This window comes from Ruania albidiflava DSM 18029 (genome assembly GCF_000421225.1).
Taxonomy (GTDB): domain Bacteria; phylum Actinomycetota; class Actinomycetes; order Actinomycetales; family Beutenbergiaceae; genus Ruania; species Ruania albidiflava.
Window position 1 is genome coordinate 1 of the sequence record NZ_ATWL01000021.1, and the last position, 55,688, is coordinate 55,688.

Consider the following 55,688-nt stretch of genomic DNA (forward strand, 5'->3'; position numbering starts at 1 on the left):
ATCGCCACCCGCTACGACAAACACGCCATCAGCTACCGAGCCGGCGTCGTCCTCTGCGCCGTCATCGCCTGGCTACGAAAATGAGAGACACACCCTAGCCAGATATCGCATGAGTTGATTCAACTCGGAGTGCTGACGGCCATTGGGCAGTATCCTCTTGACATCGTGACGTGACATGTCCTAGAGTTCAGGCTCTAGAAATTTGTTTCCACTTGACGGAAACTCTCCGAGGAATCCATCCCGGTGTAGCACGTTCAGGTGGGCGGAAGAATTCGATTTCGAGTTCGGACGTCCATCGGGGCGTCCATGAGCACGAGGGACAAGCGATGGAGCTGAAGGATTTCAACACCGCACCTGCCCCCGAGGCAGCGGCGCTGGTCCGGTCCTGCGCATACGTGGAGTGCTGGGCCCAGGCAGTGGTCGACGGCCGGCCCTACGCCAGCCTGGACGCACTGGCCGACGCTGCACTGACCCTCGCCCACCCGTGGACCGAGGCAGAGATCGACGCCGCGCTCGCGCGTCATCCGCGGATCGGCGAGAGAGCGCGTGGCCAGGAGGCTGATGCACAGATGTCGCGTCGGGAGCAGTCCGGTGTGGCCACCGACCCCGACACCCAGGCTCGCCTGCTCGAGGGCAACGCCGCCTACGAGGCCAAGTTCGGCCATGTCTTCCTCATCCGCGCCGCCGGCCGCAGCGCGGAGGAGATCCTCGACCAGCTCCAGCAGCGGCTGACCAACACCCCAGACACCGAACGCCGGATCGCGGCGGAGCAGCTGCGCGAGATCGCTGCCCTCCGGCTGAGAGGAGCCCTGAGCTGATGACCTCCCACCTGACCACCCACGTGCTCGACGCCTCCGCTGGCCGCCCGGCCGCCGGCATCGCCGTCCTGCTCGAGCGGCGCGACCCGAGCGGCTGGACCGAGGTGGCCACCGGTACCACGAACGCCGACGGCCGGATCGGTGATCTCGGCCCGGAGCGGCTCACCTCGGGCACCTACCGGCTGACCTTCGCGGTCGCTGAGTACTTCGCGGCGACCGAAACCCCCACGTTCTACCCGGAGGTCACGGTGACCTTCGCCGTCGACGAGGGCCAGAAGCACTACCACGTCCCGGTGCTGCTGAGCCCGTTCGCCTACTCCACCTACCGCGGAAGCTGAAAGGAAGAAGAAATGACCACCGTTGACACCACCCCCAGAGAGCTGACCAGCGAGAACGCTGAGATGCACGCTGCCTCGCACGGCAAGGGCGGGGTCCACCTCGTCCGCGTCGAGCGCGAGGGTTCGGTGCACCACATCACCGACTACACCGTCTCCTCGGCGATCCGGGGCGACCTGGACCGCATCTACACCCACGGGGACAACGCCACCTGCGTGCCCACGGACACCCAGAAGAACCTCACCTTCTCCCTCGCCCGCGACGGTGTGGGCACGCCGGAGGAGTTCGCGCTGAAGTTCGGCCGATTCATGTTCTCCGAGTGGCCCCAGATCGTCACCGGCGGCCGCTGGGAGGTCATAAAGGTCGAGTGGGACCGGATCGTCGGCGACAACGGGCCCCACGACTTCTCCTTCGTACGCCAGGGCAAGGAGGAGCGCTACGCGGTCGTCCAGGCTGAGGGTGAGGAGTTCAAGGTCGTCGCCGGACTGAAGGGGCTGACCGTGCTGAAGTCCTCCGGCTCGGCGTTCGTCGGCTACCCGAAGGGCAAGTACACCACCCTAGCCGAGACCACCGACCGGGTCATGTCCACGGACGTGTCCGCCTGGCTGGAGTACAACACGCTCGAAGCCGACTGGGACGGGATCTTCGCCTCGGTCCGGCACATCATCCTCACCGAGTTCGCCGAACGCTTCTCGATGGCGTTGCAGAACACCATGTGGGCGATCAGCGCGCGGATCATCGACACCCACCCGGAGATCAACACCGTCCGGATGCAGTGCCCGAACAACCACCACTTCGTGGTCGACCTGGAGCCGTTCGGCCAGGACAACCCGAACGTCGTCTTCTACGCGGCCGACCGGCCGTTCGGAGACATCACCAGCGAGGTGGTCCGCAAGGGCACCACGCCCAGCGAGATCGCCTGGAACACGATTCCTTCGTTCACCTGATCGACTGCGACCCGGCGTGGGGGAGTGCCGGGTCACGGTCGCCATCCACCTCAAAGGAGAGATCATGACGGCTTCCGTCGACGTCGCCACGGGCCAGCGGCCCGAGGATGAACGCCTGTCCGTCGGGGCGAGCTTCGCCTATGGCCTGCAGCACGTGCTCACCATGTACGGCGGAATCATCGCCGTCCCCCTGATCATCGGCCACGCCGCCGGGCTGGACGCGGTGCACATCGCGCTGCTGGTCGCAGCCGGGCTGTTCATCGGTGGCCTCGCCACCATGCTCCAGTCCTGGGGCCTACCATTCTTCGGCTCCCAGCTGCCGCTGGTCCAGGGTGTCTCCTTCGCCGGCGTCTCGACGATGCTGGCGATCATGGGCACCGGTGACCTCGCCGATGCGACCCCCGAGGCCAAGCTCCAGGCCGTGTTCGGTGCGGTGATCGCCGCCTCGGTCATCGGTCTGATCGTGGCACCGTTCTTCGCCAAGATCGTCAAGTACTTCCCGCCGGTGGTCACCGGCACCGTGATCACCGTGATCGGCCTGTCCCTGATGCGGGTGGCCGCCGAGTGGGCGATGGGCGGGGCCGGCCTGAAGGGCACCCCCGAGTACGGCGCGATGAGCAACATCGTGCTTGCTGCGATCACGCTGGCGATCGTGCTCGTGCTCTCCAAGATCGGCGTCGGGATGATCTCCAGGTTGTCCATCCTGCTCGGCATCGTGGTCGGCACGATCGTGGCGATCCCGTTCGGCAAGGTCGACTTCTCCGGTATCGCCGACGCCGGAGTGGTGGCCTTCCCCACCCCGTTCTTCTTCGGTGTGCCCACCTTCGCCGTGGGTGCGATCGTCTCCATGTTCGTGGTGATCCTGGTGACCATGGTCGAGACCACCGCGGACATCCTCGCCGTGGGAGAGATCGTGGAGACCAAGATCGACTCCAAGCGCATCGCCGCCGGCCTGCGGGCGGACATGCTCTCCTCGGCCGTCTCGCCGGTCTTCAACTCCTTCATCCAGTCCGCGTTCGCGCAGAACGTCGGCTTGGTGGCCATCACCCGGGTGAAGTCCCGGTTCGTGGTGGTCGCGGCCGGAGTCATCCTGGTGATCCTCGGCCTGCTGCCGGTGGTCGGGGGCATCGTGGCGGTGATCCCGCCACCGGTCCTCGGTGGGGCGGGCGTGGTGCTGTTCGGCTCGGTGGCCGCCGCCGGTATCCGCACCCTGGGCACTGTGAAGTACGACGGCAACATGAACCTGATCATCGTGGCCGTCGGTGTCGCAGTGGGTGTGCTGCCGGAGGTGGCGGAGGGGTTCTACGCACAGTTCCCGACCGCGGTGCAGATCATCTTTGGCTCGGGCATCTCCTCGGCTGCGATCTTCACCGTGGTGATGAACCTGCTGTTCAACCACCTCCGGGCTGGTACCCCGGAGAACCCGTCGGTCTTCGCTGCCGGCACGGGTCGGGTGATCACCGAGAAGCAGTTCCGGCGGTTGCAGGAGGGTGACTACGTCGAAGGTGGTCAGCTGCACCGCAGTGACGGGGCCGTGGTTCCGGTGGTGACCAAGGAGCAGGCGATCGCGGTCACCGAGGCAGTTGACGCCGGCGAGATCATCTGCGAGGAGGACGTCGCGAAGGTCCTCGGACCGGCGGCTCTGCCCGCTGACGTCCCACGATGGAGTGGAGCAGGCACATGGGCAGGGCACACAGTCTCCGTCAGAGGGCTGCGCGTCCGTGTGTCTGCTCCGCCCGCTCAGTCGGCGCGCAGCAGCTCGGCGATCTCGCCGGCGATACTCTGCAGCACCGGTACCGCACGGTCGCCGAACTCCGGGGTCACCCGGGCGTCCGGACCGGAGATGGACAGCGCGGTGGGTGTCGGTGCGCCGAGCACCGGCACAGCGAAGCAGCGCACGCCGATCTCTTGCTCACCGTCGTCGATCGCGTACCCGCGGTCCCGGATCCGGTCCAGCTCGGTGAGCAGGTCGGGCACTGTCCCGATGGATTTCGACGTCGCGGGTGGCATGCCCGCGCGGGTCACGATGTCCTCGACGGCGGTGTCGGGAAGCTGGGCCAGGATGGCCTTGCCTACCCCGGTGGAGTGGGTGAACACCCGGCGCCCCACCTCGGTGAACATTCGCATCGAATGGCTCGACGAGGCCTGCGCCACGTAGACGGCCATCTCGCGGTCGATGATCGCCAGGTTGGCGCTCTCGCCCAGCTCCTCGGCCAGTCGCGCCAGGAACGGCCTGGCATCCGCGCCGAACTGACGCCCAGCCGAGTCTCCCAGCCGGATCAGCCGTGGGCCGAGGGTATAGCGCCGAGAGGGCAGCTGGCGCACGTACCCGCGCGCGAGCAGGGTGCGCATCAGCCGGTGGATCGTGGGCAGCGGCAGTGCGGTCTTGCCGGCGAGCTCGCTCAGCGTGGACTCACCACCGGCATCGGCGAGCAGCTCGAGCAGGTCGATGGCGCGGTCCACGGACTGCACACCGCCCGAACGCCGCTTGACCTCTGGCTCGGTGTCTGTCATGCGGAATCCCCTTTCCTCCCGGGCGATCTTACGGCCTCGGTCCCGACCCGCCGGAGGCGAGGGTTCCGTGCGACCGCCTCCCGTACTACGATCCTATTACATTTCTGATCGTGGAAATACTACTCCACACATCGAGAACTACTGAGAGATTGGATGCACGACATGGCAGCGATCCCCGGGCCCAGCTACTCGATCACACTACGCATCGGTGCGCCGACCGGTCCGCGCACCACCACCGACGTCGTCTCGGCGGTGGGTGCCACCGGCGCTGCGGTCACTGCTGTGGACGTGGTGGAGTCCACGGACACACAGATGGTGGTGGACATCTCCGCGAACGCCCGTGACGAAGCGCATGTGCTCGAGATCCGCGACCGGCTGGACGCCTTGGACGGCGTGGTGGTCCGGCATGTCTCCGACGCCACCTTCCTGCTGCACCTGGGCGGCAAGCTCGAAGTCCGACCGAAGGTGAACCTTCGGCACCGCGACGACCTCTCCCGTGCCTACACCCCCGGTGTGGCCCGAGTGTGCCTGGCCATCGCCGAGCGCCCGGAGAATGCTCGCCGGCTGACCGTGAAGCGCAACACCGTCGCCGTGGTCACCGATGGCACCGCCGTGCTCGGCCTCGGCGACATCGGCCCGGAGGCCTCTCTGCCGGTGATGGAAGGAAAGGCGGCCCTGTTCAAGCAGTTCGGCGGGGTGGACGCCTGGCCGGTGCCGCTGGACACCACCGACACCGAAGAGATCATCCGCATTGTCAAGGCGATCGCGCCGGCCTATGGCGGCGTGAACCTGGAGGACATCTCCGCACCTCGTTGCTTCGAGATCGAGCGCCGGCTGCGTGAGGAGCTGGAGATCCCGGTCTTCCACGACGACCAGCACGGCACCGCGATCGTGGTGCTGGCCGCGCTGATCAACGCCCTCAAGGTAGTCGGCAAGTCGCTGGAGGAGGTGAAGATCGTGGTCTCGGGGGTGGGGGCGGCCGGTTCGGCGATCATCCGCCTGCTCAAGGGGCAGGGCGCCCAGAACATCGTCGCATTCGGCAGCCGTGGCGCGATCTCGGCCGAGAACGGCTATGACGACTCGGACCGGCAGTGGATCGCGGACAACACGAACGCCGCCGGCTTCACCGGCACCCTGCAGGAGGGGCTGGCCGGGGCCGACGTGTTCATCGGCGTCTCCGCCGGCAACATCCTCACCGGTGCGGACATCGCTGCGATGGCCGAGGGCGCGATCGTGTTTGCTCTGGCCAACCCGACACCCGAGGTGGACCCGCTGGACGCCGCGCAGCACGCTGCAGTGGTCGCGACCGGCCGCAGCGACTACCCGAACCAGATCAACAACGTGCTTGCCTTCCCTGGCCTGTTCCGCGGGCTGCTGGACGCCCGCGCCCGATCGATCAACGACGACGTGCTGCGCGCGACCGCCGTGGCGATCGCGCGCACGGTCAGTGACCAGGAGCGGAACGCCTCGTTCATCATCCCGAGCGTGTTCGACCCCACCGTGGCCAAGGAGGTTGCGGCCGCCGTGGTCGAGGTGGTGCACGCCGAACGCGCCACCGCGGGCGAACCCGAACCGTTCACCGGGGCGCTACCGCTGGGTACCGGGGAGGAGTGATGGCGACGCTCGACGGCGTCCGGGACCGGATCGAGGCGCTGCTGGCCGGACCGGATGCGGCCACGGCCGCCCGGTACCCCGGCGATGCCCTCGGCCGGGCGCCGGTGCACTCGGTCTACGTCGGCGCCGACCGGTACACCGCGGACCTGCCCACGCGCTGGGGCGAACAGGCACTGGAGGCTCTCGAGGCCGGGGGCGGGGTCGGCCACCTGCTTGCGGTGCACGGTTTGGTCGAGGATTCCGGCGAGGCGGACCGGATCGGCGAGCTCCTGCTGGCCAAGCTCGCCCGCGAGCCCATCGAAGACCTGCGGATCGACTTCGAGGACGGCTATGGCGACCGCGGTGACCAGGCTGAGGACGCCGCCGTGACCGCGGCCGTGGCGGCGATCGCCGCGGCGCGCTCGGCGGGTACCCTGCCACCGTTCGTGGGTATCCGGTTCAAGTGCCTGGAGCCTGCCACCCGGGCCCGAGGTCTGCGGACCCTCGAGGCTTTCGTCACCTCCCTGGCCGCTGAGGGTCTGCCGGAGGGACTGGTGCTCACCCTGGCCAAGGTGACCACGGTGGAGCAGGTGCAGGCGATGGTCCTGGCCCTGGAGACTCTCGAGTCCGCCCTGCGCCTACCCGCAGGGCGGCTCGGGTTCGAGATCCAGGTGGAGACCCCGCAAGCGATCGTTGGGCCGGACGGGCACAGCCTGCTCGGCCCGATGATCGCAGCCGGGGTCGGGCGGGTCACCGGGATGCCCTACGGCACCTACGACTACACCGCGTCATTGGGCATCGCAGCCGCCTATCAGTCGATGGAGCACCCGGCCGCCGACTTCGCCAAGCAGGTGATGCAGGTCAGCGCCGCTGGTACCGGGGTACGCCTGTCGGACGGGTCCACGAACGTGCTCCCGGTCGGCGACCAGGCCGCCGTGGACGCTGCCTGGGCGCTGCACGGTCGGCTGGTGATGCGCTCGCTGCGTCGCGGCTTCTACCAGGGCTGGGACCTGCACCCGGGCCAGCTGCCGAGCCGGTACGCGGCCACCTACGCGTTCTACCGCGCCGGGCTTCCTGACGTGCTCAGCCGGCTGGAGGACTACCTGAACGAGCGCGACGGTGCAGTGCTGGACGAACCGGCGACCGCCAAGGCGATGGCCGCCTTCCTGCTACGCGGGCTGGACTGCGGTGCCGTGGACAGTGCCGAGGTCCCGTTCCAGGCCGCTGCGCTCCATGGACTGCTCGGGCGCCAGGGCAGTTGACGTCCACCCTAGCCATGTCCTAGACTTCCAATTATCAGAAATAGATTTCCGACATATGAAATTCGAGGGAGTCGGATATGACCAACGCTCGCTACACCGTGAACTGTTCGATCTTGCTCACTGACCTACCACTGCTCGAGCGTCCTGCCGCCGCCCGCGCCGCCGGATTTGACGCAGTGGAGTTCTGGTGGCCGTTCCCGACCTCCACGCCTGCGGTCGATGACGTGGACGCGTTCGTCCGCGCCATCACCGATGCCGGCGTGCAGTTGACCGGCCTGAACTTCAACGCCGGCGACATGCCCGGCGGCGACCGGGGGCTGGTGTCCTGGCCGGAACGCTCCGCAGAGTTCCGGGCCAACTTCGATGCGGTCACCGCCATCGGCGAGCGGACCGGCTGTCGCGCCTTCAATGCCCTCTACGGCAACCGCATCGACGGGGAGGACCCGGCCCGCCAGGACGAGATCGCTGCCGAGAACCTGGCACTGGCCGCTCAAGCGGTCGCCCGGATCGAGGGCACCGTGCTGGTCGAACCGGTCTCTGGTACGCCCGCCTACCCGCTGAAGACTGCGGCCGATGCGATCGCGGCGATGGACGCTGCCGGTGAAGCGAACCTCGGGCTGCTCTTCGACGTCTACCACCTGGCCACCAACGGCGATGACGTGGACGCCGCACGGGAGGCCTATGCGAGCCGGATCGCGCACGTGCAGATCGCCGACGCCCCCGGCCGGGACCAGCCCGGCACCGGCGAGGCGCCGATCGCCCGCTGGACCGCCGACCTCCTCGAAGGCGGTTACGACGGCTGGTTCGGGCTGGAGTACAAGCCCGCCAGCCCCGCCTCCCAGGCCGACCCGTTCGCCTGGCTGCCCGCCGCCGCCCGCAGCGCCCGCTGACCGACCAACCGACCCGGACAAGGAACTCATCATGACCAACATCGCCTTCATCGGACTGGGCATCATGGGTGCCCCGATGGCCGTCAACCTCGCCAAGGCGGGCTTCGCCGTCACCGGCTACAACCGCTCACCGCGCTACGACGCACTGATCGAGGCCGGCGGCAGCTCCGCCGACAGCGTCGCCGAAGCGGTCGCAGCTGCGGACGTGGTCATCACTATGGTGCCGGACTCCCCGGACGTGGCGGCCGTGCTGCAGGGCGAGGACGGTGTGTTCGCCAACGCCAAGGCCGGCGCGCTGATCATCGACTTCTCTACGATCCGCCCGGACGTCGCCCAGGAGCTCGCAGCCGAGGCGAAGGACAACGGCCTGCGCATGCTGGACGCCCCGGTCTCCGGTGGGGAACCGGGGGCGATCAACGCCGCCCTGTCCATCATGGTCGGCGGGGACGAGGCCGACTTCGCCGAGGCCGGGCCGGTCTTCGACGCAGTCGGCAAGACGATCGTGCACGTCGGCCCCTCCGGCTCTGGACAGACTGTCAAGGCGGCCAACCAGCTGATCGTGGCGACGAACATCGCAGCTCTCAGCGAGGCGGTGGTGTTCCTCGAGGCCTACGGAGTGGACCTGCCGGCTGCCATCGAGGTACTCGGCGGCGGCCTTGCCGGATCGGCCGTGCTGAACCAGAAGGCGCAGAAGATCCTGGACCGCGACTTCGCCCCGGGCTTCCGCATCGACCTGCACCACAAGGACATGGGCATCGTCACCGCTGCTGCCCGCGAGGCCGGGGTGGCCATCCCGGTCGGCTCCCTGCTCGCGCAGCTGATGGTCTCCGCCCGTGCCAACGGTGACGGCGACCTGGACCACTCCGGTCTGTTCCGCACCGCCCAACGACTCTCGGGCACGCAGAAGAGCTGACGACGGCTCGCGGCGGCTGAGACCGCCACCATCCAGCACGACGCGGCCCCCTCGCCGCGACAACACCCAAGGAGGCCATTCCCATGGCACGTATGCGCGCTGTCGACGCCATCGTCCAGATCTTCGAGAAGGAGGGGCACACCCAGACCTTCGGTCTGCCTGGTGCTGCCATCAACCCCCTCTACTCCGCGATGAAGGACCACGGCGGCATCAAGCACGTCCTCGCTCGGCACGTCGAGGCCGCCTCGCACATGGCCGACGGGTACTCCCGCACCGAGCACGGCAACATCGGCATCTGCCTGGGCACCTCCGGCCCGGCCGGCACCGACATGATCACCGGGCTGTACGCCTCCTGGGCGGACTCCGTGCCGATCTTGTGCATCACCGGCCAGGCGCCGGTGGCCAAGCTGGACAAGGAGGACTTCCAGGCGGTCGACATCGCCAGCATCGCCGCGCCGGTGACGAAGATGGCCAAGACCGTGCTCGAGGCCTCCCAGGTGCCGGGCACCTTCGCCAAGGCCTTCCAGCTGATGCGCTCCGGGCGTCCTGGGCCGGTCCTCATCGACCTGCCGATCGACGTGCAACTCGCCGAGATCGAATTCGACATCGACACCTACGAGCCCCTCCCGGTGACCCGCCCGGCCGCCACCCGCGCCCAGGCAGAGAAGGCCATCGACATGCTGCTGGCCAGCGAGAAGCCGATCATCATCGCCGGTGGCGGCATCCTGAACGCCGGTGCCGAGGAGAAGCTGGTCGAGCTCGCCGAGACCCTGGGCGTGCCGGTGGTGCCGACCCTGATGGGATGGGGCATCATCCCCGACGACCACGAGCTGATGATCGGCATGGTTGGCTACCAAACCTCCCACCGCTACGGCAACGCGTCCTTCTTGGCCTCGGACTTCGTGATCGGGATCGGCAACCGGTGGGCGAACCGGCACACCGGCTCCCTGGACATCTACACCGAGGGCCGCACGTTCGTGCACGTGGACATCGAGCCCACCCAGCTTGGTCGCATCTTCGAGCCCGACTTCGGCATCGTCTCCGATGCCGGCGCCGCGCTCGACCAGCTGATCGCGGTGGCCCAGGACCGCAAGGCCGCCGACCAGGTGCCGGACTACTCCACCTGGGTGGCCGAGTGTGCCGAGCGCAGGCGCACGATGCTGCGCAAGACGCACTTCACCGAGGTGCCGATCAAACCGCAGCGGGTGTACGAGGAGATGAACCAGGTCTTCGACCGCAACACCCGGTACGTGACCACGATCGGCCTGTCCCAGATCGCCGGCGCCCAGTTCCTGAACGTGTACGCCCCGCGGCACTGGATCAACGCCGGCCAGGCTGGTCCGCTGGGCTGGACCGGGCCGGCCGCGCTCGGGGTGGCCGTGGCTGCCCCGGACGAGCAGGTGGTGGCCCTGTCCGGTGACTACGACTTCCAGTTCCACATCGAGGAGCTCGCCGTCGGCGCCCAGCACAACATCCCCTATGTGCACGTGCTGGTCAACAACGCCTACCTCGGCCTGATCCGACAGTCCCAGCGCGCCTTCGACATGGACTACCAGGTGCAGCTGAGCTTCGAGAACCTCAACTCCCCGGAGACCGGCGGCTACGGTGTGGACCACGTGAAGGTCGCCGAAGGCCTGGGCTGCAAGGCGATCCGGGTCACCGACCCGAGCGATCTGGCCGCTGCCTTCGGCAAGGCCACCGCGATGGCGGAGGAGTTCCGGGTGCCGGTGGTGGTCGAGGTGATCTTGGAGCGGGTCACGAACATCTCGATGGGTGCCGAGATCAGCGGCGTGAACGAGTTCGAGGAGCTCGCGATCTCCGCGGAGGATGCCCCCACGGCGATCGCTCTGCTTGACTAACGCCATGACGACAGTGGTCCTTGCTCCGGACAAGTTCAAGGGATCGCTGACTGCCGCCCAGGTCGCCGAGCACCTAGCCACCGGCATGCGCCGGGTCCGGCCGGAGCTGACCGTGGTGCAGGTGCCGATGGCCGACGGCGGTGAGGGCACCGTTGCTGCTGCCCTCGCCGCCGGCTGGACCGAGCGGGCAGCCGTGGTCACCGGGCCGCTGGGCGATCCCGTGCACGCCACGTACGCGCTGTCTCCCGACGGCGTTACGTGCGTCGTGGAGATGTCCCTCGCCTCGGGGCTGGCGCTCACCCAGGCGGATGTGGATGCCGCCCGCCGCTCGTCCTCGGCCGGCACCGGTGAGCTGGTCGGCCACGCGCTGGACGACGGTGCCCGCCGCATCCTGCTCGGCGTGGGCGGCAGCGCCAGCACCGACGGCGGCGCCGGTCTGGTGCAGGCCCTCGGGGTGCGTCTGCTGGCTGAGGACGGCGACGAGCTGCCCGGGGGAGGCGCTGCACTCACCGCGATCTCCGCCGTCGACCTGAGCGGGCTGGACCCGCGACTGACGCACACCGAGGTGGTGCTGGCAGCCGACGTGGACAACCCCCTGCTCGGCCCGAGCGGCGCAGCCGCGGTCTACGGGCCGCAGAAGGGCGCCGACGCCGCCACTGTGGCCGAGCTGGAGGCCGGCCTGGCCCGCTGGGTGCAGGCGTTGGCCGAGGTGCGCCCAGAGGCCGCTCGCGCTGCGGACGCCCCAGGAGCGGGAGCAGCCGGTGGGGTCGGGTACGCCGCACTGGCCCTGCTCGGCGCCACCCGCCGGTCTGGCATCGAGGTGGTGGTCGAGCTGACCGGTCTGGCCGAGCTTCTCTTCGGCGCGGACCTGGCGGTCACCGGCGAGGGCAGCCTGGACGAGCAGAGCCTGTACGGCAAGACCCCCGTGGGCGTGGCCCGCGCGGCGGCTGCGGCCGGAGTGCCGACCGTTGCAGTGGCAGGCCGGTCGCTGCTCGCCGATGATGAGCTGGTCCGGCACGGTATCGACGCGTGCTACCCACTCAGCGCCCTGGAGCCGGACCCGCAGACCTCGATGCGGGAGGCCGGCCGGCTGCTCGAAGAACTTGCGGCGCAGATCGTCGCCGCGCACCTGTGAGGAGAAGACGATGGCGGAGACGACCTACGACCTGGTGATCCGGGTCGAGCGGGTGTGCACCACGGCCGGGTTCCAGCCCCGTGAGGTGGGCATCACCGCCGGGCGGATCGAGGCGATGGAGCCGCTGGGCAACAACCTCGTCGGCGACGAGGTCATCGAGCTGACCGGCGAGGAGGTGCTGCTGCCCGGCCTGGTGGACACCCACGTGCACGTCAACGAGCCCGGCCGCACCGACTGGGAGGGGTTCGACTCCGCGACCCGGGCTGCGGCCCGCGGCGGGGTGACCACCATCATCGACATGCCGCTGAACTCCATTCCGCCCACGGTCACCGTCGCGGCGCTGCAGGAGAAGGTCGCCGCCACCGAGGGCAAGCGGCACGTGAACGTCGGCTTCTGGGGCGGGGCCATCCCGGGCAACAAGGAGGACCTGCGCGGTCTGCACGACGCCGGGGTGTTCGGGTTCAAGTGCTTCCTGCTGCACTCCGGGGTGGACGAGTTCCCGCCGCTGGACCCGGACCAGCTGGAGGAGGACCTGCGTGAGCTGGCCGGTTTCGACGCCCGGATGATCGTGCACGCCGAGGATTCCCGCACCATCGACCGAGCCACCCAGCCGGAGGGCGACCAGTACGAGAAGTTCCTGCACTCCCGGCCGCGCAGTGCGGAGAACCTCGCCATCGCCGAGGTGATCGCCCGAGCCCGGTGGACCGGGGCGAAGGTGCACATCCTGCACCTGTCCTCCTCGGACGCGCTGCCGATGATCGCCAGCGCGAAACGGGACGGGGTGCAGATCAGTGCGGAGACCTGCCCGCACTACCTGACCCTGGCCGCCGAGGACATCCCGGCCGGGAACACCGCCTACAAGTGTTGCCCACCGATCCGGGAGGCGAGCAACCGGGACCTGCTCTGGCAGGGCCTGGCCGAGGGGATCATCGACTGCGTGGTCACCGACCACTCACCCTCCACCCTGGAGCTGAAGCACCTGGACACCGGCGACTTCGGCACCGCCTGGGGCGGGATCGCCTCGCTGCAGCTGAGCCTGGCGGTGATGTGGACCGCCGCCCGCGCTCGCGGCATCGCCCTGGAGCAGGTGGTGCAGTGGATGGCCAGCAAGCCGGCCGCCCTGGCTGGTCTGCGGTCCAAGGGCACGATCGCCGTCGGCTACGACGCGGACCTGTCCATCTTCGCCCCGGACGACGCGTTCGTGGTGCACGCCGAGACGCTCGAGCACAAGAACCCGATCACCCCCTATGACCAGCGGTCCCTGTCCGGTGTGGTCCGCCGCACCCTGCTGGCGGGCAAGGGCATCGACTTCGACCACCCGGCCGGGGAGCTCATCTGGAGAGGAAAAGCATGACCTACCACGTCCCCCAGGGCGGGCTGCCGCCGCAGACGGCGCTGACCACCGACCGTGCCGTGTTCACCGAGGCCTACGCGGTGCTGCCGGCGCGCACGATGAGCGACATCACCGCCAGCCTGCTGCCGCACTGGTCCGACACCCGGCTGTGGGTGCTCGCCCGGCCGCTGAGCGGGTTCGCCGAGACCTTCGCCCAGTACCTGGTGGAGGTCGCCCCCGGCGGTGGCAGCGACGCCCCGGAGCCGGACGCCGGCGCCGAGGGCGTGCTGTTCGTGGTCGGCGGCGAGCTGGAGCTCACCCTGGACGGCCAACAGCAGCCGCTGACCTCCGGCGGGTACGTCTACCTGGCCCCTGGTGCGGACTGGAGGCTGCGCAACCGTAGCGGCGAGGTGGCCAGCTTCCACTGGATCCGCAAGGCCTACCAGCAGGCCGACGGCGTGGGGGTGCCCGAGTCCTTCGTCACCCGCGCCCAGGACGTGGACGGTGTGGGCATGGTCGGCACCGACGGCGCCTGGAGCACCCAGCGGTTCGTCGACCCGGCCGACCTGCGCCACGACATGCACGTGAACATCGTCACCCTGCAGCCCGGTGCCTCGATCACCTTCCCGGAGACGCACGTGATGGAGCACGGCCTGTTCGTGCTGCAGGGTAAGGCCGTCTACCTGCTGAACACCGACTGGGTGGAGGTGGAGGCCGGCGACTTCATGTGGCTGCGCGCCTACTGCCCGCAGGCCTGCTACGCCGGCGGTCCGGGGGAGTTCAGCTACCTGCTGTACAAGGACGTCAACCGGCACGTGCACCTCACCCTCTGACACCCGCACGCCCACCCGCACCCCTCCCGCACCCCCTCCCGCGCTGAATCGATTCAGGCGATACTTGCTACGTGAGGTCGTGCTCCTGGGTATCGCCTGGGCGGAGCAGGTATCGCCCGCGCAGGGTGGTCGCTGCCCTCCTGGTGGGCGAGGACTGGGTCAGGGACGGCGAGGAACGGGTGCAGGGCTGGACCGACCCCCAGTCATGAGGCGCGCTGGCGCAGCCACGTCAGCACCGCAGCCTCCAGCCCCGGCAGGTCCCGGTCCAAGGAGTGCGTCCCAGGCAGGACGACCACCTCCCGTCCGGGTGCCGCCGGCGGGATGCCGAACCGGTCCGAGGACCCCTGCACCACCAGCACCGGCACGTCCACCGCGGCCAGTTCGGGCAGCCGCGACCGGCTCTCCTCCTTGCCCGGCGGCAACAGCGGGAAGGCGAGGCACAGCACCCCGGAGGTAACGCCGTCACCGGCGGTACGGCAGGCCACCCGAGCCCCGGAGGAACGACCTCCGGTGACCACCGGAAGACCGGCGAGGTGGCGGGCTACCAGCTCCTCGAGCACAGCCCGCCACGCTGCGTCGAGCTGCGGCGCCGGAGCCGGGGCACGGCGCCCGGCCACCCGGTAGGGCTGCTCGACCAGCGCTACCAGCCACCCGGCACGCAGCGCGGCACCGGTGGCGGCCACCAGGTCTGTCGCCGAGGTGCCACCCCCGGCGCCGTGACCGAGGACCAGCGCCCCCGCAGGGGCCTGGTTGGGAGCATGCAGGTGGGCCCGAGCCGGTCCGTGCGGGGTGTTCACCTGCACGGTCTGCGGCTCGGGCCCACTCATGGGGCTCAGGCTACGCGGTCACTGCTGTCCGCGCCTGGTCCTCGTCCTCGCGGCCGGCCCACGAGCCCAGTGCGAGCCTGCGGATGGCCAGACCGGTCAGGGCCAGGATCACACCCAGCCCCACCACCATGGCCGAGACCCCGAAAGCGAGCACCGAGGTGAACAGCGAGGCCCGCAGGAACGAAGCGTTCATCACCATGGTGCGCTGACCCTGCAGCTGTGCGTACTCCTCCGAGTCCTCATCCACCTGGGACATCGCATCGCCGAGCTCAGCGTACGTGCGCCCGTCAGTGCCCTCCAGCGCGTGGGTGTTGATGATGTCCGCCTGCGAGTAGGCGGTGAGCGGGCCGCGGACCTGCTCGCCGGCGAACCAGCGGGCGTCCTCGGCGACGGTGATCTGTTCGTCAGCCAGCTGGCTGGAGACCATCGTCCAGGTGCCGATGCCCGCGAGCAGCAGCACCAGGCCGACGACGAACGAGGCGATTCCCACGCCCTTGATGAACCGGTCACTGCGAGCGGCGGTGGCCATGATGCCCTCCAGGTTGAGTGCTTCTTTTTCTGACACCACAAGCATCTCGGGTCAGGAACGGTCGTTCGTGGGCCCAAGGTCCCGACCTGCCCGGGACGAAGGTCCCGTTCTGTGTCCGCGACCACGCTGCGGCCCACCGCAGCCAGCTGGCGCGCGGTCCTAATCTGCGCCCCCGGCCCGTCCGGAGCCTGGAGCGCGAAGAAGGAGTAACGCCCAGATGAGCCGTCCGCTGCGCTCACCTGCCTTCACCCACGGCCGCAACGTGACCGGAGCCCGCGTTCGGTGGCGTGCCACCGGGATGGGGGCCGACGACTTCGGCACACCGATCGTGGCGATCGCCAACTCTGCGCTGGTGTGCGAGTCTCACGATGAGGCCGTGGCCAAGATCCTGGCCACGGACGTCCAGCCCGGGCACGTGGTGGCGGTGCGCTCCATCGGCCTGATCGAGGACGGTGACGAGATCGAGATCGACGTGGCTAGCCGGCTGATCCGGCTGAACGTGCCGGTCTGCGGCGCTGGCTGAGCGGCGGGCGAAGATGGCGCCGACCGAGGACCCGTGGCAGCCGGTGAGCCGAGAGCGGCACGTCTCCCGTGCGCTGCAGGCCTAGGCGGCGATGGCCACCTCCGTGGACCGGGGTGCGGTACGGGACCTGTCGTTGATCCGCCAGGTCTGAGCAGCGTTCGACGGCGTAGCTCGCCGGGCGTTGCTACCGTCAGCGTCCATGAGCACCGGTTGGCGAGAGTCCCGGCGCGCGTTCGGCGACGCGGCGCGGTGGTTCGTCGCGGTCACGGCCCGGGTCGAGGGCCGGTGGGAACGGCCGGGCCTGGGGGAGTGGGACGTGCGTGCGCTCGTGGGGCACACCAGCCGCGCGCTGCTCACCGTGGAGAGCTACCTGCATCGGCCGGCAGAGTCGGTGCAGATCCGGTCAGCTGCCGAGTACTACCGGGCCACGCGCTCGATCGCGACTGGACCCGACGTGGCCGAGCGTGGCCGGGAGGCTGGTGCGGCCCTCGGCGCGGATGCGGTCGCGGCGGTGGCGGCGATCGCCGCGCGGGTGGCGCCGCTCCTGGACGAGCAGGACGGGACAGCACTGGTGACGACCGTGGCCGGCGGGATGCGCCTGGCGGACTACCTGCCCACCCGCACGTTCGAGCTGGCGGTGCACACCGCTGACCTCGCCGCGGCTCTGGGTGAACCGATCGAGGTGCCGGAGGCCGCGGCGGAACAAGCGCTGGCGCTCGTGACCGACCTGGCCATCACCGATGGCCGTGCCGGAGAGCTGCTGCTGGCAGCCACCGGCCGCCGGCACACCGAGGGCTTCACCGTTCTCTGACTCGACACCGGGTGGGGGCTCCTATAGTTGAGGGCATGACGACTGCCGACGCCGCACCGGACATCAAGCCTCGCTCACGAGTGGTCACCGACGGGATCGAGGCGACGGCCTCGCGCGGTATGCTGCGCGCCGTCGGGATGGGTGACGAGGACTGGGTCAAACCGCAGATCGGCATCGCCTCCTCCTGGAACGAGATCACCCCGTGCAACTTGTCTCTGGACCGGTTGGCGCAGGCGTCGAAGGAGGGGGTGCACGCCGGCGGTGGGTACCCGCTGGAGTTCGGCACGATCTCCGTCTCCGACGGCATCTCCATGGGCCATGAGGGGATGCACTTCTCCCTGGTCTCCCGCGAGGTGATCGCCGACAGCGTGGAGACCGTGATGATGGCCGAACGGCTGGACGGCTCTGTGCTGCTCGCCGGCTGTGACAAGTCCCTACCCGGGATGCTGATGGCCGCCGCCCGGCTGGACCTGGCCAGCGTGTTCCTCTACGCCGGGTCGATCATGCCCGGCTGGGTCAAGCTCGAGGATGGCACCGAGAAGGATGTCACCATCATCGACGCGTTCGAAGCGGTCGGTGCATGCGCCCGCGGGCTGATGAGCAAGGCCGACGTGGACCAGATCGAACGGGCCATCTGCCCGGGCGAGGGCGCCTGCGGCGGGATGTACACCGCGAACACGATGGCCTCGGTGGCCGAGGCGATGGGCATGTCCCTGCCCGGGTCGGCCGCCCCGCCGTCGGCGGATCGCCGCCGGGACAACTTTGCGCACCTGTCCGGGGAAGCAGTGGTGAACATGCTCCGGTTGGGGATCACCGCCCGGGACATCATGACCAAGGAGGCGTTCGAGAACGCGATCGCCGTGGTGATGGCCTTCGGCGGCTCGACGAATGCGGTGCTGCATCTGCTCGCGATCGCCAACGAGGCCGAGGTGGAGCTGACCATGGCCGATTTCGACCGGGTCGCCTCCCGGGTGCCGCACCTGGGCGACCTGAAGCCGTTCGGCCGGTACGTGATGAACGACGTCGACCGGATCGGCGGGGTGCCGGTGATCATGAAGGCGCTGCTGGACGCCGGGCTACTGCACGGAGACTGCCTGACCGTCACCGGCAAGACCGTCGCGGAGAACCTGGCGCACATCGCACCACCGGACCCGGACGGAAAGATCCTGCGCGCGATGAACGACCCGATCCACCCCACCGGAGGGATCACCATCCTCGGTGGCAGCCTCGCACCCGAGGGCGCAGTCGTGAAGTCCGCCGGGTTCGACGAGTCGGTCTTCGAGGGAACGGCCCGGGTGTTCGACCGGGAGCGGGCCGCGATGGATGCGCTCGAGGACGGCACCATCACCGACGGCGACGTGGTGGTGATCCGCTACGAAGGCCCCAAGGGTGGGCCCGGGATGCGGGAGATGCTCGCCATCACCGGTGCGATCAAGGGCGCTGGGCTGGGCAAGACGGTGCTGCTGCTCACCGACGGCCGGTTCTCCGGCGGCACCACTGGATTGTGTGTGGGGCACGTGGCCCCAGAAGCGGTGGACGGCGGGCCGATCGCGTTCGTGCGCGATGGCGACCCGATCCGGTTGGACGTGGCGAACAAGACCCTCGATGTGCTCGTCGAGCCGGCCGAGCTGGAGGCCCGCAAGGAGGGGTGGGCGCCACTGCCGCACAGCTTCAGGCGCGGTGTGCTTGCGAAGTACTCGCGCCTGGTGCAGTCCGCCTCCAAGGGAGCCGTGCTGGCCTGACCGCCCCGGTTGCTGCGCAGCCGAGACCGGCGCACGATGGCCAGATGGAGGACATCGAGGTGACAGTGCCGCTCTCGGCCGACGCCGCGCACGCGTTCTCCGTGTACGTGGCAGGCAGCTGGTGGCCGACGATCTGGTCGACCGACCGGGAGCACTTCGACCGGTTCGTGGTCCAACCACGGGTCGGTGGCCGGGTGCTGGCCCGGTACGACGACGGCCGCGAGGAGGACTGGGGCGAGGTGCTCGACTACCAGGTGGGACGCAGGCTGGAGCACACGTTCAGCTACGCGCACACCTCCGGAGCCCCCAGCCGGGTGGTGGCCGAGTTCGTCGACCGCACCGAGGGTGGCTGCGATCTGGTGTTCCGGCACGGCGGCTGGACCGAGGACAACGCCCAGGACCGGGACCAGTTCATGAACTGGGCCGAGCAGCTGGACGAGTTCGCCGAGGCCAGCGAGTTCGACCTGCGACCGCCACAGACCCCGCCGGAATGAGTACCTCGCAGCCTCGCGCTGCGAGCCCGATGACAGCTGGAGGAGCAGCGCGATGACTACGATGACCACCCAGCAGGTGCTCGACGAGGGACTGTCCGACTGGCGGGTGCTGATCCGCACGCTGCAGACCTGCTTCGAGACCGGCTCCTTCGCTGCCGGTGCCGACCTGGTCGGTCGGATCACCACTGTGGCCGAGCAGCTGGACCACCACCCGGACGTGCTGCTGCGCTACCCGAACGTGCTGGTCACCACCACCAGCCACGACGTCGGCGGCCTCACTGACCGGGACATCACCCTGGCCCGGCGGATCAGCCAGGTGGCCGCCGACCTCGGCGTTCCCGCCGCACCGCAGAAGGTGGGCTCCTCCGAGATCGCCATCGACGTGATGGACGCCGATAGCGTCCGGCCGTTCTGGCAGGCAGTGCTCGGCTATGCCACCAGCGACGCGGACGAGACCGAGCTGAGTGACCCGATGGGCCGCGGTCCGACGATCTGGTTCCAGCAGATGGACGCACCGCGCCCGCAGCGCAACCGGATCCACCTGGACGTCTGGGTACCGCACGACCAGGCGGAGACCCGCCTCCAGACGACCCTCGACGCCGGGGGACGGCTCCTCTCCGACGAGGCGGCGCCGTCGTTCTGGGTACTGGCCGACGCCGAAGGCAACGAAGCGTGCATCTGCACCAACCTGGACCGCGAGACCAGCTGAGCCGGTCACCTCAGTGCGAGGCGGACCGGCCGGGCGCCGGCCGGGCTCACCCCGAGGGCGCACCGGCTGTCCGTCCACCATGCGAGCATGAATACCAGTATGTGAGACGCGGCGTGGCGGAAGGTGACGTGGACCCGTTGCCGGGTCTAGCATGCAGGACATGGCCACGCTGTCGATCGTCGTAGTACTTACCGGGCGCGCTCGCGCGACCGTCTGACTCGACGATCCCAGCTGAGCGCGCACCCCTCGACCACCCGGACCCGGGCCGAGGGGTTTTTGTTTGTTCACTGCAGGTCCGCACCATCAAGTCGAACGCAGGAGGAGAGATGGCCGACGCGCCACATCCCACGCCGCCGCGTCCGCGTCCGCCGAAGCCAGCCCTGGCCGCGGCCGAGCGCGGCGCACCCGTGACCGGCGAGCCGATGACCGGAGCCGAGTCGGTCGTCCGCTCGCTCGAGGCGGTCGGCGTCGACACGGTATTCGGCATCCCCGGCGGGGCGATCCTCCCGGTCTACGACCCCCTGTTCGACTCCTCGATGCGGCACATCCTGGTCCGGCACGAGCAAGGTGCCGGACATGCCGCGCAAGGTTATGCCTCCGCGACCGGCAAAGTGGGCGTGTGCATGGCGACGTCCGGTCCCGGGGCCACGAACCTGGTCACTCCGCTGGCCGATGCGCACATGGACTCCGTGCCGATGGTGGCGATCACGGGCCAGGTGGCTGAGTCGCTCATCGGTACCGATGGGTTCCAGGAGGCAGACATCGTCGGCATCACGATGCCGATCACCAAGCACTCCTTCCTGATCACCGACCCGGCGGAGATCCCGGCCCGGATCGCTGAGGCGTTCCACATCGCCAGCACCGGACGACCTGGGCCCGTGCTGGTGGACATCGCGAAGAGCGCCATGCAGGCCCAGACCACCCACGTGTGGCCGCCGACGCACCTGGACATCCCCGGGTACCGGCCCACCGCGAAGCCGCACCTGAAGCAGATCAAGGAGGCGGCCCGGCTGCTGGCCACCTCCCGCCGGCCGGTGCTGTACGTCGGCGGCGGGGCGATCCGCGCGAACGCCGCGGCAGAGCTGGAGGCGCTGACGAACCTCTCCGGCGCCCCGGTGGTGACCACGCTGATGGCCCGCGGTGTGCTGCCCGACACCCATCCGCAGCACCTGGGTATGCCCGGGATGCACGGCACCGTGGCAGCGGTGGCGGCGCTGCAGAAGGCGGACCTGGTGGTGGCCCTCGGGGCCCGGTTCGACGACCGGGTCACCGGCCGGCTGGACTCCTTTGCTCCGGGTGCCACAGTGGTGCACGCGGACATCGACCCGGCGGAGATCTCTAAGAACCGGGTCGCCGACGTGCCGATCGTCGGTGACCTCAAGGACGTGCTGGTGGACCTGGCCGCAGAGCTGGAGCGTGAGCAGGCCCAGCACGGCAGGCCGGACGTCGAGGGTTGGTGGGCCACTTTGGACCGGCTCCGGGACACGTACCCGCTGGGCTGGACACCCACCGAGGACGGCCTGCTGGCACCGCAGCACGTGATCTCCCGGCTCGGTGAGATCTCCGGCCCGGACTCGATCTACGTGGCCGGTGTGGGTCAGCACCAGATGTGGGCGGCCCAGTTCATCCGCTACCAGCATCCGCGCACCTGGCTGAACTCCGGCGGGCTGGGCACGATGGGCTACTCGGTGCCTGCGGCGATGGGCGCCCAGGTGGGCCGTCCGGACGCCACGGTGTGGGCGATCGACGGCGACGGCTGTTTCCAGATGACCAACCAGGAGCTGGCCACCTGCGCCCTGGAGGGGATCCCGATCAAGGTCGCGATCATCAACAACTCCTCCCTGGGCATGGTGCGCCAGTGGCAGACGCTGTTCTACGACCAGCGCTACTCCAACACGGACCTGAACACCGGTCACCAGAGCGCCCAAATCCCGGACTTCGTGAAGCTGGCCGAGGCATACGGCTGCGTGGGGCTGCGCTGCGACAAGGTCGCCGACGTGGACGCCACCATTCGCAAGGCCGAGGAGATCGATGACCGGCCGGTGGTGGTCGACTTCGTGGTCAGCGCCGATGCGATGGTCTGGCCGATGGTTGCCGCCGGTGTGAGCAACGACGACATCCAGTACGCCCACGGCATCAGCCCGGCGTTCGAGCGCGACGAGTAAGGGACCGAGACAATGACCCGACACACACTCTCTGTGCTGGTGGAGAACAAGCCCGGTGTGCTCACCCGTGTCTCTGCGCTGTTCGCCCGCCGCGCGTTCAACATCCATTCCCTGGCGGTGGGGCCCACGGAGTACCCGGAGATCTCCCGGATCACCGTGGTGGTGGACGTGGAGTCCAACCCGCTGGAACAGGTCACCAAGCAGCTGAACAAGCTGGTGAACGTGATCAAGATCGTCGAGCTGGCCCCGACCTCCTCAGTGCAGCGTGAGCTGCTCCTGGTGAAGGTCAAGGCGGACGACGACGCCCGCACTGCTGTGCTCCAGGTGGTCGAGCTGTTCCGGGCGCACGTGGTTGACGTGACCCCGGAGGCTGTGACCATCGAGGCCACCGGTGGTGAGGACAAGCTCCGTGCGCTGCTTGCCTCGCTGGAGCCGTACGGGATCCGTGAGATCGTGCAGTCCGGTGCCGTGGCCATCGGCCGAGGCCCGAAGTCCATGACCGACCGGGCGCTGGAGCGCATCCACCGTTCTGCCTGACCGCACTGCCGGGCTGTGGTGAGACCGCCGCCCGGATGATCGACCCCGCCCGTCGCGACGGCATCGGGTGGGTCCCCTGAAGAAGTAGTCAGAATTGAAGGAGAAACACTGTGGCTGAGCTGTTCTACGACGACGACGCCGACCTGTCCCTGATCGCCGCGAAGAAGGTCGCCGTCATCGGCTACGGCAGCCAGGGCCACGCGCACGCGCTGAACCTGCGCGACTCGGGTGTGGACGTCCGCATCGGTCTGCGTGAGGGCTCCTCCTCGCGGGAGAAGGCGGAGAACGAGGGGCTGCGCGTGCTCGGCGTGGCGGACGCGGTCAAGGAGGCCGACGTCGTGGTGATCCTCGCTCCGGACCAGGCCCAGCGGGGGCTGTACGCCGAGGAGGTTGCACCGAACCTGGACGACGGTGACACGCTGGTGTTCGCGCACGGGTTCAACATCCGGTTCGGCTACATCAAGCCGAAGGAGACCGTGGACGTGATCATGGTCGCCCCGAAGGGCCCGGGCCACCTGGTCCGCCGGGAGTTCGTGGACGGGCGCGGTGTGCCGGTGATCGTGGCGGTGGAGCAGGACGCCTCCGGCAACGCCTGGCCGCTCGCGCTGTCCTACGCCCGGGGCATCGGTGGTCTGCGTGCTGGTGGGATCAAGACCACCTTCACCGAGGAGACCGAGACCGACCTGTTCGGTGAGCAGTCGGTGCTCTGCGGCGGGACCTCCCAGCTGGTGCAGTACGGCTTCGAGGTGCTCACCGAGGCCGGCTACCAGCCGGAGGTCGCCTACTTCGAGGTGCTGCACGAGCTGAAGCTGATCGTGGACCTGATGATCGAGGGCGGTATCGCCAAGCAGCGCTGGTCCATCTCGGACACCGCCGAGTACGGCGACTACGTCTCCGGCCCGCGGGTGATCGACCCGAACGTGAAGGAGAACATGAAGGCAGTGCTCGCCGACATCCAGTCCGGGGCGTTCGCCGAGCGGTTCATCGCCGACCAGGACGCCGGTGCACCGGAGTTCAAGGAGCTGCGTGCCAAGGGTGAGCAGCACCCGATCGAGGCGACCGGCAAGGAGCTGCGCAAGATGTTCGCGTGGGTGAAGCCCGCCGACGCCGACTACACCGAGGGAAGCGCCGGACGCTGACGCAGGTACCCGCGACGGAGGAGCGGTTGCCGGAGGCAGCGGGAGGGGTTTCCCGAGCAGCTGAGTACTGGGGAAGCGCCGGACGCTGACGCAGGTACCCGCGACCACACCCCGCACGGAGCCAGGTTCCGGCGTCCGAGGTAGGCGAGAGCTGCCTGAGACGCCGGAACTTGGCTCCGTCGCTGTTTGCGGCGATGATCAGCGCATGTCTGAGGAGCCAGCGTCTGCGCTGCATGCCCGGGTGCGCAGCACGGTCGACGCGCACGTGGCCAAGCTGGTGCTCGCCGTCAAGGTGCTGCGCATCCCGGCAGCGCTGGTGGGTCTGCCGGCGATCCCGGCGCTGCTAGCCGCGACCATCCTGGCAGCCACGGCGCAGGGCTGGTGGCGCATCGGGCTGCTGGCCGCCTGCCTGGTCGGATGGCTCACGGTCGCGCTCTGGTGGATTCGGCTGAAGCGTTACCACGATGCGATCCGTGACCCGGACCTGCTCGCCGACCAGCTGGTGGCGGTGTTCGAGATGTTCGACTCCGGCAGCGAGGTGTTCACCCGGATGCTCGCAGTGTTCGAGGGCGGTGGGCTGCGGGTGGTCTACCGGTTGCGGACGTTGTGGCGCCTGGTGCGCATCCCGGACTATGTGACCACCCAGATCGAGGATCTGCACGCCGCCCGCTGGTTCATCCCGCCGATGCCGGCCACCACCGCGCTGCGGTTCACGATCCTGCTCTGGGCCACTGTGGCTAGCTGGGTGGCACTCTTGGTGCTGGCGGGCCTACGGATCGGAGGAGTGGTGTGAGCGAGGAGATCGACGTCTTCTGGCAGGTGGCGCGGGTCAAGGGCCGGGTGGCGGACCTGGAACCGGTGATGGGACAGCTGCGCAGCGGCACCCTGCCGCCGCCGGCGTTCGCGTTCTCCACCGACTCCGGTGAGGCGGACCGGATGGCCGAGAGGGTGCTGGATGGTTCGTGCACCGAGCTGAGCACCCCACGAGGGGAGTTCGCAGACGAGGAGGATCTGCCCAAGGTCGGTGACCTGGCGATCGTTCTCGACGGCGGCGCTCACCCTCGGGCGTTGATCCGCACCGTAGTGGTGGAGCAGGTGGAGCGGGAGGGCGGGCTGGTGGTCACCGAGACCTTCCAGGTGCTGTACCCGCGGCGGGCCCAGCGGGTGCGGGAGCCGGTACTGGCGCGCTGAACCGCGCTCCCGCCCGCACGGTCAGGCAACAGCGGGCACAGGTGCCCGGACCTTCGTGACGCCCCGGACCGGGTGCCCACGATGTGACACAGACTGTCCGACCCTTGATACGCAGGGTTAGCATGCGAAACATGGCACGCAGCATCAGGCTCGCCGTGATCGGCGGCGACGGAATCGGCCCAGAAGTCACTGCCGAAGGGCTCAAGGTCCTCGACGCCGCACTGGCCGGCACCGGCACCACCATCGAGCGCACCGACTTCGACCTGGGCGCCGGCCGCTGGCATGCCACCGGTGAGACCCTCACCGAGGAGGACCTGGCGGCGATCAGCACCCACGATGCCATCCTGCTCGGTGCGGTGGGCGACCCCAGCGTGCCCTCCGGTGTGCTCGAGCGTGGCCTGCTGCTCAGGCTGCGCTTCGCCCTGGAACACTACGTGAACCTGCGCCCCTCGCGGCTCTACCCGGGCGTGCCCTCGCCGCTGGCCGACCCGGGAGTGGTGGACTTCGTCGTCGTTCGGGAGGGCACCGAGGGGCCGTACGTGGGCAACGGGGGCGCGCTGCGCGTGGGTACCCCGCAGGAGATCGCCACCGAGGTCAGCGTGAACACCGCGTTCGGTGTGGAGCGGGTGGTCCGGGATGCGTTCGCCCGTGCCCAGGCCCGCCCGCGGAAGAAGCTCACCCTGGTGCACAAGCACAATGTGCTGGTGCATGCCGGACACCTGTGGCGGCGCACGGTGGACGCGGTCTCCGCCGAGTACCCGGAGATCGCGGTGGACTACCTGCACGTCGACGCGGCGACCATCTTCCTGGCCACCGACCCCACCCGGTTCGACGTGATCGTCACCGACAACCTGTTCGGCGACATCCTTACCGACCTGGCCGCAGCCATCACCGGCGGTATCGGGCTCGCCGCCTCCGGGAACGTGAACCCGGACCGCACCTTCCCGTCGATGTTCGAGCCTGTGCACGGCTCCGCCCCGGACATCGCTGGTCAGCAGAAGGCCGACCCGACCGCCGCCGTCCTGTCCGTCGCGCTGCTCCTGGACCACCTCGAGCTTCCCGAGCAGGCCCGCGCGATCGAGGACGCCGTCGCGGCAGACATCGCCGAACGGGACGGCAGCACGCGCAGCACCAGCCAGATCGGTGACGCCCTCGCGGCACGAGTACGCCGCTGAGCCTGCGCCTGCGAGCCCGAACGGTCGCCGGCCCAGCGCTCAGTCCCACCTGACCCGTGCACCCGCCCGGGGCCACCAGCTCTCGATCCAGGTGGAAGGGCCATGTCCAGTACCGCACCTGCGCTGTCCGGCACCGCCGGTGACGGCGCCCCCCACTATCACCGCCGACCGCACCCTGGTCCGTGCTCACCCGCCGAGCGCAACCGCGCACTGACGGCGCCTGTCTTCGGCACGGTATTCACCGATCACATGGCGCGCGCCAGGTGGCGGGCGGGCACCGGCTGGGACGAGCGGCGCGTCGAGGCGTATGCACCGTTGGCCCTGGACCCTGCCGCCGCAGTGCTGCACTACGGCCAGGAGATCTTCGAGGGGCTGAAGGCCTACGCCCGCGAGGACGGGTCGGTGTGGGCGTTCCGGCCGGAGCTGAACGCGGCCCGGTTCGCGGCCTCTGCGCGTCGGCTGGCGCTGCCGGAGCTGCCCGAGGCGGACTTCCTCGCCTCGATCCAGGCACTGGTGGCCGCCGATGCCGCCTGGGTGCCCGGTGCACCCGGTACCAGCCTGTACCTGCGCCCGTTCATGTTTGCTGCCGAGGCGTTCCTCGGCGTGCGCTCCGCCCGGGTGGTGGACTACCTGGTGATCGCCTCCCCGGCGGGGGCGTACTTTCCTTCCGGGTTCGAACCGGTGTCCATCTGGGTAGCTGACGGACAGCACAGGGCCGGCCCGGGTGGCACCGGCGGCGCCAAGTGCGGTGGCAACTATGCGGCGAGCCTGCTGCCGCAGCAGCAGGCTGCCGCGAACGGTTGCGCCCAGGTCTGCTTCCTGGACGCCGCCACGAACACGCTGCTGGAGGAGATCGGCAGCATGAACCTGCTCGTGGTCACCTGCGACGGCACCGTGCACACCCCCGGGCTGTCCGGCACCATCCTGGACGGGGTCACCCGGCGCTCGGTGCTCGACCTGTGCCGCGAGCAGGGACGCCCGGTGACCGAACGACCCCTGCCGCTCGCGGAGGTGCTGGACGGGCTGCGTAGCGGGCAGGTCGCCGAGATCTTCGCCTGCGGTACCGCAGCGGTGATCACGCCGATCGGACGGCTCGCCGGCTCCGGGTTCGACCTGACCGTCGGCGCGGGCCGACCGGGACCGGTCGCCCAGGTGCTGCACGAGGAGCTCACCGGCATCCAGCGCGGCACCCGGCCAGACACTCGTGGTTGGATGTATCGGCTCGTCTGAGGAGGCGGCCCCCGGCCCGGAGCACAGCCACCGACAGCCAGCGCACCGACGGTCGGGAGAGGTACCGTCAGATGAGACCGGCACAGCAAGAGGACACCGACATGAGCAGCGACCTATCCAGCCCAGCGACGCAGACGTTCGAGATCCGTCCCTCCGCGCACCCGCGGTCCCTGGCGCAACGGCGTCAGGCGTTGACCGATCTCGCGTTCGGCACTGTGTTCACCGACCACATGGCGCGCGCGACCTGGACCGCCGAGCGCGGGTGGAGCGACCGGCGGGTGGAGGCCTACGGCCCGCTGTCCCTGGACCCAGCTGCGGCGGTGCTGCACTACGCGCAGGAGATCTTTGAAGGCTTGAAGGCCTACCGGCACGAGGACGGGTCGGTGTGGGCGTTCCGGCCGGAGCTGAACGCGGCCCGGTTCGCGGCCTCTGCGCGTCGGCTGGCGCTGCCGGAGCTGCCCGAGGCCGACTTCCTCGCCTCGATCGATGCGCTCGCCCACACCGACGTGGAGTGGGTGCCCAGCAGCCCCGGGTCGACGTTGTACCTGCGCCCGTTCATGTTCGCCTCCGAGGCGTTCCTCGGGGTGCGCCCCTCGCGGCAGGTGGAGTACCTGCTCATCGCCTCCCCGTCCGGGCCGTACTTCACCTCCGGGTTCTCGCCGGTCTCCATCTGGGTGGCCGAGGGCTTCCACCGGGCCGGCCCCGGCGGTACCGGCGCAGCCAAGTGCGGTGGCAACTATGCAGCGAGCCTGCTGCCGCAGCAGCAGGCCGCCGACAACGGTTGCGCGCAGGTCTGCTTCCTCGATGCTGCCACCGAGACGTACATCGAAGAGCTCGGGGGGATGAACATGTTCGTCATCACCCGGGACGGTGCAGTGCACACCCCGGAGCTCTCCGGAACGATCCTGGAAGGGGTGACCCGTCGTTCCATCCTGCAGCTGGTCGCAGACGATGGACGGGAGGTGCACGAGCGGCCGATCACCCTGGCCGAGGTGAAGGAGGGCGTGGCCGATGGCACCATCACCGAGGTGTTCGCCTGCGGCACTGCTGCGGTGGTCACCCCGATCGGCACCCTGAAGGGCACCGACTTCGACCTGACCGTCGGTGATGGCTCCGCTGGTCCGGTCACCGAGGACCTGTACACCCACCTCACCGACCTGCAGTTCGGCCGCCGGGCCGACGACTACGGTTGGATGCGCCGCTTGGTCTGAGCGGGAGCACCGGGCGGTCAGCGCGCCGCGGGTCGTCAGTGCTCGGCGTCGGCATAGCTGGACACGATCGCGGTGTGCACCGGGAACTCCACCTCAGTGGCCCCGAACAGCAACCGCGCAGCCTCGGTCAGGCTGGCGGAGACGTCGCCTGCCACCTGCTCGGCCAGCTCCTCCGGGCTGTGCACGATCACCTCGTCGTGCAGGAAGTACACCAGGTGCGGGCGCTGCTGCAGGTCGGCGAGCAGCGCCAGCCGACGGCGAAGCTCGGCCAACCAGCACAACGCCAGCTCGGCAGCCGTGCCCTGCACCACGAAGTTGCGGGTGAACCGGCCCCAGTTACGGGCGCTCTGCCGCGCCCGGGCCTGCACAGCCGCCGAGGCACCGGGCTGGCTGGCCGCCGCCTGCGACTCGCGCCAGGAGTCCGGCGGCGGGGTGGAGGTGCGGCCTAGCCAGGTGTGCACCACACCGCCGCCCTCACCGGTGCGTGCAGCCCGCTCCACCACCGCGGTCGCCCGTGGGTAGGTGCGCAGCAACCGCGGCATCAGCAGCCCAGCAGCACCGGTGGTCGCCCCGTACAGCGCCCCGAGCATCGCCACCTTGGCCTCCTTGCGGGTACCGGCGACCCCAGCCGCCACCAGCCCTTGGTACAGGTCCGAACCGCGGCCGGCCGCGGCCAGGCCACGATCACCGGACATCGCCGCCAGTGCCCGAGGCTCGATCTGCGCGGCGTCGGCCACCACCAACCGCCAGCCGGGGTCTGCCTGCACCGCAGCGCGGATCTGCTTGGGCAGCTGGAGGGCACCGCCGCCACTGGTCGCCCACCGGCCGGTGATCACCCCGCCCGGCACGTACTCGGGGTGGAACCTGTCCTTGCGCCCGGGTTCAGCTGCCGGCACGATCCAGGCATCCATCCACGCCCAGCCGTTCGCTGCCAGCAGCCGCGCCATCCGCTTGTACTCCAGCAGCGGCTCGACCACGGGGTGATCGACCTCCCGCAGCGCCCATCTCGACGTCGTGGTCACGTCCAGTCCGGCGCGGCGCAGCGCCCGCAGCAGCTCCACCGGTGAGTCGGGGTTCAGTGCCGGTGCCTGGAGCAGCCCACGGATCACCTCGACCAGGGCAGCCAAGCGCTGCGGTCGCGCCCCCGGTGCGGGTCGCTGGCCGAGCTCAGCGGTGAGGATCTGGTCATGGACCCGCCGGTCCCACGGCAAGCCGTCGTGATAGATCTCCGCTGCGATCAGCGCCCCCGCGGACTCTGCGGCGAGCAGCAGCCGCAACCGGCCCGGAGATGGCGCAGAGGCGAGAACCTCCTGCTGGCGGACCAGCTCGGCGAGCACCTGCTCGCCAGATCCGCCCACTGCTGCATCCTCGTCCACGAGCCCATCGAGCAGCGTCGGCTCGGGCTGCTGGCCGATCGCCACGGTCGGCCAGTGCGGCTCCGGCCACGTCCGGTCGGGGAAAGCGTGCTGGAGGATCGCCCGGCACAGCCGGAGATCCACGCACCGGCCGACCCGCACCCCGGCGGCGAGCAGCGGTGGCGCCACCTGGTTGGTGTCCGTCCACACCCATCGCGGAGCATCCGCTGCCTCTCGCTGGGCCACCAGCCGCGCCAGCCCTGCCAGTGCGACCTGCGACCGGGAGCGCACGCGCCGATCGTCGGTGAGGTCGAGCACCTCCACCCGACCGCCCTGCACAGCCACCACTGTCTCCACGCTCTGAACCTAGAGGGTGAGGTGGGGCTGATGGCGGACGTCGCGCGAGCGGATCAGCAGGTTCGGCGTCATCAGAAGGGTGGGGGCCCCAGTGAGGTTGGGCGTATCCAGGAGCGCCGGCCGGGTCTGCCCCGGCTCGCGCTGCTCGGTGGGCCTGCTGTCCGTACCTGGCTCTGGTGGGGCGTGCTGGCCGCGTTCCGCTCGGGTGGACAGGGGTGCTCGGCCGGGATCGCCTGTGACCGCGCCCACCATGCTCGGCAGGTCCGTCGTCTCGCCGGCCCCACAGGTGTGCCACAATATCCTCATGACGCACACCAGCGCCCTGATTATCGGCTAGCGCGTTCACCGACCTCGGTGAACGCGCAGACCTCCCGCACCTCGGGGGGTCTTTTTGTTGCCACGGCCACCTGCTGCGGCGACCGGATGGCCGAGAACGACGCCGCATCGGCGAACCCGCCCGTGCCCGTCACCACCGCTGAACGCAGGAAGTCATCACATGAGTACCGCACCCCTGTCCCAGACCACCAGCGTGGAGGTCTACGACACCACGCTGCGCGACGGCGCCCAGCAGGAGGGGATGAACCTCTCCGTGGCAGACAAGCTGGCCATCGCCCCGCTCCTGGACGAGCTCGGCGTCACCTCGATCGAGGGCGGTTGGCCCGGTGCGATCCCGAAGGACACCGAGTTCTTCGCCAAGGCTGCGAAGGAGCTCACGCTGCACAACGCCGAGCTCGCGGCGTTCGGTTCCACCCGCAAACCGGGCACGAGGGCTCACCAGGACACGCAGGTGCGCGCCCTGGTGGACTCCGAGGCACCGATCATCACCCTGGTGGCCAAGAGCGACATCCGGCACGTGGAGCGTGCGTTGCGCACCACGGCGGAGGAGAACCTGGCGATGATCGCCGACACTGTCTCCTACCTGCGCGACCAGGGGCGGCGCGTGGTCCTCGACGCTGAGCACTTCTTCGACGGCTATCGTTATGACCCCACCTACGCCCTCCGGGCGGTGACCACTGCGCTCGAGGCGGGTGCCGACGTCGTCGCCCTCTGCGACACCAACGGTGGGATGCTGCCGGACTGGGTGCACGAGATCGTGACCGCCGTGGCGGCCCGCACCGACGGCACGCTCGGCATCCACGCCCACAACGACTCCGGCTGTGCTGTGGCGAACTCGATGGCTGCGGTGGCCGCCGGTGCGCGGCAGGTGCAGGGCTGCGTGAACGGCTACGGCGAGCGCACCGGGAACGCCGACCTGCTCGCTGTGGTCGCCAACCTCGAGCTCAAGCTCGGCCTGCGCACCCTCTCCGGCGCCGGGCTGGAGGAGGTCACCCGGATCGCCCACGCGGTCAGCGAGATCACCAACATCGCCCCGTTCGCCCGCCAGCCCTACATCGGCGCCAGCGCGTTCGCGCACAAGGCGGGGTTGCACGCCAGCGCCATCCGGATCGACCCGGACCTGTACCAGCACATCGACCCGCGCCAGGTCGGCAACGACATGCGGATGCTCGTCTCCGACATGGCCGGCCGCGCGAGCATCGAGCTCAAGGGTCGCGAGCTGGGCTTCGACCTCGCCGGCCAGCCGGACCTGCTCGGGCGGATCACCACCCGGGTGAAGGACGCCGAGGCGAACGGATACACCTTCGACGCCGCCGACGCCTCGTTCGACCTGCTGCTGCGTGAGGAGGTCACCGGCAGGCGGCCGAGCTACTTCCGGGTGGAGTCCTGGCGGGCGATCGTGGAGCACGGCGGTACACCGAACGGCACCGATGCCGATGTCAGCTCCGAGGCCACGGTCAAGCTGTACGCCGGCGACACCCGCGTGGTGAGCACCGGGGAGGGCAACGGCCCGGTGAACGCCTTGGACCATGCGCTGCGGCTCGCGCTGGGCACCGCCTACCCGCAGATCGAGGACTTCGAGCTGATCGACTACAAGGTGCGCCTGCTGGACAGCGCGCACGGCACCGACGCGATCACCCGCGTGCTGATCGAGCACACCGACGGGCAACGGTCCTGGAGCACCGTGGGGGTGGGCGGCAACCTGCTCGAGGCCTCCTGGGAGGCGCTCGTGGACGGGATGGTCTACGGGCTGCTGCTCGGCGAGGTCGAGCCGCTCTAGCGGGCCCGACCGATCACCGACGGCGCAGCGCACCGTGCGTAGGTCCGTCTCGACGGCGGGGCTCACCGTGCCCGGGGCCGGCTCGGCCGCCGAGGGTGCACGCTACGGGTGCGCGTGCTAGACCAGGAGGTCGGGGAGCACAACGACACACAGCGTAGGAGAGCAGCGGGAGCGCGCACTGCCGAAGAGAGGTCATCATGACCCGAACCCGCACCATCAGCACCGCCCTGGCCCTGGTCGCCACGATCAGCCTGGCGGCGTGTGGCGGGGGAGAGGACCCGACCACCAGCCCGACCGGCACCGGAGCAGCGCCCACCGAGGGCACCGGGGGTGACGAGGGCACCAGCAGCAGCCCGACCGAGGGGTCCGGGACCGGCTCCGGCGAGGCGACCACCGGGCAGTCGAGTGCCACCCGCGACGGCTGCCCGGCCACCGATGACCAGGTCCCCCACGGCGCCGCCACCGGCCAGAGCGCCGACCTGGACGGCGACGGACAACCCGACGAGCTGTGGCTCAGCGCAGGCACCGACCGCGAGGTCGGTGTGCGCACTGCTTCCGGGGCCGTGTTCTCGGTCGGGTTCTCGGCGGGCGCCCCGCAGGCGGCCACAGCGCTCGGTCAGCGACTCGGAGACGGCTCGGCGATCGTGCTGCTGAACACCGGGCGGTCCGTGTCGCTGTACGCGGTGGTTGGCTGTGCGCTGGTGCCGACGATGAATCCGGCGGGCGACCAGTACACGTTCGACCTGGGGTTCACCGGCTACGGCACCGGTGTGAGCTGCGTGGACCTGGGTGACGGGCTGCAGCTCGTGGGCCTGCTCGCCGAGACCGAGAGCGCAGACAGCTTCGACGTCACCCGCACGGCGATCACGCTGAGCGACGACGGCACGAGCGCCGCCAACGGGGACACCGTGACCGTGGCCTCCGACGCCGGAGCGGACGACCCGGCCGTGGTCTCCGCCCAGGAGGTCAGCTGCGGCGACGCGACCGCACAGGTTACCGAACCGCAGTGAGAGCCGACGGCCCGACCGCCAGCAGCCAGTGACTAGGCTGAGGTGGTGAGCAGAGGCGAGTACAAGGTCACGGGCGGCAAGCTGGTCGCCGCCGAGGTCGAGGTCACCGACGGCCGGTTGAGCCAGGTGCACATCAGCGGCGACTTCTTCCTCGAGCCGGACGAGGCGCTGGAGCGGCTGGATGCAGCCCTGGTGGACATGCCGGCCACGGCGACGGTGAAGCAGATGACCCAGGTGCTGACCACTGCGGTGGAGGGCGCCAGCCTGATCGGGTTCACCCCGGCTGCGGTGGCGATCGCGGTCCGCCGGGCGCTGGGCCGGGCGACCAGCTGGTCGGACCACACCTTCGAGGTCGTGCACCCGGAGCCGCTGCTGCCGATCGTCAACCTGGCCCTGGACCAGGTGCTGCTCGAGGAGGTCGGTGCCGGGCGGCGCGGCCCCACGCTGCGGCTGTGGGAATGGAACGACGCGTGCGTGGTGATCGGCTCGTTCCAGTCGCTGAGCAACGAGGTCGACTACGACCAGGCTGCCGAGCTCGGGGTACAGGTGGTGCGCCGCATCTCCGGCGGTGGGGCGATGTTCATGGAGCCCGGCAACTCCATCACCTACTCGCTCTACGTGCCCGGTTCCCTGGTGGAGGGGCTGAGCTTCGAGCAGTCGTACGCGTTCCTGGACGACTGGGTGCTCGGTGCCCTGGAGGAGCTGGGCATCGAGGCCCGGTACGTGCCGCTGAACGACATCTCCTCACCGGTCGGGAAGATCGGCGGCGCAGCGCAGAAGCGCCTTGCTGGGGGTGCGGTGCTGCACCACGCGACCATGGCCTACGACATCGACGCGGACAAGATGATGCAGGTGCTGCGCATCGGCCGGGAGAAGATCTCCGACAAGGGCACCACCAGCGCGAACAAGCGGGTGGACCCGATGCGCAGCCAGACCGGGATGTCCCGGGCGGCGATCATCTCCTCGATGAAGGACCACTTCCGGTCCCGGTACGCCACCACCGAGGGCGAGCTGCGCCCGGAGGAGCTGGCACGGGCCGAAGAGCTGGCACGGACCAAGTTCTCCGACCCGGCGTGGCTGGCCCGGGTGCCCTGACCGCCCGCCGCCTGTAGCGCCATCGGAGGTCCCGGAGGCGCCGGAGGTCAGCGCCGACAGCCTCAGACCGCCGCGCTGACCTCCGATGCGCGCATCCGGCGGGCCCGGCTCACGCCTCCGGCGCGCCGTTCTCCGACTGCTCGGCCTCCTGCTTGGCGATCTCGGCACGGACCTCGTCCATGTCCAGGCCCTTGACGCCGTCGATGAGCTGCTGCAGCGAAGAGCCGGGCAGCGCACCGGCCTGGTTGAACACCAGGATGCCGTCGCGGAACGCCATCAGCGTGGGGATCGCCTGGATGCCGGCCATCGCAGCGAGCTGCTGCTCGGCTTCGGTGTCCACCTTGCCGAACGTGATGTCGGTGTGCTCCCCGGAGGCCTTCTCGTAGATGGGCGCGAACTGCTTGCACGGACCGCACCAGTCCGCCCAGAAGTCGATGAGCACGATCTCGTTGTCGGTGATGGTCTGCTGGAAGCTGTCCGCAGTGATGGTGACAGTGGACACGATGGTTCTCCTCCTAGTTGGGGCTGCATGCGACAACGTCGCACCTGTCGAGGTATTCCAACCGGTGAGCGGGGTCACCGCTGCGGCCTGCCGACGCGTCGCCAACCGGTGTCTCACCATGTGGTCACCAGGAGGGGGTGCCGGTACCGATCGCTCCTGCCCTCCTAGCGTCAGGTCTCACCGGATCGGGGAGAGCGGGTCCGGTGTCCTGCGGGCGGCACGGCCCGCACCCTGGAGAGGAGTACGGGTATGTCGTTGCGCCCTACGCGCAGAACAGCACTGGTGGGAGCGGCCCTGGCCGCCGGGACGATGCTCGCCGCCTGCTCGGGACCCGCCGCCTCGGAGGAGACCGGCAGCGACAGCCCGGTCCAGGGCGGCACCTTGGAGGTCGGCTTCAGCGAGGACATCGAGAACTACGACCCGCACCAACGTCCGCAGCTGACCGCCCGCACCATCTCCCGGCAGATCGCCGACACGCTCACCGACCAGGACCCGGAGACCGGTGAGATCCTGCCGTGGTTGGCCGAGTCCTGGGAGGTGAACGAGGACTCCACCGCGTTCACCTTCCACCTGCGCGATGACGTCACCTTCTCCGACGGCACGGCGCTGGACGCAGCAGCGGTCGCGGCGAACTTCGACCGGATCGTGGACCTGGGGCCGCTGGCCTACATCGGCGCCGGCCTGCTGCGCAACTACGACGGTTCCGAGGTGGTCGACGAGCGCACGGTCACGGTCCGCTTCACCGAGCCGAACGCCCAGTTCCTGCAGGCCACTGCCGTGCAGTCGCTGTCGATCCTGGCACCAGCCACCCTGGAGCTCGACCCGGAGCAGGTCGCTGCAGGTGACGTGATCGGCTCCGGCCCGTTCGTGCTCACCTCCTACGACCCGAACGAGGGCATCACGCTCACCGCACGGGAGGACTACGCATGGGGATCGCCGCTGTACGAGAACGACGGCCGAGCCCATGTGGACGAGATCCACGTGTCCTTCATCCCGGAGGCGACCACGCTCGCCGGTGCAGTCGCCTCCGGGCAGGTCGACTACGGGTACGTGCTCGCGGCGTCGACGGTGCCGACCCTGGAGGCCGGTGGCGCCCAGGTGGTCACCACGCAGATGCCGGCGATCGCGATCCCGGTGGTGCCGCTGCTGCACCAGGAGATCGTCCAGGACGCGAACGTGCGCCGGGCGCTGAGCCTGGCCACCGACCGGCAGGCCATCGTGGACACCGTGTTCGAGGGCCGCGCGAGGCCGGCCACCGGCGTGCTGTCTACCACGAACCCCGGCTACGTGGACCTGTCCGAGGAGCTGGCCTACAACCTGGACGGCGCGATCGCGCTGCTGGAGTCCTCCGGCTGGGACGAGGTCGGCACGGACGGGATCCGGACCAACGCCGACGGTGACCGGCTCAGCCTGGAGATCCGGTACGTGCCCGGCGGCGGCGACACCGAGCTGATGCTCCAGCTGCTGCAGCAGCAGTGGGCGCAGGCCGGTATCGAGTTCGTGCTCACCCCGGTCACCGACGCGGAGTCCTCGGAGTACACCATCCACGACTCGCCGGCCGATGTGACCACCTGGAGCCAGACCCGAGCCGACCCGGACGTGCTGCGCACCGTGTACTCCTCCTTCTACGAGAACCAGTCCTTCCTGTTCGGCCACGCGGACGCCGACGTGGACGGCCTGCTGGACGAGCTGCAGCGCACCATCGACCCCCAGGAGCGGCTGGACATCTCCGAGCAGGTGCAGCACCTGCTGCTGGAGCGCGGCTACACCGTGCCGATCTACGACCGGGTGCAGTTCGCCGGTGCCGCCGCCGGGCTCTCTGGTGTGCACACCGACCTGGAGGGCAAGCCGCTGTTCGTCGACGCCTGGCTCGGCTGAGGCGAGACCATGCTGCGCTACGTCCTGAGGCGCCTGGTGCAGGCGTTGATCGTCCTGTGGGGTGCGGTCACCGTGTCCTTCGCGGTGCTGCAGCTCACCCCGGGCGACCCGGTGCGGATCATGCTCGGCGGGGCCGGGGACGCGGCGGCGGCCGCGTCCCCGGAGCAGGTCGCCGCACTGCGCGCGGAGCTCGGGCTGGACCTGCCGTTGTGGCAGCAGTACCTGGACTTCCTCGGCCGGGTGCTGACCGGTGACCTCGGCACCGCCTACTCCACCGGCCAGCCGGTGACGGCGGAGATCGCCCAGGCGTTGCCGGTCACCGTGGAGCTCGGTGTGGCCGCGATCGCCACCTCGGTGGTCGCCGCCCTGGTCTTCGCGCTGCTCGGGGTGCTGCTGCCGGGGGCCGGTCTGCGGTCGTTGTTCCAGTCGGTCACTGTGCTCGGCGTCGCGATGCCTTCGTTCTGGGTGGCGATCGTGGCGTTGCAGCTCTTCTCCTTCCGGCTCGGTTGGTTCCCGGCGTTCGGGTCCGACGGTGTGGTGGCCGTGGTCCTACCAGCGCTCGCGATGGCGGTGCTCACCGCCGGCACCCTCGCCCAGGTGCTCACCCGAGGACTGAAGGACGCCCTGACCGAGCCGTACGCGGACACCGCGCGGGCCAAGGGGCTGTCCGAGGTCCGCGTGGTGCTCGGCCACGCGCTGCGGAACGCCTCCCTGCCGGTGTTCACCATGGTCGGGATGATGGTCGGTGGCGTGCTCGGCGGGGCAGCGATCGTGGAGACCATCTTCGGCCGGCAAGGGGTGGGCCAGCTGTTCGTGGAGGCGGTGCGGGCGCACGACTTCCCGCTCATCCAGGCGCTGATCATCCTCACCGGTGGGGTGTTCGTGCTGGTGACCTTGGCGGTCGACCTGCTCTACCCGCTGATCGACCCGCGTGTGGTGGCCCCGTACCGGTCCGGGCGGACCGGTGGCGTGGACCTCACCGCCCGGACGGAGGTGGCGTGATGACCGGCACCGATATCGACCTGGTGCGCCTGCCAGCGCTGGAACCAGGTGCTGCGGACCCGCCGGCGGCAGCAGCGGAGTCGACCGGGCGGGGCCGGTTCTCCCGGCTGCGGGGGTGGCTGAGTGCTCCGGGGGCGCTGGTCTCGGCAGTGTTTCTGCTGCTGGTGCTCTGCTGGGCCGCCGTCCCCGGCCTGCTCGCCCCCTTCGACCCGGTCAGCGACCTGGACAGTGCTGCGGCGATGGCCGGGCCGAGCTCCCAGCACTGGTTCGGCACCGACCCGCTCGGCCGGGACGTGTACAGCAGGGTGGTGCACGGATCCCGACTGTCCATGCTTGCCGCTGGGCTCGCCGTGACGATCAGCGTGACTGCGGGCGCTGTGCTGGGTGTGCTGGCCGGGTACGTGGGCCGGTGGCTGGACTCGCTGCTGATGCGTACCGTCGACGTGCTGGTGGCGATCCCCGGGCTGCTGCTGTCCATGGTGGTGGTCTCGATGCTGGGCTTCGGTGTGGTGAACGTGGCCGTGGCCGTCGGTGTCGCCGGGATCCCCGGGTTCGCCCGGATCATGCGCGCCGAGACGCTGCGTATCCTGTCCCGCCCCTACCTGGACGCGGCCCGTACCTCCGGCCTGGGGCACGTGGCGATCATGGTCCGGCACGTGCTGCCGAACGCCTCGGGGGCGTTGGCCGTGCTCGCCGCGCTCGAGCTGGGCGGGGCGATCCTGGCCGTCTCAGCGCTCAGCTTTCTCGGCTTCGGGGCGGTACCACCCACCCCGGAGTGGGGCGCCCTGGTCAACGACGGCCGCGGCTACATCGCCAGCGCCTGGTGGCTCACCGCACTGCCCGGTGCGGTGATCGCGGCGACAGTGATCGCTATCAACAGGCTCTCCCGGGAGATCGGGGTGGTGCAGCGATGACCGCACTGCTGCAGGTGGAGGACCTGCACGTGACCTACCGCGGCAGCACAGGTGCCGTGCCCGCCGTGCGCGGGGTGGACCTGCGCCTCGAACGCGGCCGCACCCTGGCGCTGGTGGGGGAGTCGGGTTCCGGGAAGACCTCGATCGGGCGGGCGGTGCTCGGCCTGCACCCGCGCGGGGTGCGCCAGCGGGGCAGCATCACCCTGGACGGCACCGAGCTGCTCGGGCTGCCGGCGCCGGCGTGGCGCAAGATCCGCGGCCGACGGCTCGCGCTCATCCCACAGGACCCGCTGGCCGGGCTGAACCCGGTGCACCCGATCGGCCGGCAGGTCGCCGAGGTGCTGGTCCGCCACCGGCTGGCCAAGGGCGCCGAGGCACGGGAACAAGCGGTGCAGGCACTGGCGGAGGCCGGTCTGGAGGACGCCGAGCGCCGCTACGGTGCCTTCCCGCACGAGCTCTCCGGCGGGCAGCGACAGCGAGTGCTGATCGCCATCGCGATCGTCGCTCGGCCCGAGCTGATCATCGCCGACGAACCGACCTCTGCGCTGGACGTCACCGTGCAGAAGCAGATCCTGGACCGCCTGGCACTGCTCACTGCGGAGCTGGGTACCTCGATGCTGCTCATCACCCATGACCTCGCGCTCGCCGCCGACCGGGCTGATGAGGTCGCCGTGCTCGCAGACGGCGCCCTGGTCGAGCTGCTCTCCGGCTCCGACCTGCTGCACTCCGCCCGCACCCCCGCCGCCCAGCACCTGGCCGCGGCCGCACCCACTCTGGACTCACCTGCGCTGATCCCCCCGCCGGCGAACCCGGCACCGGTCGAGACCGTGCCGCTGGTGGCGGCCCACGACGTGCAGGTGGTGTTCCCCGGCCGTGGTGTCCGCGAGGACGTCAGGGCACTGGATGGTGTGTCGCTGGCGGTGCGCCCCCGGGAGAGCGTGGGGATCGTCGGTGAGTCCGGGTCGGGCAAGTCCACCTTGGCCCGGGTGCTGCTCGGTCTGCAGGCACCCACCGCAGGCCGGGCCGAGGTGCTCGGCGTGGACCAGGGCCGGCGTCTCGGTCGGGCCGAGCGGCGTGCGGCCCGGCGGGCGGTACAACCGGTGTTCCAGGACCCCTACTCCTCCTTCGACCCGCGCCGCACCATCGGCGCGAGCATCGCCGAACCGCTCGGTGCGCTCACCCGGATCGGCCGCCGCGGGCAGGCCCGCCGGGTGGCCGAGCTGATGGACCAGGTCCGGCTGCCCGCCACGGCCGCGGGCCGTCGCCCCCGGGAGCTCTCCGGCGGCCAGCTGCAGCGGGCCGCGATCGCCCGCGCCCTGGCTGTCTCCCCGCAGCTCGTCGTCGCCGACGAGGCAGTCTCCGCTCTGGACGTGTCCGTGCAGGCCCAGGTGCTGCAGCTGCTGGCCCGGTTGCACCAGGAGCAGGACCTGGCCCTGGTGTTCATCTCCCACGACCTGGCGGTGGTGCGGCAGGTGAGCACCCGGGTGCTGGTGATGCGTGCCGGACGGGTGGTGGAGCAGGGGCCCACCGCCGAGGTGCTCACCTCCCCGACCACTGAGTACACCCGGGCGCTGATCGAGGCCGTCCCGGGCCGCACCCCGACAGGAGAGCGACGATGACCACCACGACGACCGCCGTCGAGCATGCGCGAGAAGCCTGGCAGACCTGGCGGGCCGAGCGGCACGCCGAGCTGATCCGCCCGCACGGGTGGCTCAGCCTGACCGCGCTGCACTGGCTCGGCCCGGACCCCACCGCACTGCCCGGGCTGCCCGGGCTCTGGTGGCAGGACGGGACAAGGATCTGGGTGGCGCCCGGAGGGGATGGGCACGACCTCACGGTCGACGGTACGGCCGTGGCGGAACCGGTCACGGTCCTGGACGCCGACGGTCCGCGCACCGTGCGCACCGGTGACCTGCTTCTCGAACCCCTGCACCGCGGCGAGGTCTGGGGCCTGCGGGTGCGCGACCCGCAGGCACGCACCCGCACCGCCTTCACCGGCGTCCCCACCTTCGACTACGACCCGGCCTGGGTGGTCCGCGGCCGGTTCGAACCGTTCCGCTCCGGTCCGCACCGCACCGCGGTCGGGTCGGTGGCCGACGGGGTGGAGCACGTCGCCGAGCTCGCCGGTCAGGTCTCCTTCGAGGTCGCCGGCCGGGTACACACCCTGACCGTTGGCACCGGGCCGCGGCCGCTGCTGGCATTCCGAGATGGCACCTCCGGGCAGGAGAGCTATGCCGCGCTGCGGTTCGCCCCGGTGACCGTCAACGGCGCCGAGGCGAGGATCGACTTCAACCGGGCGGTCAACCCGCCGTGCGCGTTCACCGACTTCGGCACCTGCCCGCTGCCGCCACCCGGGAACACGCTGGCCGTGCCGGTCCGGGCCGGAGAACGGGACCCGGCCCGGACCGTCGACGACTGACCGCGTTCCTCAGGGCTGCGGCCGCGCCCCGAACACCCCGGTGCCCACCCGCACCATCGTCGCCCCCGCGCCGATCGCGACCTCCAGGTCCCCGGACATGCCCATGGACAGCTCCGTGGCGTCCTCGGTGCCGGGTGACCCGCTGGTGACCACGGCGTCCCGGATGCCGGCGAGCGACTCGTAGCCGGCGCGCACCCTCCTCTCGTCGGGGGTGTTCGCACCGATGGTCATGAACCCGCGCAGGCGCAGGTGCGCCAGGACGGCGACCTGCTTGGCGAGACCCACGGCATCCTCCGGCGCGACCCCGGCCTTGCTCTCCTCCCCGGAGACGTTCACCTGCACCAGCACGTCCAGGTCCCGGCCCCGGGCCTCGGCGGCACGGTCCAGCCGCTGCGCGAGCCGCTCCGATGCCACGCTCTGCACGCAGTGCGCCCAGGCCATCACCTGGTTCACCTTGTTCGACTGCAGGTGCCCGATGAAGTGGCACTCGTGCTCGATGTCGGTCAGCTCCGGTTCGACCGCGCGCAGCTCCTGTGCCCGGTTGTGCCCGATCAGGCGCTCGCCGGTGGCCAGTGCGGCCCGGATCCGCGCGGCGTCCACCGTCTTCACCGCCAGCAGCAGCTGCACCCGGTCGCTGCGTCCGGCCTCCTGGGTCGCCCTCGCGATCCGTTCCCGTACCTGGGCGACGGCGTCGCTCACCGTGGTCACTGCTGCTCTCCCTTGATCGTGATGCCGAGCTGGTCCGCCAACGACGGTAGCGCGCTGACCGCGTCCTCCCAGCCGAACGCGGACCCGCGGAGCGAGTCCACCCCGACGATGCCCGCCAGCCGGCACCCGATGAAGGTCACCCCCTGCGCGCGCAGCCCGGCGAACCGTGCGCCGCTCAGGTCGCAACCGGTGAACTGCACCCGACTCAGCTCGGCACCGGTGAAGTCAGCGTCCCGGAGCGAGGTGCGGGCCAGGGTCACATCCGTCCACCGCGCCGAGTGTGCGCAGAGCGAGTCCGCCACGGCGTCCTCGAGCCGTACCTCCCGCCACCGGCAGCGCAGCCAGGAGGATCCGGTCAGGCGGGCACCGTCCAGCGTGGTGCGGATCAGGCCCACGTCCCGGGTGATCAACCCGGCCAGGTCTGCTCCGGTGAGGTCGCAGTCGGTGAACGTGCACCGCTCCCAGGTGCCCTCGGTGGCCCGCAGCCGGCGCAGGTCGCCCTGGTCCAGGTCCAGCTCGTCGACCTCCGCACCGATCCACACCGCACCCTCGAAGGAGGCACCGGTCAGGGTGGCGCCGCACAGCTCGTCCGGTGCCACGGGTCAGACGAACGGCTGGTCGGGGTAGGCCACCGGCTCCTTGTCGTGCCCGGCGGTGAGCTGGGCCCGCCGGTCCAGCACGTCCGGGCGGAGCGCCAGCATGTCCTTGAGCACCCGCTTGCGGGTGCGCTTGCTGATCAGGTCGATGTACAGCCGGCCGTCCAGGTGGTCGGTCTCGTGCTGGAAGCAGCGAGCCAGGTAGCCGCGGGCCTCGTGCTCGATCGCGTTGCCGTCGATGTCCGCGCCGGTCAGTCGCACGTGCAACGGGCGGAACAGGTCGGCGCCCGGTCCGGGCACGGACAGGCAGCCCTCCTCGACCTCCTCGGTCTCCTCGCCGAGCACCTCGACCACCGGGTTGCACACGTGCCCCACGTACCGCACGCCGTCCTCGGTGGTGAGGTCGTAGACGAACAGCCTCAGGTCCACGTCCACCTGGTTGGCCGCCAGCCCCACCCCCTCGGCGATCAGCATGGTGGCGAACATGTCGTCCACCAGGGTGCGCAGCGCGTCGGTGCCGAACTCGGTGACCGGACGGCAGGGGCGGTGCAGCACATCCTCACCGACCTCGGTGACCCGGAGCACCCGGCCGCGTGCAGCCTGAGGGGTGATGGTCGGGAACTCGGTGACCTCGGCGCCCTGGACGATCGTGGTTGCAGCCATGGCGCCCATTCTCGCGCATCGGCAGGTCTGCTCCGGCCACGGCAGCGCGACCTCAGCTCGCTCGCACAGCCCCGGTGCACACCGCCGCGCGAGCCCGCCCCACCGTGATGTATAGTTATGCACATGACTGTATCTGTCGCGATCGCGGGGGCCAGCGGCTACGCGGGTGCGGAGGCGCTCCGGCTGCTGCTCGGCCATCCTCAGGTCGAGATCGGCGCACTCACCGCGCACAGCAATGCGGGCGAGAGCGCGGGCAAGCACCACCCGCACCTGCGTGCCGTGGCCGACCGCACCTTCGTGCCGACCACCGCGGAGCACCTGCTCGGCCACGACGTGGTGCTGCTCGCCCTGCCGCACGGGGCCTCCTCCCGCGTCGCCGCTGAGCTGGCGGCCGCCGGCTCTGAGGCCCTGGTGCTGGACTGCGGCGCCGACCACCGGCTCACCGACCCGACGGCCTGGACCCAGTTCTACGGCACCGAGCACGCCGGTGCCTGGCCGTACGGCATGCCCGAGCTGCTCCGCGCCGGGGAGAGCGTCGCGACCGCACAGCGAGCGCAGATCGCCGCTGCCCGGCGAATCGCCGTCCCCGGCTGCAACGTCACCGCCGTCACCCTCGGCATGCAGCCGGGTGTGGCCGCCGGCGTCGTGCGACCCAGCGACCTGGTGGCGGTCCTGGCCAACGGCTACTCCGGTGCCGGGAAGGCGCTCAAGCCGCACCTGCTCGCTGCCGAGGGCCTCGGCTCGGCCGCCCCCTATGCCGTCGGCGGCACGCACCGGCACATCCCGGAGATCGAGCAGAACCTGCGCACCGCGGGCGCCGGCGACGTGAGCATCTCGTTCACGCCGACCCTCGTTCCGATGGCTCGAGGAATCCTTGCCACCACCACGGCACGGCTGGCCGACGGCACCGATCCCGCGAGGGTCCGGGAGGCGTGGGAGACGTCCTACTCCGGCGAACCGTTCGTGCAGCTGCTCCCCGAGGGGCAGTGGCCGACCACCGCCGCCACCCTCGGGGCGAACACCGCGCTGGTACAGGTCGCCGTCGACGAGCGAGCCGGTCGTGTGGTCACCGTCTGCGCGATCGACAACCTGGTCAAGGGCACCGCAGGTGCTGCTGTGCAGTCCATGAACCTCGCCCTCGGTCTGCCCGAGAGCCTGGGCCTACCCACCGAAGGAGTTGCCCCGTGAGCACGGACAACCCGCAGCAGGGTGTCACCGCCCCGAAGGGCTTTCGCGCCACCGGTGTCACCGCCGGACTGAAAGCCTCCGGCTCACCTGATCTGGCGCTGGTGGTCAACGACGGCCCGGACCAGGTCGGTGCTGCCGTATTCACCAGCAACCGCGTGGTCGGCGCCCCGGTGACCTGGTCCCGGCAGGTGGTCAGCGACAACGTCGTGCACGCGGTGGTGCTCAACTCCGGCGGAGCGAACGTGGCCACCGGGCCGCAAGGCTTCGCCCACGTGCACGCCACCGCCGAGAAGGCAGCCGACCTGCTGCAGGCCTCCGCCGCCGACGTGGTGGTCTGCTCCACCGGACTGATCGGTGTCCCGCTCGCTGCGGACACCCTGCTCACCGGTCTGGACCACGCAGCTGCGACCCTGTCGACCGATGGCGGCCCGGCCGCCGCGACCGCGATCATGACGACCGACACCGTCGCCAAGCAGGTCCACGTGCAGGGCAGCGGCTGGTCGATCGGCGGGATGGCCAAGGGCGCCGGGATGCTCGCCCCGTCGCTGGCCACCATGCTGGTGGTGCTCACCACCGACGCCCGCATCGACGCCGCCACCGCCGATGCCGCTCTCCGCGAGGCCACCAGCACCACCTTCGACCGGATCGACTCCGACGGCTGCATGTCCACCTCGGACACGGTCCTGCTCATGGCCTCCGGTGCCAGCGGCACCACCGCCGAGGCGGCCGAGTTTACCCAGGCACTCCGCTCCGCCTGCGCCCAGCTCGCCCGCGCCCTGGTTGCCGACGCCGAGGGCGCCAGCCACGACATCGCGGTGCGCGTGGTCGGTGCCAGCGACGAGGCCGCCGCCGTGGCCGTGGGTCGGGCGGTGGCACGCTCGAACCTGGTCAAGGCGGCCATGTTCGGCAACGACCCGAACTGGGGCCGCATCATCGCCCAGGTGGGCACCGTGCCGGAGGAGGTCGCCCCGTTCGACCCTGCTGAGCTGGACGTGACCATCAACGGGCTGCTCATCTGCAAGGGTGGCGGCGCCCACGAGGACCCCACGCAGCTCGACCTGGCAGCAAGCCGCGAGGTGCACGTGGTCATCGACCTGCACGCCGGCGACGCGGAGGCCACGATCTGGACCAACGACCTCACCCACGACTACGTCCACGAGAACAGCGCCTACTCCACATGAGCACCCCGCACGTCCAGAACGACGCCCTCACCCCGGACGAGAAGGCTGAGGTGCTGATCGAGGCCCTGCCCTGGCTGGAGTCCTTCGCCGGCGCCATCGTGGTGATCAAGTTCGGCGGCAACGCGATGGTCGACAGCGCGCTCGAGCGTGCCTTCGCCGACGACATCCGGTTCTTCCGCTACGCCGGCCTCAAACCGGTGGTGGTGCACGGCGGCGGCCCGCAGATCTCCGCGATGCTCGACCGCCTCGGCCTGGTCACCGAGTTCCGCGGCGGGCTGCGCGTGACCACCCCCGAGGTGATGGACGTGGTCCGGATGGTGCTCACCGGCAAGGTACAGCGCGACCTGGTCAGCCACCTGAACGAACGGGCACCGCTGGCCGTCGGCATCTCCGGCGAGGACGGTGGCCTGTTCTCCGCGCGCAAGCGGCAGGCCGTGATCGATGGCGAGCAGGTGGACGTCGGTCTGGTCGGTGACGTGATCGGGGTCAACCCGCGCGCTGTGAACGACCTGCTCGCTGCCGGCCGCATCCCGGTGATCTCCACCATCGCCCCGGACGTCGACCACCCGGGAGATGTGCTCAACGTGAACGCCGACACCGCCGCCGCTGCGCTCGCGACCGCACTCGGCGCGCAGAAGCTCGTGGTGCTCACCGACGTGGAGGGACTGTACGCCGACTGGCCGGATCCGGGCTCGTTGATCCGGCAGATCGACGCCGCCCACCTGACCGAGATCCTGCCCACCCTGGCCTCGGGCATGGTGCCGAAGATGGAGGCCTGCCTGCGCGCCGTCACCGGCGGGGTGCCGCAGGCGCACGTGATCGACGGCCGGCTGCCGCACTCCCTGCTGCTGGAGATCTTCACCGAGGAAGGCGTGGGCACCATGGTGCTTCCCACCGACGACGGCGTACCCGCCCCTCCCAGTCCCGTACCTGACGTAGCACCCACCGGAAGGAGTCATCAGTGAGCGAGCTGATCGCAGGCGTCACCCAGTCTCTCGACCAGGGGGAGTGGACCCGCCGGTACACCGGTGCCCTGATGAACACCTTCGGGCCGCCGCAGCGGGTGCTGGTGCGCGGTGAGGGCTGCTACGTCTGGGACGCCGACGGCAACCGCTACCTGGACCTGCTCGCCGGGATCGCGGTGAACAGCCTCGGGCACGCCCACCCCACCCTCACCGGTGCCATCTCCGCCCAGCTCGGCACGCTCGGGCACGTGTCCAACTTCTTTGCTTCGCCGGTGCAGATCACCCTGGCTGAGCGGCTCACCGAGCTCACCTGCGCCGGTCCCCGCCCGGAGGCGGCCCGGGTGTTCCTCACCAACTCCGGCACCGAGGCCATGGAAGCGGCGGTCAAGCTCGCCCGCCGGCACGGCGGCGCCGACCGGCCCCGCATCCTCGCCCTCGAAGGCGCCTTCCACGGCCGGTCCATGGGCGCCCTGGCGCTCACCCACAAGCCCGCCTACCGGGAGCCCTTCGAACCGCTGCCCGGCGGGGTGGAGCATCTGCCGTTCGGCGACCTGCGCGCCTTGGAGGAGGCCTTCGCCGCCCCCGGCCAGGTGGCCGCCCTGGTGCTCGAGCCGATCCAGGGAGAGGCCGGGGTACGCCCGCTTCCGGCCGGCTACCTGGCCGCCGCCCGGGAGCTGACCACCGCCCACGGCGCGCTGCTCATCCTGGACGAGGTGCAGACCGGGATGGGCCGCACCGGCACCTGGATGGCCCACCACCATCCGCAGGTCGGCGGCGGTATCGTCCCGGACGCGGTCGCCGTGGCCAAGGGCCTGGGTGGCGGGTTCCCGGTCGGTGCGCTGATCACGCTGACCGAGGCCGCCGCCACGCTGTTCCAGCCCGGCCAGCACGGCACCACCTTCGGTGGCAACCCGGTCGCCGCAGCCGCCGCGCTGGCCACCATCCACGTGATCGAGCGCGACGACCTGCTCACCCAGGTGACCAGCACCGGCGAGCACCTGCGCACCGCCGTCGCCGGCTCGGACCACCCGCTGGTGGCCGGTGTGCGCGGTGCGGGTCTGCTGATCGCCGTCGAGCTCGCCGAGCCGGTCGCCGCCGCGGCTGCCCAGGCGGCGCTGCGCGCCGGATTCATCGTCAACCCGGTCGCCCCAGATGCTCTCCGGCTCGCGCCGCCCTACGTCCTGACCACCGAGCAGGCGGACAGCTTCGTGGCTGCTCTGCCGCAGATCCTGAACGAGGCCCGGCAGTGAGCGCCACCAGCTCCGCACCTCAGCACTTTCTCGCTGATGACGACCTGACCAGCGCCCAGCAGCGCGAGGTGCTCGAGCTGGCCGCCGCGCTCAAGGCGGACCCCTTCTCCGCCACCCCGCTGGCGGGCCCGCAGGCGGTGGCGATCATCTTCGACAAGCCCACGCTGCGCACCCAGGCTTCGTTCACCGCCGGGGTGGCGCACCTCGGTGGCTACCCGATGCTGGTGGACGGCACGCTCGCGCAGATCGGGGTGCGCGAGTCGGTGCCGGACACCGCCCGCGTGCTCGGCCGGATGACCTCGGCGATCGTCTGGCGGACCTATGCCCAGTCCGCCCTGACGGAGATGGCTACCCATGCCGGTGTCCCGGTGGTCAACGCGCTCACCGACGACTACCACCCGTGCCAGATCCTCGCCGACCTGCTCACCATCGCTGAGCACACCGGTGGCCTCGCTGCCAGCGGCCCCGCCCTGACCGGTCGCAGGTTCGCCTACGTCGGCGACGGCGCGAACAACATGGCCCACTCCTACCTGCTCGGCGGGGCGCTGGCCGGGATGGACGTGCGTATCGGCGCCCCCGAGGGGTACCACCCCGACCCAGAGGTGCTCGCCCGAGCCGCGGCGATCGCCACCAGCACCGGCGCACAGGTGAGCGTGCACACCGACCCGGCCTCCGCCGTCGACGGTGTAGAGGTGCTGGCCACGGACACCTGGGTGTCCATGGGCCAGGAGGGGCAGAAGGAGGAACGGGAACGCCCGTTCCGTCCCTACCAGCTGAACGACGCGCTGCTCAGCCACGCCTCGCCGTCAGCGATCGTGCTGCACTGCCTGCCCGCCTACCGCGGCAAGGAGATCACCGACGCGGTGATCGAAGGACCCGCCTCGCGGGTCTGGGACGAGGCGGAGAACCGGCTGCACGTGCAGAAAGCGATCCTCGCCTACCTGCTCGGGCACCGATGACAGCGAGCATCCCCGCCACCAAGGCCGCCCGGCACGCGCTCATCCGTCAGGTGGTCGCCGCCCGGCCAGTGCGATCCCAGGCCGAGCTGGCCGAGCAGCTGGCCGCCCGGGGGGCGAGCGTCACCCAGGCGACCCTGTCCCGGGACCTGGACGAGCTGCGCGCGCACAAGGTCCGCACCGCCGACGGCAACCAGCAGTACGCGCTCCCCCCGGAGGGCCCCTACGGCTACGACACCCCGGCCGAGACCGAACAGCTCGCCGCGCGGCTCGCCCGGCTGTGCACCGAGCTGCTCGTCTCCGCCGACGCCTCCGGCAACCTGGTGGTGCTGCGCACCCCACCCGGGGCGGCACAATTCTTGGCATCGGCGATCGACCACTCCGTGCTCCCGCCGGTGATCGGCACGATCGCCGGGGACGACACCGTGCTGGTGATCGCTGCAGAACCCGACGGCGGCCCCACCGTGGTCCAGCTCTTCCTGGACCTGGCCTCCGGCCGTGACCCCGAACGAGACACCACCACCCCCGAGGAGAACCAGTGAGCAAGGTACTGACAGAACTGCCGGTCGGCGAGCGGGTGGGCATCGCCTTCTCCGGCGGCCTGGACACCTCGGTCGCCGTGGCGTGGATGCGCCACCACGGTGCCGTCCCGTGCACCTACACCGCCGACCTGGGTCAGTACGACGAGCCAGAGATCGACAAGGTGCCCGGCCGGGCACTGCAGTACGGGGCCGAGCTCTCCCGCGCCGTGGACTGCCGGTCGGCGCTGGTCGAGGAGGGCCTGGCCGCCATCGCCTGCGGCGCCTTCCACCTGCGCAGCGGCGGACGCTACTACTTCAACACCACCCCGCTGGGCCGTGCCGTGACCGGCACACTGCTGGTGCGCGCCATGCAGGCCGACGACGTAGAGATCTGGGGCGACGGATCCACCTTCAAGGGCAACGACATCGAGCGGTTCTACCGCTACGGGCTGCTCGCCAACCCCTCGCTGCGGATCTACAAGCCCTGGTTGGACCCGGCGTTCGTCGCCGAGCTCGGCGGACGGGCGGAGATGAGCGAGTGGCTCACCGAGCACAACCTGCCCTACCGGGACTCCGCGGAGAAGGCCTACTCCACCGATGCGAACATCTGGGGTGCCACCCACGAGGCGAAGACCCTGGAGCACCTGGACGTCTCCCTCGAGGTGGTCGACCCGATCATGGGAGTGAAGTTCTGGGATCCGCAGGTGGCGATCGAGACCGAGGACGTGACGGTCCGGTTCGAACAGGGCCGTCCGGTGGCGATCAACGGGCAGCACTTCACCGACCCGGTCGCCCTGGTGCACGAGGCGAACACCATCGGCGGCCGGCACGGGCTGGGCATGTCCGACCAGATCGAGAACCGGATCATCGAGGCCAAGTCCCGCGGCATCTACGAGGCCCCCGGTATCGCGCTGCTGTTCATCGCCTACGAGCGGCTGGTCGCCGCGATCCACAACGAGGACACCATCGCCAACTACCATGCCGAGGGCCGGCGGCTGGGCCGGCTGCTCTACGAGGGCCGGTGGCTGGACCCGCAGGCGCTGATGATCCGCGAGTCGATCCAGCGGTGGATCGCCTCGGTGGTCACCGGTGAGGTGACCCTGCGGCTGCGCCGCGGCGAGGACTACACCATCCTGCGCACCGAGGGGCCGGCGTTCTCCTACCACCCGGACAAGCTGTCCATGGAACGCACCGAGAACGCCGCCTTCGGGCCGATGGACCGGATCGGCCAGCTGACCATGCGCAACCTGGACATCGCTGACTCCCGGGACAAGCTGGAGATGTACGCCCAGCAGCCGGTGGACCAGGGCCAGGTGCTGGTGGAGCACGGCACACTGTTCGGCGAGCTGCCCGCCGGCGGTGCGGAGACCATCTCGGCCAACCCTGCAGTGGCCGACGACGCCGAGACCGCCCTGGACGCCGCCGCCATGGAGGAAGGCACCGACTGATGGCTGAGCACACCACCCCCAGCGGGGCACTGTGGGGCGGGCGGTTCTCCGGCAGGCCGGCCGATGCGCTGGCAGCGCTGAGCAAGTCCACCCACTTCGACTGGCGCCTGGCCGGTGAGGACCTGGCCGGCTCCCGCGCGCACGCCCGCGTGCTGCACACCGCCGGGCTGCTCACCGACACCGAGCTGACCGGCATGATCGACGCGCTGGACACCCTCGAGGCGGACGTGACCTCGGGTGCGTTCGTGGCTGCCCCGGATGATGAGGACGTGCATTCGGCACTGGAGCGCGGCCTGATCGAGCGAGCCGGGCCCGAGCTCGGCGGCAAGCTCCGTGCCGGCAGGTCCCGCAACGACCAGATCGCCACCCTGGTGCGGATGTACCTGCGCCGGTGCGCCCGGCAGATCGCTGCCGGGGTGCTGGACGTGGCCGAGGCGCTCTGCGACCAGGCCGCCGCCCACCCGGGGGCGCCGATGCCCGGGCGCACCCATCTGCAGCACGCCCAGCCGGTGCTGCTCGCCCACCATCTGCTCGCGCACGTGTGGCCGCTGCTGCGGGACGTCGACCGGCTGCGGGACTTCGACGCCCGGGCAGCCCGCTCGCCGTACGGCTCCGGTGCCCTGGCCGGCTCGTCCCTGGGCCTGGACCCGGCAGCAGTGGCCACCGAGCTCGGCTTCGACGGCCCGGTGGAGAACTCCATCGACGGCACCGCATCTCGCGACGTGGTCGCCGAGTTCGCGTTCGTCGCGGCGATGATCGGTGTGGACCTGTCCCGGCTCAGCGAGGAGGTCATCCTCTGGGCGACCAAGGAGTTCGGCTTCGTCACCCTCGACGACGCCTTCTCCACCGGTTCGTCCATCATGCCGCAGAAGAAGAACCCGGACGTGGCTGAGCTGGCCCGCGGCAAGACAGGCCGGCTGATCGGCGACCTCACCGGGCTGCTTGCCACGCTCAAGGGTCTGCCGTTGGCCTACAACAGGGACCTGCAGGAGGACAAGGAACCAGTCTTCGACGCCGTCGACACCCTCGACCTGCTGCTGCCTGCCGTGGCGGGGATGGTCGCCACCCTCAGCTTCCACACCGACCGGATGGCTGAGCTTGCACCGCAGGGCTTCGCGTTGGCGACGGACGTCGCCGAGTGGCTGGTCCGCCAGGGAGTGCCGTTCCGCCATGCGCACGAGATCGCGGGCGGGTGCGTGCGTGTGTGCGAAGAGAACGGTATCGAGCTGTGGGACCTCACCGACGACCAGCTCGCCGACATCGATCCCGCACTCACCCCGCAGGTGCGTGAGGTGCTCACCCTGGGCGGTTCGTTGGCCTCGCGGGACGGTGTGGGGGGCACGGCCCCGGCGCGGGTGGCCGAACAGCTGGCGGCAGCCCGGGACCGGATCGTTGCAGCGCGCGAGGACCTGGTATCGAGGCAGTGACCGGCCGGCCCGACCCGGTGCGTGTCCCACCGCAGACCTTGGCCGCGATCGCGACGCTGGCGCGCGCACATGCCCCGCAGTGCGGGACCACCGCAGTGATCGCCATCGACGGTCCGGCCGGTTCCGGCAAGACCACGTTGGCCGGTGCGCTGGCGCAGACGCTCGACGCCCAGCTGGTGCACATGGACGACCTGTACCTGGGCTGGTCGGGGCTGGAGTCCTCCGCCGACCGGCTCCGCGAGGAGATCCTCGCTCCGCTGTGGTTGGGCCGCAGCGGGGTGTACCGGCGTTACGACTGGCACGCCGAGGCACTGGCCGAGAGCCACGAGGTGACCCCTGGTGGCACGCTCGTGGTGGAGGGTGTGGGCTGCGTGCGGGCCGGTACCCGAGGCTTCTTCTCCGTGATCGTCTGGGTGGAGGCCGACGATGCGATGCGCCTGGCTCGCGGCCTGGCGCGGGACGGTTCGGCGGCCGAGGGGCACTGGCGGGACTGGATGCGCCAGGAACGCGACGTGTTCGCCCGGGCCCGGACCCGCGAGCTCGCGCACCTGCACGTGGACGCCTGGGGGAGGATCGTGCCATGACCGCCGTGCTCGACCTGTCCCGCCCTGCGACCGAGATCGCGCCGCTGCTGCTGGGTGCTGTGCTCACCTGCGGCCAGGGGGAAGACGCAGTGAGCGTGCGGCTGACCGAGGTGGAGGCGTACATGGGCACCGCTGACCCCGGCTCGCACGCCTACCGGGGCCGCAGCGAGCGGACCGCGACCATGTTCGGACCGCCCGGGCACCTGTACGTCTACCGGCACCTGGGTCTGCACCACTGCATGAACCTGGTCTGCTCCCCGGACGGCGAGGCCTCGGCGGTGCTGCTGCGAGCCGGAGAGGTCGTCGCTGGCGCCCCCACCGCGTGGCGCCGGCGGCAGGAGGCCGGCGTGTGCCGCACGGAGAGGGATCTTGCCCGAGGACCGGGGCGGCTCACTGTGGCGCTCGGCCTGACCCGTGCCGATGACGGCGTTGCGGTGGGGCTGGCTGGTCCGGCACCGGGCCGCAGGCTGCTGCTGGCGGACACGGGACAGGTCGCAGCCGAGGAGATCAGCTCCGGTCCGCGGGTGGGGGTCAACGGCCCCGGCGGCGAGGAGCAGTTCTCTTGGCGGTACTGGATCACCGGGAGCGAGCACGTGACCGCCTACCGGCCCGGTCAGGTGCGCGGGCGACGCCGGTAGGGTTGTCCCGGCGTCGCGGACCACCACGCGCCCCGGCGTCCGGACGCGCGGCAGACGAGGAAGGTAGATGTGAACGAGATTCTCGACGAGCTCCGCTGGCGTGGACTGATCGCTCAGTCCACCGACCTGGCGGCCCTTCAGGAGGCACTCTCGAGCGGACCGGTCACCTATTACTGCGGCTTCGACCCCACCGCACCGAGCCTGCACCACGGCCACCTGGTACAGCTGGTGCTGCTGCGCCACCTACAGCAGGCCGGGCACAAGGCGATCGCTCTCGTCGGTGGCGCCACCGGGCTGATCGGTGACCCGCGGATGTCCGGGGAACGGACCATGAACACCAAGGAGGTGGTGGCCGAGTGGACCGAGCGGCTCAAGGCCCAGGTCTCCCGCTTCCTCGACTTCGACGGTGACAACCCTGCTCTGCTGGTGAACAACCTGGACTGGACCGAAGGACTGTCCGCCATCGACTTCCTCCGGGAGATCGGCAAGCACTACCGGCTGGGCACGATGCTCGCCAAGGACACTGTGGCCCGGAGGCTGGCCAGCGACGAAGGCATCAGCTTCACCGAGTTCAGCTACCAGATCCTGCAGGGTATGGACTACCTGGAGCTGTTCCGCCGGCACGGCTGCACCCTGCAGACCGGAGGCAACGACCAGTGGGGCAACCTGCTCTCCGGTGTCGACCTGATCCACCGGGTTGAGGGGGAGAGCGTGCACGTGCTCACCACCCCGCTGATCACCAAGGCCGACGGCACGAAGTTCGGCAAGACCGAGGGCGGCGCTGTGTGGCTCGCGCCGGACATGATGAGCCCGTACGCCTTCTACCAGTTCTGGTTGAACGCCGCGGACGCGGACGTGGTCAGCTGGCTGAAGACGTTCACGTTCCTGGACCGCTCGACGATCGACGACCTGGCCGAGCAGGTGCAGACCGCACCTCAGGCGCGGGCCGCGCAACGCACCCTCGCCCGCGAGGTGACCACCCTGGTGCACGGTGCCGACGCTACCGAGCGGGTCGAGGCCGCCTCGGCCGCGCTGTTCGGCAGCGGCGACCTGCACGACCTGGACGCCGACACGCTCAGCGACGCGGTCGCCGAGCTGCCGCGCGGCACGATCGTCCCCGGCGAGTCCACTGTGATCGACGCACTGGTGGCCACAGGGCTGGAGAAGGGACGCAAGGCTGCCCGCCGAGTCATCGACTCCGGTGGTGCCTCGGTGAACAACGTCAAGGTGACTGATGGTGACGCCGTGATCGCTGCCGAGGACCTGCTCCCCGGTGGGGTCGCCCTGGTCCGCCGGGGCCGCAAGACTCTGGCCGTGGTCACCGTCGACAGCTGACCGGCGCCCCGCGCTCCCGCGCCAGCGGACCAGCTGCCTCGAGTCGGCGGACCTGGCGGCGGCCAGTGAGTCACACCACATCAGCGCGGGCCGCTTCGCCCCAGCTGGACCCACGGCACCCCGCAGAACGGGCATAACCGCAGGTCAGAGGCGTTCACCAGGCTCCATCGCGTACGGACCACAGTGCGCGGGACCAACTTGACGCTGCGTGCGGCGACCCGTAATGTTCATATCCGTTGCCCCGCGAGGGAGGAACGGACACCGATCCGGTGGCCAGATCCCCGCAGGACACAGGGTCTGCGACCAGGTAAGATGGTGCGCAGATCCCACCCACGATCACCGCGAACAGCTGCGATCGACGAGGTCGGCCGGAAGGTCGGAACTGCGTTGACCGAGGGCAGAGCGGTGGGGTAGGGTAGAACGGTTGCCCCGGCTGGGCCTAGGTCGTGAGATCTGGTCTGACGGTGTGCGTTCGTTGTTTGAGAACTCAACAGTGTGTTTGTAGTGATTGATGCCAGTTTTTTTTGGTTGGATGGCTGCTCTCATGGGGTTTTGTGCTTTGTGGGGGTGGTTGTTTGGTCAGGATTTTTTCGTATGATTTGTTGATGCTGTGGCCTGTTTGTGGGTTGTGGTGTTGATAGGTTTTGTATGGAGAGTTTGATCCTGGCTCAGGACGAACGCTGGCGGCGTGCTTAACACATGCAAGTCGAACGATGAACCGACAGCTTGCTGTTGGGGATTAGTGGCGAACGGGTGAGTAACACGTGAGTAACCTGCCCTCCTCTTCGGGATAAGCGCTGGAAACGGTGTCTAATACTGGATATTCAGGCCTTGCCGCATGGTGGGGTTTGGAAAGTTTTTTCG

General features: G+C 70.1%; 50 protein-coding genes, 1 rRNA gene and 2 pseudogenes. 45 read left to right on the forward strand and 8 right to left on the reverse strand.

The window, feature by feature from the left end; translation table 11 throughout:
- The first annotated feature begins 326 nt into the window (after positions 1-326).
- The 4 genes and pseudogenes from uraD to K338_RS23550 form a co-directional block, all read left to right on the forward strand.
- On the forward strand, positions 327-818 hold the full coding sequence (gene uraD / locus K338_RS0116945) for a 2-oxo-4-hydroxy-4-carboxy-5-ureidoimidazoline decarboxylase (RefSeq protein ID WP_022919351.1): 492 nt from the start codon (positions 327-329) through the stop codon (positions 816-818).
- Positions 815-1,156, forward strand: coding sequence for a hydroxyisourate hydrolase (uraH, locus tag K338_RS0116950; protein ID WP_157612589.1), 342 nt, complete (start codon positions 815-817; stop codon positions 1,154-1,156). The genes uraD and uraH overlap by 4 nt, the downstream gene beginning before the upstream one ends.
- Before the next feature lie 12 nt (positions 1,157-1,168).
- Positions 1,169-2,101, forward strand: coding sequence for a factor-independent urate hydroxylase (gene pucL / locus K338_RS0116955; protein ID WP_022919353.1), 933 nt, complete (start codon positions 1,169-1,171; stop codon positions 2,099-2,101).
- A gap of 64 nt (positions 2,102-2,165) precedes the next feature.
- Positions 2,166-3,665, forward strand: a pseudogene (locus K338_RS23550) (nucleobase:cation symporter-2 family protein); the annotation flags it as partial.
- Positions 3,666-3,841: 176 nt separating this feature from the next.
- Here K338_RS23550 and K338_RS25315 read toward each other — a convergent pair.
- Complete coding sequence (locus tag K338_RS25315; protein WP_084481420.1) at positions 3,842-4,615, reverse strand: IclR family transcriptional regulator; 774 nt, start codon at positions 4,613-4,615, stop codon at positions 3,842-3,844.
- A gap of 162 nt (positions 4,616-4,777) precedes the next feature.
- On the opposite strand from K338_RS25315, the gene K338_RS0116965 reads away from it, so the two are divergent.
- From K338_RS0116965 to K338_RS0117000, 8 genes are all read left to right on the forward strand, one after another.
- A complete protein-coding gene (locus K338_RS0116965; RefSeq protein ID WP_040654292.1) occupies positions 4,778-6,229 on the forward strand; it encodes an NAD-dependent malic enzyme in 1,452 nt (483 codons plus the stop codon).
- A complete protein-coding gene (locus K338_RS23555) occupies positions 6,229-7,470 on the forward strand; it encodes a DUF6986 family protein (RefSeq protein WP_022919356.1) in 1,242 nt (413 codons plus the stop codon). Before K338_RS0116965 ends, K338_RS23555 begins: the two co-directional genes overlap by 1 nt.
- Positions 7,471-7,547: 77 nt before the next feature.
- Positions 7,548-8,360, forward strand: a complete 813-nt coding sequence (locus K338_RS0116975; protein WP_022919357.1) for a hydroxypyruvate isomerase family protein — start codon at positions 7,548-7,550, stop codon at positions 8,358-8,360.
- Positions 8,361-8,391: 31 nt separating this feature from the next.
- Positions 8,392-9,273: a 2-hydroxy-3-oxopropionate reductase gene (locus tag K338_RS0116980; protein ID WP_022919358.1), complete on the forward strand. Its 882-nt coding sequence runs from the start codon at positions 8,392-8,394 to the stop codon at positions 9,271-9,273.
- Between the two features lie 83 nt (positions 9,274-9,356).
- Positions 9,357-11,132 carry a glyoxylate carboligase gene (gcl, locus tag K338_RS0116985; protein WP_022919359.1) on the forward strand — a complete coding sequence of 592 codons (1,776 nt, stop codon included), beginning with the start codon at positions 9,357-9,359 and terminating at the stop codon, positions 11,130-11,132.
- A 4-nt stretch (positions 11,133-11,136) separates the two neighbouring features.
- A complete protein-coding gene (locus K338_RS0116990; protein WP_022919360.1) occupies positions 11,137-12,267 on the forward strand; it encodes a glycerate kinase in 1,131 nt (376 codons plus the stop codon).
- Between the two features lie 10 nt (positions 12,268-12,277).
- On the forward strand, positions 12,278-13,621 hold the full coding sequence (gene allB, locus K338_RS0116995) for an allantoinase AllB (protein ID WP_022919361.1): 1,344 nt from the start codon (positions 12,278-12,280) through the stop codon (positions 13,619-13,621).
- Positions 13,618-14,433, forward strand: a complete 816-nt coding sequence (locus K338_RS0117000; RefSeq protein WP_022919362.1) for a bifunctional allantoicase/(S)-ureidoglycine aminohydrolase — start codon at positions 13,618-13,620, stop codon at positions 14,431-14,433. Before allB ends, K338_RS0117000 begins: the two co-directional genes overlap by 4 nt.
- 203 nt (positions 14,434-14,636) lie before the next feature.
- Here K338_RS0117000 and K338_RS0117010 read toward each other — a convergent pair whose 3' ends face one another.
- A complete protein-coding gene (locus tag K338_RS0117010; protein WP_022919363.1) occupies positions 14,637-15,260 on the reverse strand; it encodes an alpha/beta hydrolase family protein in 624 nt (207 codons plus the stop codon).
- A 10-nt stretch (positions 15,261-15,270) separates the two neighbouring features.
- Entirely contained in the window at positions 15,271-15,789 is a 519-nt protein-coding gene (locus tag K338_RS23560; RefSeq protein WP_022919364.1) for a hypothetical protein, read from the reverse strand.
- Positions 15,790-16,132: 343 nt separating this feature from the next.
- Between K338_RS23560 and K338_RS25320 the strand changes: the two are divergent.
- The 13 genes and pseudogenes from K338_RS25320 to K338_RS0117080 all read left to right on the forward strand — a co-directional run.
- Positions 16,133-16,463 (forward strand): annotated as a pseudogene (locus tag K338_RS25320) (dihydroxy-acid dehydratase); the annotation flags it as partial.
- Between the two features lie 48 nt (positions 16,464-16,511).
- Entirely contained in the window at positions 16,512-17,123 is a 612-nt protein-coding gene (locus tag K338_RS0117025) for a maleylpyruvate isomerase N-terminal domain-containing protein (RefSeq protein ID WP_022919366.1), read from the forward strand.
- Positions 17,124-17,158: 35 nt separating this feature from the next.
- Positions 17,159-18,865, forward strand: a complete 1,707-nt coding sequence (gene ilvD, locus K338_RS0117030; RefSeq protein WP_022919367.1) for a dihydroxy-acid dehydratase — start codon at positions 17,159-17,161, stop codon at positions 18,863-18,865.
- 44 nt (positions 18,866-18,909) lie between these two features.
- Complete coding sequence (locus K338_RS24765; RefSeq protein WP_022919368.1) at positions 18,910-19,359, forward strand: SRPBCC domain-containing protein; 450 nt, start codon at positions 18,910-18,912, stop codon at positions 19,357-19,359.
- Positions 19,360-19,411: 52 nt separating this feature from the next.
- On the forward strand, positions 19,412-20,068 hold the full coding sequence (locus tag K338_RS0117040) for a VOC family protein (protein ID WP_022919369.1): 657 nt from the start codon (positions 19,412-19,414) through the stop codon (positions 20,066-20,068).
- Positions 20,069-20,394: 326 nt separating this feature from the next.
- Complete coding sequence (locus K338_RS0117045; RefSeq protein ID WP_022919370.1) at positions 20,395-22,233, forward strand: acetolactate synthase large subunit; 1,839 nt, start codon at positions 20,395-20,397, stop codon at positions 22,231-22,233.
- Positions 22,234-22,245: 12 nt separating this feature from the next.
- The gene (ilvN, locus tag K338_RS0117050) at positions 22,246-22,770 is read left to right on the forward strand and encodes an acetolactate synthase small subunit (RefSeq protein ID WP_022919371.1); all 525 of its coding nucleotides are present in this window, start codon (positions 22,246-22,248) and stop codon (positions 22,768-22,770) included.
- A gap of 110 nt (positions 22,771-22,880) precedes the next feature.
- Positions 22,881-23,909: a ketol-acid reductoisomerase gene (ilvC, locus tag K338_RS0117055; protein ID WP_022919372.1), complete on the forward strand. Its 1,029-nt coding sequence runs from the start codon at positions 22,881-22,883 to the stop codon at positions 23,907-23,909.
- 205 nt (positions 23,910-24,114) lie between these two features.
- A complete protein-coding gene (locus tag K338_RS0117060; RefSeq protein WP_022919373.1) occupies positions 24,115-24,702 on the forward strand; it encodes a hypothetical protein in 588 nt (195 codons plus the stop codon).
- Positions 24,699-25,100 (forward strand): ASCH domain-containing protein, encoded by a 402-nt coding sequence (locus tag K338_RS23570; protein WP_022919374.1) that lies wholly within the window; start codon positions 24,699-24,701, stop codon positions 25,098-25,100. Before K338_RS0117060 ends, K338_RS23570 begins: the two co-directional genes overlap by 4 nt.
- Positions 25,101-25,231: 131 nt before the next feature.
- Positions 25,232-26,275 (forward strand): 3-isopropylmalate dehydrogenase, encoded by a 1,044-nt coding sequence (locus K338_RS0117070; RefSeq protein WP_022919375.1) that lies wholly within the window; start codon positions 25,232-25,234, stop codon positions 26,273-26,275.
- 102 nt (positions 26,276-26,377) lie between these two features.
- Positions 26,378-27,505 (forward strand): branched-chain amino acid aminotransferase, encoded by a 1,128-nt coding sequence (locus K338_RS0117075; RefSeq protein ID WP_022919376.1) that lies wholly within the window; start codon positions 26,378-26,380, stop codon positions 27,503-27,505.
- 101 nt (positions 27,506-27,606) lie between these two features.
- Complete coding sequence (locus K338_RS0117080) at positions 27,607-28,716, forward strand: branched-chain amino acid aminotransferase (RefSeq protein WP_022919377.1); 1,110 nt, start codon at positions 27,607-27,609, stop codon at positions 28,714-28,716.
- Between the two features lie 35 nt (positions 28,717-28,751).
- On the opposite strand, the gene K338_RS23575 is transcribed toward K338_RS0117080, so the two are convergent.
- Entirely contained in the window at positions 28,752-30,428 is a 1,677-nt protein-coding gene (locus K338_RS23575) for a bifunctional 3'-5' exonuclease/DNA polymerase (protein ID WP_040654284.1), read from the reverse strand.
- Between the two features lie 496 nt (positions 30,429-30,924).
- Here K338_RS23575 and cimA point away from each other — a divergent pair, with 496 nt between their 5' ends.
- The 3 genes from cimA to lplAB all read left to right on the forward strand — a co-directional run bounded on the left by cimA (position 30,925) and on the right by lplAB (position 34,649).
- Positions 30,925-32,544 carry a citramalate synthase gene (cimA, locus tag K338_RS0117095; RefSeq protein WP_022919380.1) on the forward strand — a complete coding sequence of 540 codons (1,620 nt, stop codon included), beginning with the start codon at positions 30,925-30,927 and terminating at the stop codon, positions 32,542-32,544.
- Between the two features lie 197 nt (positions 32,545-32,741).
- Positions 32,742-33,554: a hypothetical protein gene (locus K338_RS0117100; RefSeq protein WP_022919381.1), complete on the forward strand. Its 813-nt coding sequence runs from the start codon at positions 32,742-32,744 to the stop codon at positions 33,552-33,554.
- Positions 33,555-33,599: 45 nt separating this feature from the next.
- Positions 33,600-34,649: a lipoate-protein ligase LplAB gene (gene lplAB, locus K338_RS0117105; RefSeq protein ID WP_040654299.1), complete on the forward strand. Its 1,050-nt coding sequence runs from the start codon at positions 33,600-33,602 to the stop codon at positions 34,647-34,649.
- Between the two features lie 109 nt (positions 34,650-34,758).
- Here the strand turns inward: lplAB and trxA are convergent, their stop codons facing one another.
- Entirely contained in the window at positions 34,759-35,151 is a 393-nt protein-coding gene (trxA, locus tag K338_RS0117110; RefSeq protein ID WP_022919383.1) for a thioredoxin, read from the reverse strand.
- A 249-nt stretch (positions 35,152-35,400) separates the two neighbouring features.
- On the opposite strand from trxA, the gene K338_RS0117115 reads away from it, so the two are divergent.
- From K338_RS0117115 to K338_RS0117135, 5 genes are read left to right on the forward strand one after another with little or no spacing between them, the layout of a single operon-like run.
- A complete protein-coding gene (locus K338_RS0117115; RefSeq protein ID WP_040654288.1) occupies positions 35,401-37,029 on the forward strand; it encodes an ABC transporter substrate-binding protein in 1,629 nt (542 codons plus the stop codon).
- 9 nt (positions 37,030-37,038) lie between these two features.
- Entirely contained in the window at positions 37,039-38,031 is a 993-nt protein-coding gene (locus tag K338_RS23580; RefSeq protein ID WP_022919385.1) for an ABC transporter permease, read from the forward strand.
- Positions 38,031-38,945: an ABC transporter permease gene (locus K338_RS23585; protein WP_022919386.1), complete on the forward strand. Its 915-nt coding sequence runs from the start codon at positions 38,031-38,033 to the stop codon at positions 38,943-38,945. Before K338_RS23580 ends, K338_RS23585 begins: the two co-directional genes overlap by 1 nt.
- On the forward strand, positions 38,942-40,564 hold the full coding sequence (locus K338_RS0117130) for a dipeptide ABC transporter ATP-binding protein (RefSeq protein WP_022919387.1): 1,623 nt from the start codon (positions 38,942-38,944) through the stop codon (positions 40,562-40,564). Before K338_RS23585 ends, K338_RS0117130 begins: the two co-directional genes overlap by 4 nt.
- Positions 40,561-41,364, forward strand: a complete 804-nt coding sequence (locus K338_RS0117135) for a DUF1684 domain-containing protein (RefSeq protein ID WP_022919388.1) — start codon at positions 40,561-40,563, stop codon at positions 41,362-41,364. Before K338_RS0117130 ends, K338_RS0117135 begins: the two co-directional genes overlap by 4 nt.
- Positions 41,365-41,373: 9 nt before the next feature.
- Here K338_RS0117135 and K338_RS0117140 read toward each other — a convergent pair whose 3' ends face one another.
- From K338_RS0117140 to def, 3 genes are read right to left on the reverse strand one after another with little or no spacing between them, the layout of a single operon-like run.
- Positions 41,374-42,072: a YggS family pyridoxal phosphate-dependent enzyme gene (locus K338_RS0117140; protein ID WP_022919389.1), complete on the reverse strand. Its 699-nt coding sequence runs from the start codon at positions 42,070-42,072 to the stop codon at positions 41,374-41,376.
- On the reverse strand, positions 42,069-42,671 hold the full coding sequence (locus K338_RS24770; RefSeq protein WP_022919390.1) for a pentapeptide repeat-containing protein: 603 nt from the start codon (positions 42,669-42,671) through the stop codon (positions 42,069-42,071). The genes K338_RS0117140 and K338_RS24770 overlap by 4 nt, the downstream gene beginning before the upstream one ends.
- A 3-nt stretch (positions 42,672-42,674) precedes the next feature.
- Positions 42,675-43,331, reverse strand: coding sequence for a peptide deformylase (gene def, locus K338_RS23595; protein WP_245542996.1), 657 nt, complete (start codon positions 43,329-43,331; stop codon positions 42,675-42,677).
- 123 nt (positions 43,332-43,454) lie between these two features.
- Here def and argC point away from each other — a divergent pair, with 123 nt between their 5' ends.
- The 12 genes from argC to K338_RS0117210 form a co-directional block, all read left to right on the forward strand.
- Entirely contained in the window at positions 43,455-44,519 is a 1,065-nt protein-coding gene (argC, locus tag K338_RS0117155; protein ID WP_211218255.1) for an N-acetyl-gamma-glutamyl-phosphate reductase, read from the forward strand.
- Positions 44,516-45,700 (forward strand): bifunctional glutamate N-acetyltransferase/amino-acid acetyltransferase ArgJ, encoded by a 1,185-nt coding sequence (gene argJ / locus K338_RS0117160; RefSeq protein WP_022919393.1) that lies wholly within the window; start codon positions 44,516-44,518, stop codon positions 45,698-45,700. The genes argC and argJ overlap by 4 nt, the downstream gene beginning before the upstream one ends.
- Positions 45,697-46,665, forward strand: a complete 969-nt coding sequence (gene argB / locus K338_RS23600; protein WP_022919394.1) for an acetylglutamate kinase — start codon at positions 45,697-45,699, stop codon at positions 46,663-46,665. Before argJ ends, argB begins: the two co-directional genes overlap by 4 nt.
- A complete protein-coding gene (locus K338_RS23605; RefSeq protein WP_022919395.1) occupies positions 46,662-47,915 on the forward strand; it encodes an acetylornithine transaminase in 1,254 nt (417 codons plus the stop codon). Before argB ends, K338_RS23605 begins: the two co-directional genes overlap by 4 nt.
- The gene (gene argF / locus K338_RS0117175) at positions 47,912-48,874 is read left to right on the forward strand and encodes an ornithine carbamoyltransferase (protein WP_022919396.1); all 963 of its coding nucleotides are present in this window, start codon (positions 47,912-47,914) and stop codon (positions 48,872-48,874) included. Before K338_RS23605 ends, argF begins: the two co-directional genes overlap by 4 nt.
- On the forward strand, positions 48,871-49,413 hold the full coding sequence (locus tag K338_RS23610; RefSeq protein ID WP_022919397.1) for an arginine repressor: 543 nt from the start codon (positions 48,871-48,873) through the stop codon (positions 49,411-49,413). The genes argF and K338_RS23610 overlap by 4 nt, the downstream gene beginning before the upstream one ends.
- Positions 49,410-50,840 (forward strand): argininosuccinate synthase, encoded by a 1,431-nt coding sequence (argG, locus tag K338_RS0117185; RefSeq protein WP_022919398.1) that lies wholly within the window; start codon positions 49,410-49,412, stop codon positions 50,838-50,840. The genes K338_RS23610 and argG overlap by 4 nt, the downstream gene beginning before the upstream one ends.
- Complete coding sequence (gene argH, locus K338_RS0117190; RefSeq protein ID WP_022919399.1) at positions 50,840-52,267, forward strand: argininosuccinate lyase; 1,428 nt, start codon at positions 50,840-50,842, stop codon at positions 52,265-52,267. Before argG ends, argH begins: the two co-directional genes overlap by 1 nt.
- Positions 52,264-52,851 (forward strand): AAA family ATPase, encoded by a 588-nt coding sequence (locus K338_RS0117195; protein ID WP_022919400.1) that lies wholly within the window; start codon positions 52,264-52,266, stop codon positions 52,849-52,851. The genes argH and K338_RS0117195 overlap by 4 nt, the downstream gene beginning before the upstream one ends.
- Positions 52,848-53,489 carry a DNA-3-methyladenine glycosylase gene (locus tag K338_RS0117200; protein ID WP_022919401.1) on the forward strand — a complete coding sequence of 214 codons (642 nt, stop codon included), beginning with the start codon at positions 52,848-52,850 and terminating at the stop codon, positions 53,487-53,489. Before K338_RS0117195 ends, K338_RS0117200 begins: the two co-directional genes overlap by 4 nt.
- A 69-nt stretch (positions 53,490-53,558) precedes the next feature.
- The gene (gene tyrS / locus K338_RS0117205; protein WP_022919402.1) at positions 53,559-54,824 is read left to right on the forward strand and encodes a tyrosine--tRNA ligase; all 1,266 of its coding nucleotides are present in this window, start codon (positions 53,559-53,561) and stop codon (positions 54,822-54,824) included.
- A 645-nt stretch (positions 54,825-55,469) separates the two neighbouring features.
- Positions 55,470-55,688 (forward strand): 16S ribosomal RNA (locus K338_RS0117210); the annotation flags it as partial.

Excerpts from the sequence above, each read along its gene's own strand:
- K338_RS23585 (WP_022919386.1), top strand. The coding sequence starts at position 38,031 with ATGACCGGCACCGATATCGACCTGGTGCGCCTGCCAGCGCTGGAACCA.
- K338_RS0116980 (WP_022919358.1), top strand. The coding sequence starts at position 8,392 with ATGACCAACATCGCCTTCATCGGACTGGGCATCATGGGTGCCCCGATG.
- K338_RS0117200 (WP_022919401.1), top strand. The coding sequence starts at position 52,848 with ATGACCGCCGTGCTCGACCTGTCCCGCCCTGCGACCGAGATCGCGCCG.
- K338_RS0117045 (WP_022919370.1), top strand. The coding sequence starts at position 20,395 with ATGGCCGACGCGCCACATCCCACGCCGCCGCGTCCGCGTCCGCCGAAG.
- K338_RS0117100 (WP_022919381.1), top strand. The coding sequence starts at position 32,742 with ATGACCCGAACCCGCACCATCAGCACCGCCCTGGCCCTGGTCGCCACG.
- ilvD (WP_022919367.1), top strand. The coding sequence starts at position 17,159 with ATGACGACTGCCGACGCCGCACCGGACATCAAGCCTCGCTCACGAGTG.
- K338_RS23610 (WP_022919397.1), top strand. The coding sequence starts at position 48,871 with ATGACAGCGAGCATCCCCGCCACCAAGGCCGCCCGGCACGCGCTCATC.
- K338_RS0117000 (WP_022919362.1), top strand. The coding sequence starts at position 13,618 with ATGACCTACCACGTCCCCCAGGGCGGGCTGCCGCCGCAGACGGCGCTG.
- K338_RS0117070 (WP_022919375.1), top strand. The coding sequence starts at position 25,232 with ATGGCACGCAGCATCAGGCTCGCCGTGATCGGCGGCGACGGAATCGGC.
- allB (WP_022919361.1), top strand. The coding sequence starts at position 12,278 with ATGGCGGAGACGACCTACGACCTGGTGATCCGGGTCGAGCGGGTGTGC.
- gcl (WP_022919359.1), top strand. The coding sequence starts at position 9,357 with ATGGCACGTATGCGCGCTGTCGACGCCATCGTCCAGATCTTCGAGAAG.
- K338_RS0117080 (WP_022919377.1), top strand. The coding sequence starts at position 27,607 with ATGAGCAGCGACCTATCCAGCCCAGCGACGCAGACGTTCGAGATCCGT.
- argB (WP_022919394.1), top strand. The coding sequence starts at position 45,697 with ATGAGCACCCCGCACGTCCAGAACGACGCCCTCACCCCGGACGAGAAG.
- K338_RS0117130 (WP_022919387.1), top strand. The coding sequence starts at position 38,942 with ATGACCGCACTGCTGCAGGTGGAGGACCTGCACGTGACCTACCGCGGC.
- K338_RS23580 (WP_022919385.1), top strand. The coding sequence starts at position 37,039 with ATGCTGCGCTACGTCCTGAGGCGCCTGGTGCAGGCGTTGATCGTCCTG.
- pucL (WP_022919353.1), top strand. The coding sequence starts at position 1,169 with ATGACCACCGTTGACACCACCCCCAGAGAGCTGACCAGCGAGAACGCT.
- K338_RS0117135 (WP_022919388.1), top strand. The coding sequence starts at position 40,561 with ATGACCACCACGACGACCGCCGTCGAGCATGCGCGAGAAGCCTGGCAG.
- K338_RS23555 (WP_022919356.1), top strand. The coding sequence starts at position 6,229 with ATGGCGACGCTCGACGGCGTCCGGGACCGGATCGAGGCGCTGCTGGCC.
- argC (WP_211218255.1), top strand. The coding sequence starts at position 43,455 with ATGACTGTATCTGTCGCGATCGCGGGGGCCAGCGGCTACGCGGGTGCG.
- def (WP_245542996.1), bottom strand. The coding sequence starts at position 43,331 with ATGGCTGCAACCACGATCGTCCAGGGCGCCGAGGTCACCGAGTTCCCG.
- K338_RS0116975 (WP_022919357.1), top strand. The coding sequence starts at position 7,548 with ATGACCAACGCTCGCTACACCGTGAACTGTTCGATCTTGCTCACTGAC.
- K338_RS25315 (WP_084481420.1), bottom strand. The coding sequence starts at position 4,615 with ATGACAGACACCGAGCCAGAGGTCAAGCGGCGTTCGGGCGGTGTGCAG.
- K338_RS0117115 (WP_040654288.1), top strand. The coding sequence starts at position 35,401 with ATGTCGTTGCGCCCTACGCGCAGAACAGCACTGGTGGGAGCGGCCCTG.
- cimA (WP_022919380.1), top strand. The coding sequence starts at position 30,925 with ATGAGTACCGCACCCCTGTCCCAGACCACCAGCGTGGAGGTCTACGAC.
- K338_RS0117040 (WP_022919369.1), top strand. The coding sequence starts at position 19,412 with ATGACTACGATGACCACCCAGCAGGTGCTCGACGAGGGACTGTCCGAC.
- K338_RS0117060 (WP_022919373.1), top strand. The coding sequence starts at position 24,115 with ATGTCTGAGGAGCCAGCGTCTGCGCTGCATGCCCGGGTGCGCAGCACG.
- argH (WP_022919399.1), top strand. The coding sequence starts at position 50,840 with ATGGCTGAGCACACCACCCCCAGCGGGGCACTGTGGGGCGGGCGGTTC.
- K338_RS0117075 (WP_022919376.1), top strand. The coding sequence starts at position 26,378 with ATGTCCAGTACCGCACCTGCGCTGTCCGGCACCGCCGGTGACGGCGCC.
- K338_RS0117010 (WP_022919363.1), bottom strand. The coding sequence starts at position 15,260 with ATGAGTGGGCCCGAGCCGCAGACCGTGCAGGTGAACACCCCGCACGGA.
- K338_RS0116965 (WP_040654292.1), top strand. The coding sequence starts at position 4,778 with ATGGCAGCGATCCCCGGGCCCAGCTACTCGATCACACTACGCATCGGT.
- K338_RS0117025 (WP_022919366.1), top strand. The coding sequence starts at position 16,512 with ATGAGCACCGGTTGGCGAGAGTCCCGGCGCGCGTTCGGCGACGCGGCG.
- K338_RS0116990 (WP_022919360.1), top strand. The coding sequence starts at position 11,137 with ATGACGACAGTGGTCCTTGCTCCGGACAAGTTCAAGGGATCGCTGACT.
- ilvN (WP_022919371.1), top strand. The coding sequence starts at position 22,246 with ATGACCCGACACACACTCTCTGTGCTGGTGGAGAACAAGCCCGGTGTG.
- K338_RS24765 (WP_022919368.1), top strand. The coding sequence starts at position 18,910 with ATGGAGGACATCGAGGTGACAGTGCCGCTCTCGGCCGACGCCGCGCAC.
- K338_RS23560 (WP_022919364.1), bottom strand. The coding sequence starts at position 15,789 with ATGGCCACCGCCGCTCGCAGTGACCGGTTCATCAAGGGCGTGGGAATC.
- uraD (WP_022919351.1), top strand. The coding sequence starts at position 327 with ATGGAGCTGAAGGATTTCAACACCGCACCTGCCCCCGAGGCAGCGGCG.